Annotated in this window: 52 protein-coding genes and 1 riboswitch (2 of these 53 running past the window's edge); of the genes, 35 read left to right on the top strand and 17 right to left on the bottom strand. The window is 73.5% G+C overall.

Going from position 1 to position 56868, the window contains the following annotated elements; translation table 11 throughout:
• Nucleotides 1–116, bottom strand: partial view of a PspC domain-containing protein gene (locus QP089_RS11165; protein WP_285911426.1) — the beginning only. 1123 nt of this gene lie to the left of the window's left edge; 116 of the gene's 1239 nt are visible here — the first part of the coding sequence; its start codon is at nucleotides 114–116; its stop codon lies off the left edge, out of view.
• A 249-nt stretch (nucleotides 117–365) separates the two neighbouring features.
• Here QP089_RS11165 and QP089_RS11160 point away from each other — a divergent pair, with 249 nt between their 5' ends.
• Nucleotides 366–1523 carry an ATP-binding protein gene (locus QP089_RS11160; RefSeq protein WP_285911472.1) on the top strand — a complete coding sequence of 386 codons (1158 nt, stop codon included), beginning with the start codon at nucleotides 366–368 and terminating at the stop codon, nucleotides 1521–1523.
• 53 nt (nucleotides 1524–1576) lie between these two features.
• On the top strand, nucleotides 1577–2272 hold the full coding sequence (locus tag QP089_RS11155) for a LuxR C-terminal-related transcriptional regulator (protein ID WP_446474019.1): 696 nt from the start codon (nucleotides 1577–1579) through the stop codon (nucleotides 2270–2272).
• Nucleotides 2273–2282: 10 nt separating this feature from the next.
• Here the strand turns inward: QP089_RS11155 and QP089_RS11150 are convergent, their stop codons facing one another.
• A complete protein-coding gene (locus QP089_RS11150) occupies nucleotides 2283–2717 on the bottom strand; it encodes an acyl-CoA thioesterase (RefSeq protein ID WP_285911424.1) in 435 nt (144 codons plus the stop codon).
• The gene (locus QP089_RS11145) at nucleotides 2701–3036 is read right to left on the bottom strand and encodes a hypothetical protein (protein WP_285911423.1); all 336 of its coding nucleotides are present in this window, start codon (nucleotides 3034–3036) and stop codon (nucleotides 2701–2703) included. The genes QP089_RS11150 and QP089_RS11145 overlap by 17 nt, the downstream gene beginning before the upstream one ends.
• 104 nt (nucleotides 3037–3140) lie before the next feature.
• On the opposite strand from QP089_RS11145, the gene QP089_RS11140 reads away from it, so the two are divergent.
• The gene (locus QP089_RS11140) at nucleotides 3141–3911 is read left to right on the top strand and encodes a DUF4190 domain-containing protein (RefSeq protein ID WP_285911422.1); all 771 of its coding nucleotides are present in this window, start codon (nucleotides 3141–3143) and stop codon (nucleotides 3909–3911) included.
• 26 nt (nucleotides 3912–3937) lie between these two features.
• On the opposite strand, the gene QP089_RS11135 is transcribed toward QP089_RS11140, so the two are convergent.
• The 5 genes from QP089_RS11135 to QP089_RS11115 form a co-directional block, all read right to left on the bottom strand.
• The gene (locus QP089_RS11135; RefSeq protein WP_285911421.1) at nucleotides 3938–5110 is read right to left on the bottom strand and encodes an FAD-dependent monooxygenase; all 1173 of its coding nucleotides are present in this window, start codon (nucleotides 5108–5110) and stop codon (nucleotides 3938–3940) included.
• 103 nt (nucleotides 5111–5213) lie between these two features.
• Entirely contained in the window at nucleotides 5214–6098 is an 885-nt protein-coding gene (locus tag QP089_RS11130; RefSeq protein ID WP_285911420.1) for a serine hydrolase, read from the bottom strand.
• Nucleotides 6099–6231: 133 nt separating this feature from the next.
• The gene (locus tag QP089_RS11125) at nucleotides 6232–6621 is read right to left on the bottom strand and encodes an SRPBCC family protein (RefSeq protein WP_285911419.1); all 390 of its coding nucleotides are present in this window, start codon (nucleotides 6619–6621) and stop codon (nucleotides 6232–6234) included.
• 101 nt (nucleotides 6622–6722) lie between these two features.
• Nucleotides 6723–7406, bottom strand: coding sequence for a PIG-L deacetylase family protein (locus tag QP089_RS11120; protein ID WP_285911471.1), 684 nt, complete (start codon nucleotides 7404–7406; stop codon nucleotides 6723–6725).
• A gap of 148 nt (nucleotides 7407–7554) precedes the next feature.
• Nucleotides 7555–8520, bottom strand: a complete 966-nt coding sequence (locus QP089_RS11115; RefSeq protein WP_285911418.1) for a nucleoside hydrolase — start codon at nucleotides 8518–8520, stop codon at nucleotides 7555–7557.
• 106 nt (nucleotides 8521–8626) lie between these two features.
• Here QP089_RS11115 and dhaK point away from each other — a divergent pair, with 106 nt between their 5' ends.
• The 4 genes from dhaK to pcrA all read left to right on the top strand — a co-directional run bounded on the left by dhaK (nucleotide 8627) and on the right by pcrA (nucleotide 13066).
• On the top strand, nucleotides 8627–9622 hold the full coding sequence (dhaK, locus tag QP089_RS11110; protein ID WP_285911417.1) for a dihydroxyacetone kinase subunit DhaK: 996 nt from the start codon (nucleotides 8627–8629) through the stop codon (nucleotides 9620–9622).
• The gene (gene dhaL / locus QP089_RS11105; protein ID WP_285911416.1) at nucleotides 9619–10260 is read left to right on the top strand and encodes a dihydroxyacetone kinase subunit DhaL; all 642 of its coding nucleotides are present in this window, start codon (nucleotides 9619–9621) and stop codon (nucleotides 10258–10260) included. The genes dhaK and dhaL overlap by 4 nt, the downstream gene beginning before the upstream one ends.
• 4 nt (nucleotides 10261–10264) lie before the next feature.
• A complete protein-coding gene (gene dhaM / locus QP089_RS11100; RefSeq protein WP_285911415.1) occupies nucleotides 10265–10648 on the top strand; it encodes a dihydroxyacetone kinase phosphoryl donor subunit DhaM in 384 nt (127 codons plus the stop codon).
• A gap of 156 nt (nucleotides 10649–10804) precedes the next feature.
• A complete protein-coding gene (gene pcrA, locus QP089_RS11095; protein ID WP_285911414.1) occupies nucleotides 10805–13066 on the top strand; it encodes a DNA helicase PcrA in 2262 nt (753 codons plus the stop codon).
• A 27-nt stretch (nucleotides 13067–13093) separates the two neighbouring features.
• Here the strand turns inward: pcrA and QP089_RS11090 are convergent, their stop codons facing one another.
• Together QP089_RS11090 and QP089_RS11085 are read right to left on the bottom strand one after the other, a co-directional pair.
• Nucleotides 13094–13534, bottom strand: a complete 441-nt coding sequence (locus tag QP089_RS11090; protein WP_285911413.1) for a hypothetical protein — start codon at nucleotides 13532–13534, stop codon at nucleotides 13094–13096.
• Between the two features lie 108 nt (nucleotides 13535–13642).
• On the bottom strand, nucleotides 13643–14662 hold the full coding sequence (locus QP089_RS11085; protein WP_285911412.1) for an Lrp/AsnC family transcriptional regulator: 1020 nt from the start codon (nucleotides 14660–14662) through the stop codon (nucleotides 13643–13645).
• A gap of 117 nt (nucleotides 14663–14779) precedes the next feature.
• Here QP089_RS11085 and QP089_RS11080 point away from each other — a divergent pair, with 117 nt between their 5' ends.
• From QP089_RS11080 to QP089_RS11070, 3 genes are all read left to right on the top strand, one after another.
• The gene (locus tag QP089_RS11080; protein WP_285911411.1) at nucleotides 14780–16171 is read left to right on the top strand and encodes an MFS transporter; all 1392 of its coding nucleotides are present in this window, start codon (nucleotides 14780–14782) and stop codon (nucleotides 16169–16171) included.
• 67 nt (nucleotides 16172–16238) lie between these two features.
• Entirely contained in the window at nucleotides 16239–17435 is a 1197-nt protein-coding gene (locus QP089_RS11075; RefSeq protein ID WP_285911410.1) for an amidohydrolase family protein, read from the top strand.
• Nucleotides 17436–17599: 164 nt separating this feature from the next.
• Nucleotides 17600–18367 carry a sulfite exporter TauE/SafE family protein gene (locus tag QP089_RS11070; RefSeq protein WP_285911409.1) on the top strand — a complete coding sequence of 256 codons (768 nt, stop codon included), beginning with the start codon at nucleotides 17600–17602 and terminating at the stop codon, nucleotides 18365–18367.
• A 12-nt stretch (nucleotides 18368–18379) separates the two neighbouring features.
• Here QP089_RS11070 and QP089_RS11065 read toward each other — a convergent pair whose 3' ends face one another.
• Nucleotides 18380–19897: a glycoside hydrolase family 15 protein gene (locus tag QP089_RS11065; protein ID WP_285911408.1), complete on the bottom strand. Its 1518-nt coding sequence runs from the start codon at nucleotides 19895–19897 to the stop codon at nucleotides 18380–18382.
• A gap of 237 nt (nucleotides 19898–20134) precedes the next feature.
• Here QP089_RS11065 and sucC point away from each other — a divergent pair, with 237 nt between their 5' ends.
• The 3 genes from sucC to QP089_RS11050 all read left to right on the top strand — a co-directional run bounded on the left by sucC (nucleotide 20135) and on the right by QP089_RS11050 (nucleotide 24199).
• The gene (gene sucC / locus QP089_RS11060) at nucleotides 20135–21313 is read left to right on the top strand and encodes an ADP-forming succinate--CoA ligase subunit beta (protein ID WP_285911407.1); all 1179 of its coding nucleotides are present in this window, start codon (nucleotides 20135–20137) and stop codon (nucleotides 21311–21313) included.
• A gap of 2 nt (nucleotides 21314–21315) precedes the next feature.
• A complete protein-coding gene (gene sucD, locus QP089_RS11055) occupies nucleotides 21316–22203 on the top strand; it encodes a succinate--CoA ligase subunit alpha (protein WP_285911406.1) in 888 nt (295 codons plus the stop codon).
• Between the two features lie 169 nt (nucleotides 22204–22372).
• Entirely contained in the window at nucleotides 22373–24199 is a 1827-nt protein-coding gene (locus QP089_RS11050; RefSeq protein WP_285911405.1) for a cell division protein PerM, read from the top strand.
• Between the two features lie 30 nt (nucleotides 24200–24229).
• Here the strand turns inward: QP089_RS11050 and QP089_RS11045 are convergent, their stop codons facing one another.
• Entirely contained in the window at nucleotides 24230–24718 is a 489-nt protein-coding gene (locus tag QP089_RS11045) for a hypothetical protein (protein ID WP_285911404.1), read from the bottom strand.
• 106 nt (nucleotides 24719–24824) lie between these two features.
• Between QP089_RS11045 and purN the strand changes: the two genes are divergently transcribed.
• From purN to QP089_RS11030, 3 genes are all read left to right on the top strand, one after another.
• Nucleotides 24825–25529 carry a phosphoribosylglycinamide formyltransferase gene (purN, locus tag QP089_RS11040; protein WP_285911470.1) on the top strand — a complete coding sequence of 235 codons (705 nt, stop codon included), beginning with the start codon at nucleotides 24825–24827 and terminating at the stop codon, nucleotides 25527–25529.
• Entirely contained in the window at nucleotides 25526–27091 is a 1566-nt protein-coding gene (purH, locus tag QP089_RS11035; RefSeq protein WP_285911403.1) for a bifunctional phosphoribosylaminoimidazolecarboxamide formyltransferase/IMP cyclohydrolase, read from the top strand. The genes purN and purH overlap by 4 nt, the downstream gene beginning before the upstream one ends.
• A 141-nt stretch (nucleotides 27092–27232) precedes the next feature.
• Nucleotides 27233–27409 carry a hypothetical protein gene (locus QP089_RS11030; protein WP_285911402.1) on the top strand — a complete coding sequence of 59 codons (177 nt, stop codon included), beginning with the start codon at nucleotides 27233–27235 and terminating at the stop codon, nucleotides 27407–27409.
• Nucleotides 27410–27419: 10 nt separating this feature from the next.
• Here QP089_RS11030 and QP089_RS11025 read toward each other — a convergent pair whose 3' ends face one another.
• Nucleotides 27420–28013, bottom strand: a complete 594-nt coding sequence (locus QP089_RS11025) for a GNAT family N-acetyltransferase (RefSeq protein ID WP_285911401.1) — start codon at nucleotides 28011–28013, stop codon at nucleotides 27420–27422.
• Nucleotides 28014–28107: 94 nt separating this feature from the next.
• Nucleotides 28108–28193, top strand: a riboswitch (ZMP/ZTP riboswitch).
• A gap of 46 nt (nucleotides 28194–28239) precedes the next feature.
• On the opposite strand from QP089_RS11025, the gene QP089_RS11020 reads away from it, so the two are divergent.
• The gene (locus QP089_RS11020; RefSeq protein WP_285911400.1) at nucleotides 28240–29091 is read left to right on the top strand and encodes a bifunctional methylenetetrahydrofolate dehydrogenase/methenyltetrahydrofolate cyclohydrolase; all 852 of its coding nucleotides are present in this window, start codon (nucleotides 28240–28242) and stop codon (nucleotides 29089–29091) included.
• Nucleotides 29092–29278: 187 nt separating this feature from the next.
• Here the strand turns inward: QP089_RS11020 and QP089_RS11015 are convergent, their stop codons facing one another.
• Nucleotides 29279–30019 carry an FHA domain-containing protein gene (locus QP089_RS11015; RefSeq protein ID WP_285911399.1) on the bottom strand — a complete coding sequence of 247 codons (741 nt, stop codon included), beginning with the start codon at nucleotides 30017–30019 and terminating at the stop codon, nucleotides 29279–29281.
• A gap of 269 nt (nucleotides 30020–30288) precedes the next feature.
• Between QP089_RS11015 and QP089_RS11010 the strand changes: the two genes are divergently transcribed.
• The 5 genes from QP089_RS11010 (at nucleotide 30289) to QP089_RS10990 (ending at nucleotide 37913) form a co-directional block, all read left to right on the top strand.
• On the top strand, nucleotides 30289–30717 hold the full coding sequence (locus tag QP089_RS11010; RefSeq protein WP_285911398.1) for a DUF3017 domain-containing protein: 429 nt from the start codon (nucleotides 30289–30291) through the stop codon (nucleotides 30715–30717).
• Between the two features lie 139 nt (nucleotides 30718–30856).
• Nucleotides 30857–32074, top strand: coding sequence for an NADP-dependent isocitrate dehydrogenase (locus tag QP089_RS11005; RefSeq protein WP_285911397.1), 1218 nt, complete (start codon nucleotides 30857–30859; stop codon nucleotides 32072–32074).
• 253 nt (nucleotides 32075–32327) lie between these two features.
• Entirely contained in the window at nucleotides 32328–33317 is a 990-nt protein-coding gene (locus QP089_RS11000; protein ID WP_285911396.1) for a malate dehydrogenase, read from the top strand.
• Nucleotides 33318–33453: 136 nt separating this feature from the next.
• Nucleotides 33454–35238 (top strand): HSP90 family protein, encoded by a 1785-nt coding sequence (locus tag QP089_RS10995; RefSeq protein WP_285911395.1) that lies wholly within the window; start codon nucleotides 33454–33456, stop codon nucleotides 35236–35238.
• Nucleotides 35235–37913 carry a hypothetical protein gene (locus tag QP089_RS10990; protein WP_285911394.1) on the top strand — a complete coding sequence of 893 codons (2679 nt, stop codon included), beginning with the start codon at nucleotides 35235–35237 and terminating at the stop codon, nucleotides 37911–37913. Before QP089_RS10995 ends, QP089_RS10990 begins: the two co-directional genes overlap by 4 nt.
• Before the next feature lie 21 nt (nucleotides 37914–37934).
• On the opposite strand, the gene galK is transcribed toward QP089_RS10990, so the two are convergent.
• Together galK and galE are read right to left on the bottom strand one after the other, a co-directional pair.
• Complete coding sequence (gene galK, locus QP089_RS10985; protein WP_285911393.1) at nucleotides 37935–39080, bottom strand: galactokinase; 1146 nt, start codon at nucleotides 39078–39080, stop codon at nucleotides 37935–37937.
• Entirely contained in the window at nucleotides 39077–40030 is a 954-nt protein-coding gene (galE, locus tag QP089_RS10980; protein ID WP_285911392.1) for a UDP-glucose 4-epimerase GalE, read from the bottom strand. Before galE ends, galK begins: the two co-directional genes overlap by 4 nt.
• A 136-nt stretch (nucleotides 40031–40166) precedes the next feature.
• Here galE and QP089_RS10975 point away from each other — a divergent pair, with 136 nt between their 5' ends.
• From QP089_RS10975 to QP089_RS10960, 4 genes are read left to right on the top strand one after another with little or no spacing between them, the layout of a single operon-like run.
• Nucleotides 40167–41225 carry a hemolysin family protein gene (locus QP089_RS10975; protein WP_285911391.1) on the top strand — a complete coding sequence of 353 codons (1059 nt, stop codon included), beginning with the start codon at nucleotides 40167–40169 and terminating at the stop codon, nucleotides 41223–41225.
• Between the two features lie 18 nt (nucleotides 41226–41243).
• Nucleotides 41244–42335: a tryptophan--tRNA ligase gene (gene trpS, locus QP089_RS10970; RefSeq protein WP_285911469.1), complete on the top strand. Its 1092-nt coding sequence runs from the start codon at nucleotides 41244–41246 to the stop codon at nucleotides 42333–42335.
• Between the two features lie 26 nt (nucleotides 42336–42361).
• Nucleotides 42362–42955, top strand: coding sequence for a 2'-5' RNA ligase family protein (locus QP089_RS10965; protein WP_285911390.1), 594 nt, complete (start codon nucleotides 42362–42364; stop codon nucleotides 42953–42955).
• Between the two features lie 46 nt (nucleotides 42956–43001).
• The gene (locus QP089_RS10960; protein WP_285911389.1) at nucleotides 43002–44090 is read left to right on the top strand and encodes a YihY/virulence factor BrkB family protein; all 1089 of its coding nucleotides are present in this window, start codon (nucleotides 43002–43004) and stop codon (nucleotides 44088–44090) included.
• 52 nt (nucleotides 44091–44142) lie between these two features.
• Here QP089_RS10960 and QP089_RS10955 read toward each other — a convergent pair whose 3' ends face one another.
• Nucleotides 44143–45435 carry a D-alanyl-D-alanine carboxypeptidase family protein gene (locus QP089_RS10955; protein WP_285911388.1) on the bottom strand — a complete coding sequence of 431 codons (1293 nt, stop codon included), beginning with the start codon at nucleotides 45433–45435 and terminating at the stop codon, nucleotides 44143–44145.
• Nucleotides 45436–45965: 530 nt separating this feature from the next.
• Between QP089_RS10955 and QP089_RS10950 the strand changes: the two genes are divergently transcribed.
• From QP089_RS10950 to QP089_RS10910, 9 genes are all read left to right on the top strand, one after another.
• Nucleotides 45966–47132, top strand: a complete 1167-nt coding sequence (locus QP089_RS10950) for a glutamate--cysteine ligase (RefSeq protein WP_285911387.1) — start codon at nucleotides 45966–45968, stop codon at nucleotides 47130–47132.
• 148 nt (nucleotides 47133–47280) lie between these two features.
• The gene (locus QP089_RS10945) at nucleotides 47281–48645 is read left to right on the top strand and encodes a M20 family metallopeptidase (protein ID WP_285911386.1); all 1365 of its coding nucleotides are present in this window, start codon (nucleotides 47281–47283) and stop codon (nucleotides 48643–48645) included.
• Nucleotides 48646–48984: 339 nt separating this feature from the next.
• A complete protein-coding gene (locus QP089_RS10940; RefSeq protein ID WP_285911385.1) occupies nucleotides 48985–50046 on the top strand; it encodes a BMP family lipoprotein in 1062 nt (353 codons plus the stop codon).
• Between the two features lie 147 nt (nucleotides 50047–50193).
• Complete coding sequence (locus QP089_RS10935) at nucleotides 50194–51732, top strand: ABC transporter ATP-binding protein (protein ID WP_285911384.1); 1539 nt, start codon at nucleotides 50194–50196, stop codon at nucleotides 51730–51732.
• A 497-nt stretch (nucleotides 51733–52229) separates the two neighbouring features.
• Nucleotides 52230–53390, top strand: coding sequence for an ABC transporter permease (locus QP089_RS10930; protein WP_285911383.1), 1161 nt, complete (start codon nucleotides 52230–52232; stop codon nucleotides 53388–53390).
• Nucleotides 53387–54739 (top strand): ABC transporter permease, encoded by a 1353-nt coding sequence (locus QP089_RS10925; RefSeq protein ID WP_285911382.1) that lies wholly within the window; start codon nucleotides 53387–53389, stop codon nucleotides 54737–54739. The genes QP089_RS10930 and QP089_RS10925 overlap by 4 nt, the downstream gene beginning before the upstream one ends.
• Nucleotides 54740–54764: 25 nt before the next feature.
• Nucleotides 54765–55172, top strand: coding sequence for a cytidine deaminase (locus QP089_RS10920; RefSeq protein ID WP_285911381.1), 408 nt, complete (start codon nucleotides 54765–54767; stop codon nucleotides 55170–55172).
• Between the two features lie 15 nt (nucleotides 55173–55187).
• Nucleotides 55188–56468 (top strand): thymidine phosphorylase, encoded by a 1281-nt coding sequence (locus QP089_RS10915; protein WP_285911380.1) that lies wholly within the window; start codon nucleotides 55188–55190, stop codon nucleotides 56466–56468.
• Nucleotides 56469–56595: 127 nt separating this feature from the next.
• Nucleotides 56596–56868 carry the 5' end (the start) of an SCO6745 family protein gene (locus tag QP089_RS10910; protein ID WP_285911379.1) on the top strand. It continues 624 nt past the right edge of the window, so the window shows 273 of its 897 coding nt (coding positions 1–273); it begins with the start codon at nucleotides 56596–56598; its stop codon lies off the right edge, out of view.

The raw sequence follows: 56868 nt of genomic DNA, 5'->3' as shown, positions 1-56868 counted from the left end.
ACGACGGGATCGATCCCCGTGTAGCGCCCCAACCCGGTACAGACACCGACCAGTACCCGCCGCTCCGGATCCCGCGCCAGCCGCCGGTACCTGCCGGCGTTCAGCTCCTCACCCATGCCCACCATCGTGACCGCCCCCCGCCCCGCGCGGTATCGGGGACGACCCTGACCCACCCCCGAGATCCCCCCGCCCCACCGTCCGGCTGGTGGTCTGGTTCGACTCCTGATCGGACCCTGAGGGAATTCGGGGTGCGGCCCTGATGCGGGGGGCGGCGGGTGCGTGTGACGATCGGTGACGTGGGAGTGCGTGGGGAAGGGCCGCAGGGCGAGGGCGCGGCGGGCGGGGCGGCGGCCGCGCCCGCCGCCGTGCCCGAGGGGGCGCGGCTGGAGCGGGTGCCGGACGGGCGGCTCGTCGCGGGGGTGGCGCGGGGGCTCGCCGAGCATCTGGGCGTCGAGGTGATGATCGTCCGGGCGGCGTTCGTGCTGCTGACGATCGCGAGCGGGCTCGGGCTCGCCGCCTACGGCGCCTTCTGGATCCTGGTGCCCGCGCGGGAGGCGGCGCCGTCGCGGCGCGGGCGCGACTGGGGGCAGCTCGCCGTCTATGCGGTGGTCACGGTCGGTCTGGCGGCCCTGCCGTGGGGGGCGGCGGGCAAGGCCGGCGGGCTGATGCAGTGGGCGATCTGGCCGTTCGTGCTCGGCGGTGTGGGCGCGGCGATCCTGTGGCAGCAGGCGGACCGGGACCAGCGGCAGCGGTGGGTGCTGCCGCTGCGGCAGCGGTGGCTGCGCAGCCTGCTGGGGCTGCTGCTGGTCGTCGGCGGCATCGGCGGGTTCGTCGCGCAGCGGGTGGACGTGGCGCAGGCCCGGTCGGTCGTCATCGCGATGCTGATCATCCTGACCGGGGTGACGCTGATCGTGACGCCGTGGGTGCTGCGGCTCTGGCAGGATCTCGACACCGAGCGGGCCGAGCGCGTCCGGTCGCAGGAGCGGGCGGAGCTGGCCGCGCACGTCCACGACTCGGTGCTGCACACGCTGACGCTGATCCAGCGCAACGCGCACGACGCGCGGGAGGTGCAGCGGCTCGCCCGGTCGCAGGAGCGGACGCTGCGGACGTGGCTCTACCAGCCGCGGTCGGACCCGGACCAGACGTTCGCCGCGGCGATCAAGGCGGTGGCGGGGGAGGTCGAGGACGACCACGGCGTGCCGATCGAGGTGGTGTGCGTGGGGGACACCGAGCTGGACGACCGGCTGGGCGCGGCGCTGCAGGCGGCGCGGGAGGCGATGGTGAACGCGGCGAAGTACGCCGAGTCGCCGTCGGTGTCGGTGTACGCGGAGGTGGAGGGCGAGAAGGTCGCCATCTTCGTGCGCGACCGGGGCAAGGGTTTCGACCTGGATCAGGTTCCGGAGGACCGGATGGGCGTCCGGGGGTCCATCATCGGACGCATGGAGCGCAACGGCGGCAAGGCCACCGTCCGGACCGCGCCGGGCGAGGGCACCGAGGTCCGGCTGGAAATGGACAAAGGATGAGCGGCAGCGAACCGGGGGGAGCGGGGGGTCGTCCCCCCTCGAACGAGCAGGGCATGAGCGGGAGCGAACCGGGGGGAGCGGGGGGTCGTCCCCCCTCGAAGGAGCAGGGCGTGAGCGAGTTGAAGCGGGTCGTGCTGGTCGACGACCACCAGATGTTCCGGACCGGGGTGAAGGCGGAGCTCGGCGGCGGCGTCGAGATCGTCGGGGAGGCCGGCGACGTCGACGAGGCGGTCGCGGTGATCCGGGCGACCGCGCCGGACGTGGTGCTGCTGGACGTGCACCTGCCCGGGGGCGGCGGCATCGAGGTGCTGCGCCGGCTGAACGGCGTGGTCCCGTCGCGGTTCCTGGCGCTGTCGGTGTCGGACGCGGCGGAGGACGTGATCGGCGTGGTGCGGGGCGGCGCGCGCGGCTACGTCACCAAGACGATCTCCGGCCCGGAGCTGACGGACGCCATCGGGCGGGTCGCGGACGGCGACGCGGTGTTCTCGCCGCGGCTCGCGGGGTTCGTGCTGGACGCGTTCTCCGCGACGGACGTCCCGGCGGTGGACCCGGAGCTGGACCAGATCACGCAGCGGGAGCGGGACGTGCTGCGGCTGATCGCCCGCGGCTACGCCTACAAGGAGATCGCCAAGGAGCTGTTCATCTCGGTGAAGACGGTGGAGACGCACGTCAGCAGCGTGCTGCGCAAGCTCCAGCTGTCGAACCGGCACGAGCTGTCGCGCTGGGCCGCCGCCCGCCGCCTGGTGTAGCGCCCCGCCCTCATTCCAGGCCGAGGAGCGCCGGCCTGCTCGCCCGGGCCCGCCATTCGCGCCGGGGGTCGGCGACGAGCCGGCGCGTCCCGAGGTCGAGCAGGCCGCTGACGTGCGCGACCTCGGCGGCGACGACACCGTCCGCGCGCCGGAAGTCATGGCGCACGCGGTAGGTCTTGCCGTCGCCCCATTCCCACTCGCAGGACACGTCGACCTGGTCGCCGCCGCGCAGTTCGCGGTGGTACCTGATGACGGTCTCGAGGTTGACGGGCCCCAGGCCGCCGCCGACGAGGTCTTCGACGGACACGCCGGCCGCCTGCACGCACGCGAATCGCGCGTGGTCGGCGTACTGGACGTAGAAGCCGCCGTTGAGGTGGAGCTGCGGGTCGATCTCGTAGCTGCGGACTTCCAGCCGGACGCTGAACGGCTCAGCCGTGACGTTCATCGGGCTCCTCCTGTTCGACCCAGCGCAGCGAGCGCTCGGTGAGATAGCGGCGGCCGTCGCCGCGGACCTCCAGCCAGTCGCCGCGGACCCAGCCGCCCGCCGCCTGGGGCGAGAAGCCGTGCTTGCGGAACAGGGCGCTGGCCTCGGCCCTGGTGAGGCCCCGTTCGCCCCATTCGGAGATGAGCGCGCGCTGGCGGGCCTCTTCGGGGGGCTCGGCGGGGTCGGCGGAGACCGCGTCGGCCAGCGCCGCGAAACCGGCGCTGATCTGGCGCAGCGCCGCGGCGACCCGGTCGCGCTGCGGCATCGATGACGGCTCCATGGGCATAGCTTAGCAATCGATGTCGATCGCATACCTATGCGGTCGGCGGCCTACGGCGTTCCGGCGGGCGTGAGCAAAACGTGATGACCGGATTGTCGGTAACCATGATCGTTGCGGACACGGGTGTGGCAGCGTCGCTGCCCGTGAGCTTCTCCTCCGGTCCGGGGCAGCCGAACCCCTGGGCGCGCCCCGCCGCTCCGCCCCCGCGCGACGGCACCCTCCCTCCGCAGACCAGCGGCCTCGCCATCGCCGCGTTCGTCACCGGCCTGCTCGGCTGCTGCAGCATCCTCGGCATCGTTCTCGGCGTCGTCGCGCTCAACCAGATCAAGCAGCGCGGCGACAAGGGGCGCGGCCTCGCCATCGCGGGCATCGTCCTGTCCGCCCTGTGGACCGTGGGGTCGGTGGCCGGCTATCTGGCGCTCTCCCGGTCCGGCTCGTCCTACGCGGACCTGTCGACCGTGCCGCGGCCGACCGTGACCGGGACCAAGAAGATCGACGCGCAGACGATGCGGATCGGCGACTGCATCGACGATCCCGCGATGGCGGGCGCCCCGGCCGGCGATACCGTCCCGCCGGTGCAGGTGGAGGACGTCAAGATCGTTCCCTGTGACGGCCCGCACGACGGCGAGGTGCTGGACGCCTTCACCCTGGAGGAGACGGCAATGCCCGCCGAGGAGGAGATGCAGCGCCTCGCCGCCGACGGGTGCAAGCGCCGGGTGGAGAGCAGGATCGATCGCGACCCCGATTCCGAGCAGCTCACGATGTCGTACTACTACCCGACCGGCGTCTCCTGGCGGCTCGGGGACCGGGGCGTCACCTGCCTCGCGGTGAACGCGGCCGTGGGCAGGAAGCTCACCGGCCGCATCCGCGGCTGACCCTCCCCGGCCACCGGCCCGCCCGCTCAGTAGTCGCGCAGCTTGTAGGAGGTGGTGACGGCGGCGACCTCGTCCATCCGCTCCTCGCTCGCGTCGGCCGCGCCGAGCTCCGCCGCCACCCGGTCGCGGTTGCGGTCCATGTTCGCGACGGCCAGCTCCTGGTTCGCGGTGACGAAGTCGCGCAGTTCGGCCTCGTAGGCGGCGAACGCCGCGCGGTGGTCGCCGTCCGCGGCCTTCAGCTCGCCGGCCAGCACGTACGCGCCGACCATCGCCATGCTGGTGCCCTGCCCGGACGCGGGGGAGCCGCAGTATCCGGCGTCGCCGAGCAGGACGACGCGGCCCGTCGACCACGCGTCCATGTGGATCTGCGCCATGGCGTCGAAGTGGAAGTCCGGCGCGTCGCGCATCGTCTCCAGCAGGCCGGGGATCGCGCCGGTGGCGTCCGCGAACCGGCTCGCCAGCAGCCGCTTCTGGTCCTGGACGTCGCGCGGGTCGTAGGGGACCGGCTCCGGCGAGTCGAACCCCATGTAGACGCGGAGCTCGCGGTTGCCGCGGACGCTCATCGCCATCGCGCCCCACGAGTTCCCCGGCACCGGGAAGATCGTCTGCCAGCGGTCCAGGCCGAGCAGGTTGGGCGCCGTCCAGACGGCGAGGTGGGCGCCGAGGTGGCGCAGGAAGGCGTCCTCGGGGCCGAACGCGAGCCGGCGGACGTTGGAGTGCAGGCCGTCGGCACCGACGACGAGGTCGAACGTGCGGGTCGCGCCGCCGTGGAAGATGACGCGGACCTCGTCGCCGTCCTGCTCCATCCCGGCGATCGAGTCGTCGTAGAGGTACTCGATCCGGTCGCCGCCGGCGCCGACGATCAGCTCGGCGAGGTCGTCGCGGAGGATCTCCACGTCGGGGCTCGCGAGGTCGCCGCCGCTCGCGGTGCGCTCGGTGGTGCTGAAGATCTCCTCGCCGTCCTGCCCGACGATCGACATCCCGCGCAGGTCGGTGCTCAGCTCCCGGGCCGCGTCGAGGACGCCCATCCGGTCGGCGACGTCGAGGGCGGGGCCGCGGACGTCGATGGCCTGGCCGCCGGGACGCAGCGCGGGCGCCCGCTCCACGACCGTCACCTCGAACCCGTACCGGTCGAGCCAGTACGCCAGGGCCGGGCCCGCGATGCTCGCACCGGAGATCAGGACGTTGCTGTTGCGCATGGGGTGCTCCTCAGGATGGTCGTGCCGCCATCCGAAGGCTCGCCCGGCGCGCTGACAGAACGCTGACACCCCGCTCACAGGCCTGACGCCGCGCTGAGAGCCGTCACCCCTCGGCGCCGCGCAGCGCCGAGACGACCGTGGTCGCGACGTGCTCGACGGTGCTCACGCCGTCCCCCATCGTGGGGCTGTCGCAGCTGAACACCGCGACGACGAAGTCGTGGCCGGGACCGGTGATGCGGCCGACGCTGTTGACGGCCCAGCCGTTGCCCTCGTACCGCAGCGGCACCCAGCCGTTCTTGAGCGCGACCCGCTCGCCGGGACGCGCCGCCGCGCTGATGCCCCACGCCTGCGCGGGGACCACCGACCGCATCAGGCGCAGGACGTACCGGCGGTTCGCCGGGGCGAGCGGGCCCCGGCCGGACGCCAGCGACCGGATCAGCCGGACCTGGTCGGACGGGCTGGTCCACGACGACCCCCACGACACCGGATACGGGTCGGTGCGCTCGAAGCCGAACACCGCGCCGGCGCGCCGCAGCCCGCCGTCGCGGCCGATGTCGGCGTACAGCGCGTCGGCCGCCGCGTTGTCGCTGCGCCGGATCATCCGGGCGGCCAGCGCCCGCTCGCTGCCCGAGAGCCCGAGGCCCTGCCCTTGGCGTTGCAGCAGCAGGGCCGCGAGGATGTCGAGCTTGATGACGCTGGCGGTGACGAACTGCGAGGTCTCGTTCAGCCCGAACGTCAGGCCGCTGCGCAGGTCGGTCGCCAGCACGCCGGCGCGGCCGGGCCGGTTCCGCAGGTAGGCGCGGAGGGTGCCGCGCAGCCGCAGCCGGTCGAACTCCGGCGCCTTCGCGACCGTCACGGCCCGCCGCCCCGGGCCGCCGGGGTCCGCCCCGTGGACGGCCCCGCGCAGGTGCCCCTCGGCCGTCGTTCCCGTCCAGACGGCCGCCGCGGCGCCGGCGGCGACGGCGAGCACGGCGACGCTGCGTCGCATGCGATCCCCCGATTCGCGCGACGGCGGCCCGCCCCCCGGGGGCCGCCATGATCATCCCGCTCCTACCCGCCGCGGCGGGAAGATCACCTGCCCGGGACGGCGGCGTCCGTGCAGGTCAGCGCGGTATCGAGGGTCAGAACTCGACGGGCAGCCGGGCCGGGCAGCCGGGCTCGCAGCGCTCGGCGTGCCAGGCGACGCGGCGCGCGTACGAGCCGAACCGGCGGCGCAGCATCGCCCGCTTCAGCCGGGCGGCGCCCGGGAAGCGGCCGTCGAACGACGCGCGCCAGCGGATCAGCGTGTTGACGCCGTGCGGCTCCAGCGTGATGTCGGCGCGGTAGCCGCGCGGCAGCCCGGCGAGGGCGACGTACCCGCAGTGGCGCGGCGGGTCGTAGGCGACGACCTCGTGCCGGGCGCGCGCCCAGAACGCGGCCCACTCGTCCCAGGAGTCCGCCACGAAGAGATGCTTGAAGATCACTTCCGGGGCGGCGTAGGTGGTGGCGGTGGCCTCGATCTCATGCGGCATGACATCCCCCCTGAGTCAGGACACGGCGGATGTATGCCCGAATCAGGGAAGATTACGGCTTGTGACGCGATGAATTTGCAGCGTGACCGCCGCGCCGGCGATCAGGCGGTGTCGACGACCTGGAACGCCTCCGCCAGCCGGCCGTCGGCGAACCCCGCCGCCTCGGCGTTGGCCGACAGCCATCCGCGCAGCATGTTCGGCAGCTCGTCGCCCATGTGGCTCGTCTGGCTGGCGTGCGCGCGCAGCGCGTTGACCTTCCGGTCGAACTGCTCGGTGATGTCGACATAGTGGTTCACCGTCGGGCCGCCGCTGATCCACACCTCCCGCGCCGTCCACGCGTCCAGGCCCTCGCCGGACAGCAGCTCGGGGAAGGCGTAGGGGTTGCGCGCGTCGGGGTACACCGCGTCCAGCGCCGCCGCGCCGACCGCCCGGTGGTCGGGGTGGCTCGGGTAGATCCGCTCGTAGTTGCGCTCCGGGCTCGGCATCAGCACCCGGTCGGGCCGCACCTGCCGGATCACGCGGGCGATGTCGCGGCGCAGGTCCAGCGTGGCCTCGACGCGCCCGTCCGGGTAGCCGAGGAACCGGACGTCGGTGACGCCGACGCACTTGGCCGCCGCGCGCTGCTCCTCGCGGCGCAGCGCCGCCATCTCCTCCCGGGTGACGCCGTCGTCGAAACCGCCCGCGTCGCCGTCGGTGACCATCAGGTAGACGACCTCGATGCCCTGGTCCGTCCAGCCCGCCACCGACCCGGCGCAGCCGAAGTCGACATCGTCCGGATGCGCCATCACGACGAGAATCCGCTGCAGCCCGCTGTCGTCCAGAACGTTGGTCACGGATTCAACAATAAATGTCCCGAACGGATACGGGCACACCGAAGATCGGTCTTTCCGCGAACCCGCCGGCCACCGGGGCGGCCACCGGGACGGTCACCGGTCAGAACGACAGCAGGGCCGCCAGGAGCCGCTCCTGGAACGCCGCCACGTCGCTGCCGACCGCGACCTTCACCGGACGGCGCGTGTCCTCGGCGGGCAGGGACCGCGCGTCCCAGACCGTCGTGCCGCGCGTCAGCTCGCCGCGCAGCTCCACCCGCACCGGGCGCTGGACGTACTCGCCGAGGCCGGGGTCGACGGCCAGCATCGCGGCGAGCGCGTCGTGGATGACGGCGCCCCGGCGGCGCAGCGTCGGCGTGTAGGCGTCGGCGTAGAACTCCAGGATCCGGGCCGCGAACGCCGCGACGGGCGAGCCGTGCGCCGCCAGCCGGTCGAGCCAGTCGTCGTGGACGGCGGTCGGGTGGGTGGCGTCCAGCGGGACCAGCACGACGGGCCAGTCCGCCGCGAACACCAGGTCGGCTGCCTCCGGGTCGTGCCAGACGTTCGCCTCGGCGTGCGTGGTGATGTTGCCCGGGTGGCCGAAGGCGCCGCCCATCACCACGACCTCGCGGACCAGCGACGGCAGCTCGGCGTCCAGCAGCAGCGCCGCGCCGAGGTTGGTCAGCGGGCCGGTCGCCAGCAGGGTCAGCTCGCCGGGCCGCTCCCGCGCCAGCCGGACGATCTGCGCCGCGGCGGACTCGGCCACCGGCCGCCCGGACGGTTCGGGCAGGTGCGTGTCGCCCAGGCCGTCCGTGCCGTGCCAGTCGAGCGCGTAGTGGACGTCCTGGGCCATCGGCCGGGCGGCGCCGACCGCGACCGGCACGCCCTGCTCGCCCGCCTTCACCCCGGCGGCCTCCAGCACGCGCAGCGTGTTGAGCGCGCCGGTCAGCGGGTCGATGTTGCCGTGCACCGTGCCGACCCCGACGAGCTCCGCCTCGCCCGCCCGCACGAGCGAGGCCAGGTACAGCAGGGTCATCGCGTCGTCGATGCCGGTGTCGCAGTCGAACAGGAACGTGGGCGCTTTGGTCACGCTCGCAACCTATGTCGCGCGGCCCGCCCCCGGCATCCCGATATCCGCCGCGTGAAGATCGTGATTGGGCCTGGGACGCGGCGCCGCGCCGGGGTAGAGCTGAGACATGCGCAAACTCATCAACGACCCGGCGGCCGTGGTCGCCGACGCGCTGCGCGGGCTGGCCGCCGCGCACCCGTCGCTGCGGGTCGATCCGGAGAACGGCACGGTCGTGCGGGCGGACGCGCCGCGCACCGGCAGGGTCGCCCTGGTGTCGGGCGGCGGCTCCGGGCACGAGCCGCTGCACGCCGGGTTCGTCGGGCACGGCATGCTCGACGCGGCCTGCTGCGGCGAGGTGTTCACCTCCCCGGTGCCGGACCAGATCATCGCGGCGACGATGGCGGTCGACGGCGGCGCGGGCGTGGTGCACCTGGTCAAGAACTACACCGGCGACGTCCTCAACTTCCGCATGGCCGCGGAGCTGGCCGAGGACGAGGACATCGAGGTCGCCTCGGTCGTCGTCAACGACGACGTCGCCGTGGAGGACAGCCTCTACACCGCCGGTCGGCGCGGCACCGGCGCGACCCTGTTCGCCGAGAAGATCGCCGGTGCGCTCGCCGAGGAGGGCGCCGACCTGGCGTCCGTCGCCGCCGTCGCCCGCGAGGTCAACGAGCGCAGCCGCTCGTTCGGCGTCGCGCTGTCCCCGTGCACGGTGCCCGCCGCGGGGGAGCCCACCTTCCAGCTCGCGGACGGCGAGATGGAGCTCGGCATCGGCATCCACGGCGAACCCGGCCGCGAACGCGTCCCGCTGGCCACCGCCGACGCGATCGTGGACGCCTCGCTCAGCGCGATCGAGGCGGACATGGCGCTGTCCGGCTCCGAGGTCCTCGTCCTGGTGAACGGGATGGGCGGCACCCCGCTCATGGAGCAGTACATCGCCTACGCGGCGGCCGCCCGCTGGCTCGAAGGGCACGGCGCCACGGTCGCCCGCTCGCTGGTCGGGCCGTACGTGACCAGCCTGGAAATGGCCGGCTGCATGATCAGCGTGTGCCGGCTGACGCCCGAGCTGACCCGGCTCTGGGACGCGCCCGTCGAGACCCCGGCGCTGCGGTGGGGCCGATGATGGACGGGCCGATGATGGACGGGGAGGCGTTCGCGTCCTGGATCCGGCACGCCGCCGAGCTGATCTCCGCCGACGCCGAGCGGCTGACCAGGCTCGACGCCGCGATCGGTGACGGCGACCACGGCCACAACCTCGACCGCGGCTTCACCGCCGCCGTCGCCGCGCTCCCCGACGGCGCCACGCCCGGCAAGGTGCTCGTCGCCGCCGGGCGCGCCATCGTGTCCAAGACCGGCGGCGCGTCCGGCCCCCTCTACGGGACGGCGCTGCGCCGCGCCGGCAAGGCCCTCGGCGACGCGCCCGAGGCGGACGCCGCCGCGCTGGGCGCCGCCCTGAAGGCCGCCCTCGACGGCGTGCAGGAGCTGGGCCAGGCGAACGAGGGCGACAAGACCATGATCGACGCGCTGGCCCCGGCCGTCGCCGCCTACGAGGCGGCCCTGGCGGACGGCGCGGACCTGCCCGGCTGCGTGCGCGCCGCGTCCGACGCCGCCGACGCGGGCGCCGCCGCGACCGTCCCCCTCCAGGCGCGCAAGGGCCGCGCCAGCTACCTCGGCCCGCGCAGCGTCGACCACATGGACCCCGGCGCGTCGTCCACCGCCCTGATCCTGCGCGCGCTCGCCGACATCGCCGGGGAGGCCTGAGCACATGGTCGGGATCGTGATCATCTCGCACAGCCGGACGCTCGCGGAGGGCGTCGCCGAGGTGGCGCGCGCGATGGGCGTCGGCAAGGCCGTCGTCGAGCCCGCCGGGGGCGACTCCGAGGGCGGCCTCGGCACCAGCATCGACCTGGTCGAGGACGCCGTCCAGCGGGCCGACGGCGGCGACGGCGTGCTGCTGCTCGCCGACATCGGCAGCTCCGTGCTCACCGCCAAGATGCTCATCGAGGACGCCGACGGCGAGAACGTCCTGCTCGCCGACGCGCCGCTGGTCGAGGGCGCGGTCGCCGCCGCGTCCATGGCCGCGACGGGCGCCGGCCTGGCCGCGGTGCACGCCGCGGCCGAGTCGGCCCGCGAGCACCGCAAGACCTGATCGGCCGGGTCGCCGCGCCCCTCGTGACGCGGGGTGCGGCGCCGTCCGTCACCCCGTCCTCAGCCGGTCCCGTGACCCCCGGGGAAGCGGACGGTGACCCGCGGGCGTCGGCGACGGAGCCGAAAACGTCCGCGCCGCGCCGTACACTCGCACGTGATGTCGAAGACCGAAGCTCACCCCTTGCTCGACGGCCTGAACGAGCAGCAGCGCGCCGCCGTCGTGCACTCCGGCGGCCCCCTGCTGATCGTCGCGGGCGCCGGGTCGGGGAAGACCCGCGTGCTCACCCACCGCATCGCCCACCTGCTGGGCGAGCGGGACGCGCACCCCGGCCAGATCCTCGCGATCACCTTCACCAACAAGGCCGCCGCCGAGATGAAGGAGCGCGTCGACGCCCTCGTCGGGCCGCGCTCGCGCGCCATGTGGGTGATGACGTTCCACTCCGCCTGCGTGCGGATCCTGCGCCGGGAGGCCAAGCGGCTCGGGTTCCCGACGAGCTTCTCGATCTACGACCAGGCCGACGCGCAGCGCCTCATGGCGCTGGTCTGTCGCGAGCTGGACCTCGATCCCAAGCGGTATCCGCCGAAGTCGTTCAGCGCCCAGGTGTCGAACCTGAAGAACGAGCTGATCGACTACGAGACGTTCAAGAACCGCGCGTCCACGCACATGGAGCAGACGCTCGCCGAGGCCTACGAGATGTACCAGGCGCGGTTGCAGCAGGCCGGCGCGATGGACTTCGACGACCTGATCATGATGACGGTCAACCTGCTGCAGGTGTTCCCGGAGGCCGCCGAGCACTACCGGCGGCGGTTCCGGCACGTCCTGGTCGACGAGTACCAGGACACCAACCACGCGCAGTACGAGCTGGTCCGGGAGCTGACCGCGCCGGTCGAGGGCGTCGGGCCGGCCGAGCTGTGCGTCGTCGGCGACGCCGACCAGTCGATCTACGCGTTCCGCGGCGCGACGATCCGCAACATCCTGGAGTTCGAGCGCGACTACCCCGACGCCACCACGATCCTGCTGGAGCAGAACTACCGCTCCACCCAGACGATCCTGTCGGCGGCGAACGCGGTCATCGAGCGCAACGCCGACCGCAAGCCGAAGCGGCTCTGGTCCGACCAGGGCGAGGGCAGCAAGATCATCGGCTATGTGGCCGACAACGAGCACGACGAGGCCGCGTTCGTCGCGCACGAGGTCGACCGGCTCACCGACGCCGGCGACGCCCGGCCCGGCGACGTCGCGATCTTCTACCGCACCAACGCGCAGTCGCGCGTGTTCGAGGAAGTGTTCATCCGCGTCGGCCTGCCCTACAAGGTCGTCGGCGGCGTCCGCTTCTACGAGCGCAAGGAGATCCGCGACCTGCTCGCCTACCTGCGCTGCCTCGCCAACCCCGAGGACACGGTCTCGCTGCGCCGCATCCTGAACGTGCCGAAGCGCGGCATCGGCGACCGCGCCGAGGCGTGCGTGGAGGCCTACGCGTCCCGCGAGCGCATCACGTTCTGGCAGGCGCTGCGCGTCCCCGAGGACGTCCCCGGCATGGCGACCCGGTCGATCAACGCCGTCCGCGAGTTCGTCCTGCTGCTGGACGAGCTGCGCGCCGCCGCCGAGTCGCTCACCCCGGCGGACCTGCTCGTCCAGGTGCTCGACAAGTCCGGCTACCTCGCCGAGCTGCAGGCATCCAAGGACCCGCAGGACGAGACCCGCGTCGAGAACCTGCACGAGCTGGAGGCCGTCGCCCGCGAGTTCGAGGAGCGCCTCGACGGCGAGTCCGCCGAGGGCCGGCTGCCCGACTTCCTGGAGCAGGTCGCGCTGGTCGCCGACGCCGACTCCATCCCCGGCGGCGCGAAGGGCGGGCCCGTCCCGCCCGGCGAGCAGCCCGCGGAGACCGACCAGGGCGTCGTCACCCTGATGACCCTGCACACCGCCAAGGGCCTGGAATTCCCCGTCGTGTTCCTCACCGGCATGGAGGACGGCGTCTTCCCGCACCTGCGCGCCATGAGCAACCCCAAGGAACTGGAGGAGGAGCGCCGCCTCGCCTACGTCGGCATCACGCGCGCGCGGCAGCGGCTGTACCTGTCCCGTGCCACGATGCGCAGCTCGTGGGGCGCGCCGCAGGTCAACCCGCCGTCCCGGTTCCTCGGCGAGGTCCCGGGGACGCTCGTCGAGTGGGAGCGCGAGGCGTCGTCGACGTCCTCGTCGGCGATGTCGCGGATGGCCGCCCGCCCGGGTGTGAGGTCGCCGGGCAACCGCGACGTCCCGTCCCTCGCGCCGGGCGACAAGGTCACCCACGACTCCTTCGGTCTCGGCACGGTGGTGTCGGTGGACGGCGCCGGCGACAAGGCCGCCGCCAGCGTCGACTTCGGCGGCGAGTACGGGGTCAAGCGCCTCGTCCTGCGGTTCGCTCCCGTGGAGAAGCTCTGAGCGCGCCGACGCCTTGTATCGCCGCCCTCATGCGTCGGTGGCGACGGCGCAGGTCTTGACGTAGATCAGCCGGCTGATCCCGGCTGTCGCCGCCACCGCCACCACCAGCCCCGCCCAGATGAGCCCCCGCCGGGTCAGCTTCTCCACCGTGACGGCGAACGGGAGCGCCGCGCAGGCGAGGGCGAGGGTCACGCCGGACCACTGGACGCCGTACCTGCCGTACTTGTGCGTGTTCGTCCACACCCGGCCCTGGGACGTCCGCGTGCTGTTCTTCGCGAGGCCGACGAGGAACATCGCCGTCGCGGCGAGGAGCTCGGCGACCAGGACGCCGGCGGCCGGCGGCATGAGGACGTCCTCGGCCCCCAGCGCCGTGCCGACGGCGATGCCGAGCGGGGCGCCGCCGACCAGGCCGAGGAGGGGCAGGACCGAACCGGTCCATCCGTAGCCGGTCGTCTTCACGCGTCCCATGCGCCCTCCAGGTCGTCGCCGCTCTGGTTGATCATTCTGACCGCCCGTCACGTTCGGGTCACGGCGGGCGGCCCGCCGCCGACGTCGGCTTCGGCGGCGGGTACGGGATCAAGCGCCTCGTCCTGCGGTTCGCCCCCGTGGAGAAGCTCTGAGTGCGCCGGCGCGTTTCAAGGTGCGCAGCACGGGGGCGGTCTCGATGGTCCGGATGCCGTTCAGGGCGCCGAGCTCGCGGGTGAGGTAGCGGTGCAGGTCGGCGGGGCCCGCGCAGAGGGCCTGCGCCAGCAGGTTCGTGGGGCCGGTCGTCGCGGCGACGACGGCGAGCTCGTCGTGGCCGGCGATGGTGGTGGCGACGTCGTCGAGCCGCCCGGGCTCGACCTGCATCCAGATCAGCGCCTGCGTGGTGCCGCCGAGCAGCGCGGAGTCGACCTCGACGTCGAAGAACAGCGTGCCGCGAGCGCGCAACCCGGCGAGGCGGCGCGCCACCGTCGCCTGTGACCAGCCGGTCGCGGCGGCGAGGTCGGTGTGGCCGGCTCGGCCGTCGTGCCGCAGGACCTCCAGCAGCGCGCGGTCCGCGGCGCCGAGCGGGCGCGGATCGGCCGCCACGGCCGGTTCGGGCGCCGGCGGGGCGAGCCGTTCCTGCTGCTCGCGGGTCAGCGCGCGGGTCCGGCCGCGCCAGGCCGTCGGGCCGCCGAGGTAGGTGTGCAGCATGCAGTGCGCCGAGATCGCGGTGATCCCGGCGCGGCGCGGGACGTCGCGCAGCAGCATCGCATGCGGGGCGTCCGTGCCTTCCTTGTCTCCCGGGCCGTCCGGGACGTGCACGATCGCGAAGATCTCCGTCCCGCCGGACGTCAGCTTGACCCAGGAGGTGTCGGGGCGCCGGGCGAGCGCGTGCGCGAGGGTCTGCGCCGCGGACGGCGTGCAGGTCAGCCGGATCGTCCACTGCGTCTCGGGGCCGGTGTCGCGGTTCGGCACGCCGACGACCCGCAGGCCCGCCTCCGCGTGCAGCCTGCGGTAGCGGCGGGCCACGGTCTGGGTGGACACGCCGCAGACGTCCGCGATGCGGCTGAACGGGGCGCGCCCGTCGATGTGGAGCGCGTGGATGATCGCGCGGTCCAGGTCGTCCAGCATGACGATCCCTCATTTCGACGGGACTGGATGGAAGATACCCGCCATCTGTGCGCTGTAGTTGGAAGGTAGTGTGGCCTCACGCCGAGGCTATGGCACGAAACCGAAAGGGGACGTGCCATGCGGGCGCAAGAGGTGCAAGAGGAGACGCGGGCGGACGGCGCGTACCGGTGGCGGTGGGCGGCCCTCGCGACGCTGCTGGTCGCGGAGGCCATGAACCTGCTGGACGCGACGATCGTGCAGGTCGCGGCGCCGGTGATCCGGGGCGACCTCGGCGGCGGCGAGTCGGCCATCCAGTGGTTCAGCGCCGCCTACACGCTGCCGTTCGCGGTTCTCCTGATCACCGGCGGGCGGCTCGGCGACATCGCGGGACGCCGCCGGATGTTCGCCGCCGGGGTGGCCGGGTTCGCGGCGGCGTCGCTGTGCTGCGCGCTGGCGCCGGCGGCGGGCGCGCTGATCGCGGCGCGGGCCGTGCAGGGCGCGGCGGCCGCGCTGATCATCCCGCAGACGTTCGGGCTGATCCGCGCGATGTTCGACGGCCGCGAGATGGCGAAGGCGCTCGGCAGCATCGGGCCGGTGATGGGGCTGGCGGCGATCTGCGGGCCGGTGCTCGGGGCGGTCCTGACGCACGCGGTGTCGTGGCGGGCGGCGTTCCTGGTGAACGTCCCGCTGGCCGTCGCCGTGCTGGCGGCCGTGCCGGTGCTGCGGGAGGACCGCGCGGAGCGGCGCCCCCGGCTGGACGTCGCTGGCACCGTCCTCGCCGTCGCCGGCGCCGCACTGCTGGTGTACCCGCTGATCCAAGGAAATTCGGACGGCTGGCCGGCCTGGATGTGGGCGATGCTCGCCGGCGGCGTACTGGTGCTCGCCGCGTTCGGCCTGTACCAGCGCCGGGCCGGCGACCCGCTCATCGAGCCCAGCCTGTTCGGCGACCGCGGCTTCCCGGCCGCGCTGGTGACCTCGACGCTGTTCTTCGCGGTGATGAACGGGCTGATGGTCGTGGTCGTCCTGCAGATCCAGCTCGGCCTCGGACGGGACGTGCTGAACGCCGGGCTCACGCTGCTGCCCTGGTCGGCGGCGATGGCGGCGGCGTCCTGGCTCGCCGGGGCGCGGCTCGTCCCGCGGTTCGGCCCGCGGCTCATGTTCGCCGGACTCGCGATCATGCTGGCCGGGGTCGGCGCGGCGATCGCCGCCTACCACGCCTACCCGCACTCCTACCCGTGGCCGCTACTCGGCGCGCTGGCCGTCGCGGGGGCCGGCAACGGGCTGTTCACCGTCCCGTTCTTCACGGCGGCGCTGTCGCGGGTGCTGCCGCAGGAGACGGGGTCGGCGGCGGGGCTGCTCAACGCCGTCCAGCAGTTCGGCGGGACGCTCGGCATCGCCGTCCTCGGCACCGCGTTCTTCCGCGCGCTGCCGCACGGCCCCGCGTCCGCGGCCCAGGCCGCCTTCGCGATCGCGGCGGCGCTCCTCGTCCTCACCGTCGCCTCCGCCGCCCTCATCCGGCCACGAACCTGAGGAACCTGTCCGCGTCCGCCCTGGTCGGGCGATGATGGTGGCAGGGGGCGAGGAACGGGGGCATCCCATGCCGGTCGTACGGGCAGGACGCGCATTCGACGGCGTACGGCAGTTGCACGGCGGGGCCGCCGTCTTCGTGGAGGACGGCCGGATCCGCGGCGTGGAGCCCGCCACCGCGCCCGTTCCGGACGGCTGGGAGGTGGCCGACTTCCCCGGCGGCACCGTCCTGCCCGGCCTGATCGACATGCACGTCCACCTGTGCGGCGACAGCCGGAACGGGGCGCTGGACCGGCTCGCCGGCTACACCGGCGCCGAACTCGGCGCCGTCATCGACCGGGCCCTGCGCGACCAGGCGGCGGCCGGGGTGACGACGGTGCGGGACCTCGGCGACCGGCACTGGACGGTGCTGGAGCGCCGGGACCGCGGGCCGGAGCGGGCCGTCCCGCAGATCGTCGCCGCCGGGCCGCCGATCACCTGCCCGCAGGGCCACTGCTGGTCCATGGGCGGCGAGGCGTCCGGCCCGGACGGGCTGCGCGCGGCGGTGCGGGAGCGGGCCGAGCGCGGCGCGGACGTCGTCAAGGTCATGGGAAGCGGCGGCGTCATGACGGCGGGCACGGAGGTCTCGCTCTGCCAGTTCGGCGACGACGACCTGCGCCTGATCGTCGAGGAGGCGCACCGCGCCGGGCTGCCCGTGACCGTCCACGCGCACGGCCTCGCCGCGATCGAGCAGGCCGTACGGGCCGGGACGGACGGCATCGAGCACTGCACGTGCCTCACCGAGTCCGGCGTCCGGATCCCGGAGGAACTGCTGGACGCCCTGGCCCGGCAGCGGATCACGGTCTGCCCGACGCTGGGGAAGGCGGCCGGGGTGGAACCGGCCGGTCCCGTCCTGGCGATGCTGACGCGGTTCGGCATGAGGCTGGAGGACCGCGAGGGGCACGCCGCCGCCATGTACCGCGCGGGGGTGAGGCTGGTCTCGGGGGCCGACTGCGGGATCAGCGCCGGGAAGGCCCACGGCATCCTGCCGTCGGCGATCGCGTGCCTGGTCTCGGGCGGGGTGCCCGCCGCCGACGCGCTGGCGTCGGCGACGTCGCGCGCGGCCGAGGAGTGCGGTCTCGGCGACCGCAAGGGGCTGCTGCGCGCCGGCCACGACGCCGACCTGGTCGTCGTCGACGGCGATCCGCTCACCGACATCGGGGCTCTGGCCCGCGTCACCGCCGTCATGATCCGCGGCGAGTGGGCGACCGCCCCGGATCGGCACTGAAGCGCATTCGGGTCGCGGCACCGGTCATGGACGAGGTCTGGGCGGTGCTCGCGGACGAGCGGACCACCTGAGGGGATCGGCATCCGCCGGGGGCGTGATGGTGGGCGGGGTGTTCCGGGGCGTTATGGTCATACCTGGAACACCCATTACCCCCGGGAGCCCCCGTGCACGCCGAGCAGGTGCTTGTGATGCTGGTCGCCGCCACCGCGGCGGGCTGGGTCGACGCGGTGGTCGGCGGCGGCGGGCTGATCCAGCTGCCCGCGCTGCTCCTGCTCAACCCCGGCCAGCCGGTCGCCACGGCGCTCGCCACCAACAAGCTCGGCTCGATCGCCGGGACCACCTCGGCGGCGATCGCCTACGCCCGCAAGGCCAAGCCGGACGTGCGGATCGCCGGCCCGGCGGCGGGCCTGGCGGTGTGCTGCGCCGCCGGCGGCGCGCTGTGCGCGGCGGCGATCTCCTCCGACGTGCTGAAACCGCTGATCATGGTGGTGCTGCTCGCCGTCGCCGCGCTGGTCGTGCTGAAGCCCGACCTCGGCCGCGTCCCCCGCCTGGTGCTGCGCACCCGCCGCCGGGTCGCCGCGGCGATCCTGGTCCCCGGCGTCGCGATCGCCTTCTACGACGGCCTCGTCGGCCCCGGGACCGGGACGTTCCTGGTCATCGCGTTCACCGCGCTGCTCGGCATGGACTTCGTCGACGCGTCCGCCACCTCGAAGATCATCAACGCGGGGACCAACCTCGGCGCGCTCGTGGTGTTCGCGGCGCAGGGCCACGTGCTGTGGGCGATCGGGCTCGGGATGGCCGCCTGCAACGCCGTCGGCGCGCAGCTCGGCGCCCGGATGGCGATCCGCCGCGGCGCCGGGTTCGTCCGGGTCGTTCTGCTGTGCGTCGTCGCGGCGCTCGTGCTCAAGATGGGCTACGAGTACTTCACCTGACCGGAACGGCCGTCAGGGCGCGGGTGGGACCGGCAGCGGGTCGCGCAGCGCCGACAGCGTCAGCAGGACGAGCGAGTCCGTCCAGCCCAGCGGCGCCACGCCCGCCTGGCGGCCCGACGGCCCGACCTTCTCGGGCAGCGCGCCGAGGGACGTCCGGTGCGCCGACAGCCAGCCGAGCCGTCCGATCGCCTCGGTCGCGCGCCCGCCCGCCGCGGCCGACAGCCCGAACAGCGCGGTCTCCGGCGTCCACGCGGCGTCGGGATCGCCGGACCACTTCTCGCCCGGCAGCACGCCCCCGTTCGGCAGCGCCTGCCTGCGCTCGGCGTCCGCGACGGCCGTGGTCACGGCCGGGTCCGCCGGCGCGAACGGCGGCGCGATGAACGTCACCGACGTGTCCATCAGCCCGTCCTCGACCGGTGAGCGCGGGTAGCCGTAGGGCGCGAACTGCCGGTCCAGCGCCGCCGACACCCGGCGCGCGGCGGCGCCCCACCGCGCCGCCTCGCCCGCCCGGCCGTAGCCCCGCGCGAGCGCCGCCGCCGACCGCAGGCCCGCCAGCACCGGCCCCACCACGCCGAGCGTGGGGCGCCGCGGGTCCTGCTCGCGCCCGTGGTCGCGTTCCCAGTAGTCCGACGACGCGGGCGGCAGGCCCTCCGCGTCCAGCGATCCGGCCAGATGGTCGGCGGCCCGCCGCACCATCGGCCACAGGTCCGGCATCTCGCCCGCGTCCGGGTTTTCCGTCCGGTAGAGCCAGCTCGCCCACAGCACCCAGCCCAGCGAGTCGAGTTGCGGCGCCCGGCCGTCCGTGACGGCCGTCCCGTCGGCGTTGTACCGCGCGGCCCACACCCCGTTGCCGGTCTGGACGCGGGCCAGGAACCGCAGGACGCGCCGCGCCTCCGACGGATGCCGCGTCACGGTGAACGCGGCGGCGGCGAACGCCGAGTCGCGCGGCCACGAGTACCGCCACGCCCCGTACCAGGACGCCAGCGTCGCGCCGTTCGGCGGGGTGAGCAGCCGCAGGTCGAGCAGCGCCCGCGCCGCCATGTCCCGGAAGCCCGAGTCCGGCGGGCCCTCCGGGACGGCGCCGGACGCCAGCCACGCGCTGTCGGACCGCACCGCCTGCGCCACCCGCGGGTCGTCCGCCGCGACCACGACCGGGGTGTCCCCGCCGGACGGGATCAGCTCCACCCGGCCGTCCGCGAGCCTCACGGCCGAGCTGTCGGGCAGGTACGCGGCGCCGTCGGCGTCCTGCGGGTCGAGCGGGACGCCCGCGAACGGCCACCCGCCGCCGCCGACCAGGCCGGGGCTCGCCCAGCCGGGCGCCTCCGGCTCCGGCACGTTCGCCCCGGCCACGGCGACGAGGGCGGCGACGACCAGGAACGCGGCGGCGCGGCGGACCCGGCGCCTGCGGCGGCGCGCGGACGGGCCGCGGCCCCAGGCGGAGACGATCCCGGCGGGCGCGGGCACGACGGCGGTGCGCGCGTCGCCCCGCTCGTCCCCCATGGCCCCCGTCTCCCCCCTGGCCTCGCTCAAGTACATCAAACTATGCCAATCGGCTCATCGTCCTCGGGGCCGGACGCGCCCGCCGCCGCACCGCCCGCACCTGCGGTTTCCGGACTCGGCGCGACAAATGGACCCGGCGGCGGCAGCACGGACCGGGGTTGACTAGGCTGCATCGACGGAGCGGACCGCGGAGTGCCGGCCGCACGGACACCCGTGTACCCCCACTCGCGTGGTCATCTGGCTGTCGATCCGTTAAAGGACGCCCTCGTGGACCTGTTCGAACATCAGGCGAAGGAACTCTTCGCCGAGTACGGGGTACCGGTGCCCACCGGCAAGGTCGCCCATACTCCCCAGGAAGCCCGTGCCATCGCGGAGGAGCTGTTCTCCGCCGGCAGCAAGAAGGTCGTCGTCAAGGCCCAGGTGAAGACCGGCGGCCGCGGCAAGGCCGGCGGCGTCAAGCTGGCCGACTCGGCCGAGGAGGCGCAGACGCTCGCCGGCCGGATCCTCGGCATGGACATCAAGGGCCACACGGTCCACAAGGTCCTGGTCGAGGAGGGCTCGGCGATCGCGAAGGAGTTCTACTTCTCCTTCCTGCTCGACCGCGCGAACCGCACCTTCCTGTCCATCTGCTCGGTCGAGGGCGGGGTGGAGATCGAGGAGGTCCCGCACGACCGCCTGGCGATGGTGCCGCTCTCCCCGCTGGACGGCGTGGACCGGGCCAAGGCCCGCGAGATCGCCGAGCAGGGCCGGCTGCCCGAGGAGGCGCTCGACGGCGCCGCCGAGCTGATCGAGCGGCTGTGGGCGGTGTTCACCGACGAGGACGCCACGCTGGTCGAGGTCAACCCGATGATCCTCACCGCCGACGGCCAGGTGAAGGCGCTGGACGGCAAGGTCTCCCTCGACGACAACGCCGGGTTCCGCCAGGAGCACGACAGGCTCGAGGACAAGGCCGCGGCCGACCCGCTGGAGGCGGCGGCGAAGGCCAAGGACCTCAACTACGTCAAGCTCGACGGCTCCGTCGGCATCATCGGCAACGGCGCGGGCCTGGTCATGTCCACCCTGGACGTGGTCGCCTACGCCGGCGAGGAGTTCGGCGGCCAGAAGCCCGCGAACTTCCTCGACATCGGCGGCGGCGCGTCCGCCGAGGTGATGGCGAACGGCCTGGAGATCGTGCTGTCGGACGCCGACGTCAAGTCGGTGTTCGTCAACGTCTTCGGCGGCATCACCGCCTGCGACGCCGTCGCCAACGGCATCGTCTCGGCCTACAAGCTGCTCGCCGAGCGCGGCGAGGCCGTCGACCGTCCGCTGGTGGTCCGCCTGGACGGCAACAACGCCGAGCTCGGACGCAAGATCCTGACCGACGCCGGGCTGAACGGCGTCCAGCAGGTCGACACCATGGACGACGCGGCCAAGCGTGCCGCCGAACTCGCCGCGGCAGGTGCATGACAATGGCCATCTGGCTCACCGACAACAGCAAGATCATCGTCCAGGGCATCACCGGCTCCGAGGGCTCCAAGCACGGCCGCCGCATGCTGGCCGCCGGCTCCAAGGTCGTCGGCGGCGTGAACGCCCGCAAGGCCGGCACGACCGTGGACTTCGACGGCACCGAGCTGCCCGTCTTCGGCACCGTCAAGGAGGCGATGCAGGAGACCGGCGCGGACGTGTCGGTCGTGTTCGTCCCGCCGAAGTTCACCAAGGACGCCGTCGTCGAGGCGATCGACGCCGGGATCCCGCTCTGCGTCGTCATCACCGAGGGCATCCCGGTGCACGACACCGCCTACTTCTGGGCGTACGCCGAGTCCAAGGGCAACAGGACCCGGATCATCGGGCCGAACTGCCCCGGCATCGCCTCGCCCGGCAAGTCCAACGCCGGCATCATCCCGGCCGACATCACCACCCCCGGCCGCATCGGCCTGGTGTCGAAGTCGGGCACGCTGACGTACCAGATGATGTACGAGCTGCGCGACATCGGCTTCTCCACCTGCGTCGGCATCGGCGGCGACCCGATCATCGGGACCACGCACATCGACGCCCTCAAGGCGTTCCAGGACGACCCGGAGACCGACGCCATCGTGATGATCGGTGAGATCGGGGGCGACGCCGAGGAGCGCGCCGCCGCCTACATCGAGAAGAACGTCACGAAGCCGGTCGTCGGCTACGTCGCCGGGTTCACCGCGCCCGAGGGCAAGACGATGGGCCACGCCGGCGCGATCGTGTCCGGCTCCGCCGGCACCGCGCAGGCGAAGAAGGAGGCCCTGGAGAAGGTCGGCGTCCGCGTCGGCAAGACTCCGAGCGAGACCGCCGTCCTGATGCGGGAGATCATGAAGAACCTCTGATCGCCCCGATCAGGCACCGAAAGACGCCCGAGCCGCCCCGCGCGGCCCGGGCGTCTTTCGTCGTCCGGGCGTCTTTCGTCGTGCGGGCGGGCCGGGCATCGGACCGACAAAGGCGACACGCCGGGCGACACGCGGAACGCGCGGCGCGCGTGGTGCCAGCATGGTGCGCGTGAGCGACGTGAGCCGGGGACAGCGCGTGACCACGCAGGCGGCCAGGGGCGCCGCCGGGACGCCGCGCGGGCCGCGCGAGGCGGCCCGGCGCGGGCCCGCGAAGCCGCGGCCCGCGCCCGCGCCGGGCAACGGGCGGCCGCTGTACGTGACGGGCCTGGTCGCGTCGCTGTGGTGCGTGGGGATCGGGCTCACGGTGCTGACGACCGTGACGCTGCTCGGCTGGGTCGCGGCGCCCAGGACCGCGCTCGGGCACGGGCTGTCCGGGGTGTTCCGGACGGCCGTGAACTTCTGGCTCGTCTCCCACCACGCGGGGTTCTCCTACGGGCACGGGCGGGTCGGGCTGCTGCCGCTGGGCCTGCTGGTGCTGCCCGGGGCGCTGCTGTACCGGGGCGGCGCGTGGATGATCCGCGGCGTCGGGCTGCCGGCACGGCCCCGGATCGCGGTGGTGCACGTGGCGGCGGCGCTGGCCGTCCCGTACGCGCTGCTGGCCGTGCTGCTGGCGCTGGCCGCGTCCGCGCCGGAGGTGCATCCGTCGGCCTGGCAGGCGTTCGTCGGCTGCCTCCTCGTCGCGGTCATCGCGGGCGGGCTGGGCGCCGCGCGGGCCGTGGTGGCGGCGCAGGTGGCGGCGGAGGCGCGCGGGCGGCGGGTCCGGTCCGGGCTCGGCGCGCTGCTGCGGCTGCTGCCGGACCGCCCGAGGTCGCTGGTGATCGGGGTCGCCGGGTCGGTGGCGGTGCTGCTGGCGGCGGGCGCGGTGCTGGTCGGCGGGTCGCTGGCCATGCACATGTCCGAGTCCGACCGACTGTACGACCTGCTCGCGCCCGGCATCGTCGGCGGCGTCCTGCTGCTGATGGTCGAGCTGGCGTTCCTGCCGAACGCGGTGATCTGGGGCGTCGCGTACGCGGTCGGGCCGGGGTTCGCGGTCGGCGCCGGGACGAGCGTGTCGCCGACCGGGGTGTTCCTGGACTCGGTCCCGGCGTTCCCGCCGCTGGCGGCGCTGCCCGAGGCCGGCCCGGCGCCCGCCGTGTCGCTGCTGGCGCTGGCGGCGCCGTTCGCGGCGGGCGCGGTCGGCGGCGTCCTGACGATCCGGACGATGCCGAGCGCCACCTCGGAGGCGGCGCCGCTGTGGGGGTTCGTGTCCGGGGCGCTGACCGGCGCCGTCGTGGCGCTGCTGGCGGCGCTGTCGGGCGGCCCGCTGGGCGGCGGGCGGATGGCGACGGTCGGCCCGTCGGCGTGGCAGGTCGGGCTGCTGGCGGCGCTGGAGGTGGGGATCTCCGCGGCGATCGCGGCGTGGGCGGCGAACTGGCGGATCATGCGGCGGCCGGAGGGCGAGGAGGCGCCGCCGCGTCCGAAGAAGCGAAAGAAGCGCAAGGCGCGGCGGCCCGCGGCCCGGTTGCCGGAGGCTGCGGTCCCGCAGCCGGCGCCCGTCCCGGACGAGCCGCCGGTCGCGGTCGAGGAGCCGCCGGTCTCGCGCCCGTCGCCCTACGTGCCCGACCCGCTGGAGTTCGAGGAGGCCGAGCCGGTGCTGGCGCCGCGAAGGCCGCGCGCTCGCGGCCGGGCCGCCGACCCGCTGCCGGAGCTGATCGCCGACGAGCCGGCGCCCGAGCCCGTCGAGCCCGAGCCCGCGGACCCCGAGCCGGCGGAACCCCGGCCGGCCGAGCCCAACGAGCCGAACGAGCTGGACGAGCGGGACGGCAAGGTCGTCCTCGAAGGCCACATCCTCGAGGACCCCGAGCCCGATCCCGTGCCGCCGCCGCGCGAGGACCCCGAGCGCACCGAGAACCGCGGCGGCGCCATCTACGTGCTGCGCGACGAGCCCCGCGAGTAGGCCCGCGAGCAGGTCAGTGCGGCGAGTGCGTCAGAGCAGGTCGCCGTACTTGTCCATGCTGCCCGCGGGAAGGTCGAGCTTCTTCTCGATCTTCGGGTAGTACTCGTGCTTGCAGGCCGTCTTGTCGGTGCCGGTGTTGGCGGCCCCCAGGCACTCCTGGTACCCGCTCAGCTCCGGCCACAGGAACACCGTGAGCGCGACCGACAGCGCGGAGAACACCAGCCCGACCGAGCCGAGCACGATGCCCGGCACCGCGCCCGGGGCCGCGCCGCGCGCCGCCCGCGCCCGGCGCCGCGCCCTGATCCCGATGACCAGCGCGGCGACGCCCAGCACCAGCCCCAGCGGGTAGAAGAACACCGAGGTCAGCAGGGCGACGATGCCGAGCCACAGGGCCCGCCACCCGGTCCGCTCGACCGGTGGCGGCCCCGGCGGAGGGCCCAGGGGAGTGCCCGGGGGCGGCCCCGCCGGATCCCGCCCCTGCTCGACGGGATGCGCCGGGCGTCCCGGCTGCTCGCTCACGTCCGCTTCCTCCCAACCGTGGATTCAACCGCGCCGAACAGGGCCGATAGGCTTCGTGCCGAATGCCGACAACCCCACCGTCCACCCCACCGTCCACAAGGGAGTCATGGTGTCCGCCCGGCTCGTCGTCCTCGTCTCCGGCGCGGGGACCAACCTACAAGCGCTGCTCGACGCCTGCGCAGATCCAGCCTACGGGGCGAAAGTGGTGGCCGTGGGCGCCGACCGCGACGGGATCGGCGGCACCGAGCGCGCCGAGCGCGCGGGGCTGCCCACCTTCACCCTCCGCATCCCCGACTTCCCGTCCCGCGCCGCGTGGGACGGGGCGCTCGCCGCCGCGATCGCCGAGCACGAGCCCGACCTGGTGGTGTCCGCCGGGTTCATGAAGATCCTCGGCCCGGAGGTGCTGGCCCGGTTCGGCGGCCGCATCGTCAACACCCACCCCGCGCTGCTGCCCTCGTTCCCCGGCGCGCACGCGGTACGGGACGCCCTGGCGTACGGGGTCAAGGTCACGGGCTGTACGGTTCACTTCGTCGACGAAGGCGTGGACACCGGACCCGTCATCGCCCAGGAGACCGTCCCCGTGGGCTGGCATGACGACGAGGACTCCCTGCACGAGCGCATCAAGCAGGTGGAGCGCCGGCTCCTGGTCGACGTCGTCGGACGGCTGGCCCGCGACGGCTGGACCACGCGGGGGCGGCGGGTCTCGATGAAGTGCAGAACCTGCGGCGACGGCACGTCCGGCGGCGCCGCGCCGGACGGCGGAACGTCCGGCAGTCCAGGTCAGACGGAACGAGGGGAGCTCGGCCGGTGAGTCGGGTGGCGATCAAGCGCGCACTGATCAGCGTGTACGACAAGACCGGGCTGGAGGAGCTGGCCCGGGGCCTGCACGAGGCCGGGGTGGAGATCGTCTCCACCGGGTCGACGGCGGGCCGGATCTCCGCCGCCGGCGTGCCGGTGATGAAGGTGGAGAAGCTCACCGGGTTCCCCGAGTGCCTGGACGGCCGGGTCAAGACCCTGCACCCGAAGGTGCACGCGGGCCTGCTCGCCGACCGGCGCAAGGAGGACCACCTCCAGCAGCTCGACGACCTGCACGTCGAGCCGTTCGACCTGGCCGTGGTGAACCTGTACCCGTTCGCCGCGACGGTCGCGTCCGGCGCCGGGCCCGACGAGTGCGTCGAGCAGATCGACATCGGCGGCCCGACGATGGTCCGCGCCGCCGCGAAGAACCACGCGTCCGTCGCCGTGGTCGTCGACCCGTCCGCGTACGGGGACGTCCTGGACGCGGTGAAGGCCGGCGGGTTCACGATCGAGCAGCGCCGCCGCCTCGCCGCCCTCGCCTACGCGCACACCGCGTCCTACGACGTGGCCGTGGCGTCCTGGTTCGCCAGCGAGTACGCGCCCGACGAGCAGGCCGCCGAGACCCAGTGGCCCGACTTCATCGGCGCGACGTGGCAGCGGTCGAACACCCTGCGGTACGGCGAGAACCCGCACCAGCGCGCCGCCCTGTACCGGGTGCCGGGCGAGACGGGCCTCGCGGGCGCCGAGCAGATCTACGGCAAGGAGATGTCCTACAACAACTACGTGGACACCGACGCCGCCCGCCGCGCCGCCCACGACTTCACCGACCCCTGCGTCGCGATCATCAAGCACGCGAACCCGTGCGGCATCGCGGTCGGCGCCGACGCCGCCGAGGCCTACCGCAAGGCCCTCGAATGCGACCCGACGTCCGCCTACGGCGGCGTCATCGCGGTGAACCGGCCGGTCACCGCCGCGATGGCCCGGCTGGTCACCGGCAGCTTCGCCGAGGTCGTCGCCGCGCCGTCCTTCGACGACGAGGCCGTCGCCGTGCTGAAGGACCGGTTCAAGAACACCCGGCTGCTGATCTGCCCGGACGCCCCCGGCGGCGCCACCGAGTCCCGGCGGATCGACGGCGGGCTGCTCGTGCAGACCGTCGACGGCATCGACGCGCCCGGCGACGACCCGTCCGGCTGGGAGCTCAAGTGCGGCGACGCCGCCGACGAGGACACCCTGCGCGACCTGGCGTTCGCGTGGCGGGCCGTGCGCGCCGTCAAGTCCAACGCGATCCTGCTGGCCTCCGGCGGCGCCACCGTCGGCATCGGCATGGGCCAGGTCAACCGGGTCGACTCCGCGCGCCTGGCGGTGGCGCGGGCGGGCGAGGAGCGGGCGCGCGGCTCGGTCGCCGCGTCCGACGCGTTCTTCCCGTTCCCCGACGGTCTGCAAGTGCTGATCGAGGCGGGCGTGAAGGCCGTCGTCCAGCCTGGCGGCTCGATCCGCGACGAGCTGGCCATCGAGACCGCGACCAAGGCCGGCGTCACGATGTACTTCACCGGCACCAGGCACTTCTTCCACTGATCGGCAGGAATCCGGGCCCGGCGCGACGTTTCCCGTCCGCCGGGCCCGGATTTTGCATCCCCTCGCGGGAGGTAGCCTCTGGCTGGCCGCGCCCCATGACGTTTTCTTGACCTCGGCGCGATCGTCCGTGGAGGAGCGCGAATGGACTCGCTGACGACCTTCCTGGTCGCCCATGTCGGCCAGGCGAACTCGCTGGTGATGGAGTCGCGGCAGCTGGTCGGCCTGGTCGCGGCGGTGCTCGCCGCGCTGCTGGCCGGGCAGCTCGGCTGGCACGGCACCGACCGCCTCCTCGCCGGCCGCGAACGCGCCGACGACTAGCGGCCGTCCGCTAGCGCAGCCTCGCGCGCAGCGCCTCCGCCGCCGCGGGCCAGTCGTCGTCGGTCATCGCGAAGACGGCGGTGTCGCGGACCGACCCGTCCTCGCGGATCCGGTGCTTGCGGTGGATGCCCTCGAACGACGCGCCGAGCCGTTGGATCGCCGCCCGTGACCGCTCGTTGCGGGCGTGCGTGTGCCATCCCACACGGATCGCGCCGAGATCGTCGAAGGCCCGCTGCAGGAGCAGCAGTTTCGACTCGGTGTTGAAACCCGTCCGCTGCCAGCGCGTGCCCAGCCACGTGTGCCCGATGCACAGGCCCCGGTTCTGCGGGGAGATCTCGTAGTACGACGTCGTCCCGGCGACCTCCCCGGTCGCCGCGTCGATCTGCGCCCACGGCAGCCGCACGCCCTTGTCCCGCGCGATCAGGGCCTTGCTGACCATGGTGTGGACGGCGTCGGCGTTCGCCGGCTGCCGCTCGCTCAGCCACGTCCACACCGACGGGTCCTTCGACGCCTCGAACAGGCCGTCGACGTGGTCCAGGGAGAGGGGCTCAAGCCGCACATAACGTCCGGTCAGGACGGGCAGGGCAAACCATTCGTCGCTCATGGCGTCCACGCTAGGAGGGGGCGCCGGGCGTCCGGCAGGGCCACTTGGCGGCGGTTTCCGCGAGCCACTCGGCGCCGCGCGGGCGGCTACCATGGGGTTTCGACGCGACTGGCGCGGTCAAGGTGGATCACCACCGGGGAGCGAACGACAGTCCGGACACCGCGCGCCTGGGTGGACGGGACCTCGAGCAGGGCTCGGTCCCTGGCGACACACCGCGGAGGCATGCATGACCGCACAGATCCTGGACGGCAAGGCCACGGCGGCCGAGATCCGCTCCGACCTCAAGGGGCGCGTCGAGGCGCTGCGCGACCGCGGCGTGTCCGTGGGCCTCGGGACGGTGCTGGTGGGCGACGACCCCGGCAGCCACTCCTACGTCAACATGAAGCACCGCGACTGCGCCGAGGTCGGCATCGAGAGCATCCGCCGCGACCTCCCCGCGACCGCCACCCAGGGGGACGTGGAGCAGGCCGTCGCCGAGCTCAACGCCGACCCCGCCTGCACCGGCTACATCGTCCAGCTGCCGCTGCCGAAGGGCCTGGACGAGCAGCGCGTGCTGGAGCTGATCGACCCCGCCAAGGACGCCGACGGCCTGCACCCGACCAACCTCGGACGGCTCGTCCTGATGCAGCCCGGCCCCCTGCCCTGCACCCCGAAGGGCATCATCGAGCTCCTGCGCCGCTTCGACGTGGCGATCAAGGGCGCCGAGGTCACCGTCGTCGGCCGCGGCATCACCGTCGGCCGCTCGCTCGGCCTGCTGCTGACCCGGCGCAGCGAGAACGCCACCGTCACGCTCTGCCACACCGCCACCCGCGACCTCGCCGCGCACACCCGCGCCGCCGATATCGTCGTCGCCGCCGCCGGGGTCCCCGGCCTGATCACCGCCGGCATGGTCAAGCCCGGCGCCGCGGTGCTGGACGTCGGCGTCTCGCGTGTCGACGGCAAGCTCGCCGGCGACGTCGCCGCCGACGTCCGCGAGGTCGCCGGCTGGGTCGCCCCGAACCCCGGCGGCGTCGGCCCCATGACCCGCGCCATGCTGCTGCAGAACGTCGTCGAGGCCGCCGAGCGGCAGGCCGGCTGACGGCTCCGGGCAGGCGAGAGGGCCGCCACCGCACCCGTGGTGGCGGCCCTCTCGCCTGTCACTCCCGCCTGTCAGGGGTCCTCCGGGCGGGACCGCGCCGTCACCTGCGCGGCCCCGCTCCGGCCGGTACGGCGATCGCCCTCGACTGCGCTGCCGGTGAGGGCGATCGCACGTTCGGCCCGGCCTCTCAGCTGGCCCGGCGGCTCGCCGCGGTGTGCGCGGCGCGGGCCGGGCCCGTGGGATGGCCGGTGGCGTGACCCGGCGCCCCGGGCCTGCGCGCCTCCGCCGGACCCCGCATCCCCGGTGGCCGCCCGTCGATCGGGGGGCGGCCCTGCTGGGGGACGTGCACCGGCGGCAGCGGCCGGACGAGGCCCATCGCGATGACCTCGTTGGCCAGCCGGGTGCGCCGGTTGGCCCCCTCGGGGATGCGGAACTTCTGGTAGAGCCGCAGCAGGTGCTGCTTGACCGCGGCCTCGGTCACGACCAGTTCGCCCGCGATGTCGCGCGCCGTGGCCGGGGCCACGAACGCCTCGTCGGACAGGGCGGGACGGCAGAGCGCGGTCAGCACGTCGACCTCGCGGCGGGTGAGCTCGGGGGCCACGGCGCGCCGCAGCTCGACGTCCGGGTCGACCTCCTCACGGGGGATGCCCCCCATCCGGCAGCGCGCCGTGCCGAAGCTCACGACGTCACCGTCCTCCAGGACACGGCGGGCGATCGGCCGGCCGTTGACACGTGTCCCGTTGCGGGACAGGCCCATGTCGACGACATAGACGTACGGGCCGCGCCGCACGATCTCTGCGTGCAAACGGGACACACTCGGGTCGTCGAGGCGGATGTCGACTCCTCTCCCTCTCCCGACCGTCGTAACGTCGGGGCGCAGCGGCACCACCAGCCCGCTGTCCTCGATCCGCATGAACGGCCCCTCCACGGCAGTCCTCCCAGCTAGTTAGCGACCCCTGTCTGCCGGGTTACCCGGCCGGACCCCCGCCACACCCTCCTACTGGCGAGTAGCACCGATGGCACAAGGCATTCGGGGCTCTTCGCCACCAGCCGGGCCGGGTGCGTTTCCGTCGCCGGCGCACAAGTCCGGCCGCCGATTCGCCGAGACGATCTCCATGCCCCCTCACCCGGCTCCCAAGCCCGCCGTCCGGCGCCGGCGATGTCGTGCCACGCGCCGATCGGCATTACCGTGGACCCATGAGCACGCAGGTGCACCGGCGCAGGCGGCGCGCGCCGCGGGGCGGGGGCGGCGCCCCGCACTGGCTCGCGCGGCTGCCGTACCTGATCGTGCTCAGCGGCGTCGGCGGCGGCCTCACGCTGTGCGCGCTCAACTACTTCCGCAAGGGCTCCGGCCTGATGGCCGCCGCGCTGCTGTTCGGCGCGCTCGCGCGGCTGCTGCTCCCGGAGTCCCAGCTCGGGCTGCTCGCGGTGCGCAGCCGCCAGATCGACTGCTGGACGATGGTCATCCTCGGCGAGATGGTGGCGTTCGTCGCGCTCAGCATCCCGCCGATGAACAAGACCGGCCTCGTCGGCGCCGGCGCGTTCGGGGTGCTGATCGCCCTGGTCATGCTGGCCCGCGCGGTGCGCCTGCTGCTGGCCCGGCGCCGGGACGGTTCGCCGGGCTAACGACGTTTCCGCAGCTCAGGCGGGATGTGGCCGGTCCCGCGCGGAGCCCAGGTCTAGACCGCGTCCGGGCCTCGGCTAGCCTTGCCAGTTGAGCCTTACAAGGACTGCTGGCCAGGTGTAGGAAAGGGACAGCAACAGCATGCCCAAGATCAAAGTAGCGGGCCCGGTCGTCGAACTCGACGGCGACGAAATGACGCGGATCATCTGGAAATTCATCAAGGACCAGCTGATCCTGCCCTATCTCGACGTGGACCTGAAGTACTACGACCTGGGGATCGAGCACCGTGACGCCACGGACGACCAGGTCACCATCGACGCCGCGAACGCCATCGCCGAGCACGGCGTCGGCGTCAAGTGCGCCACCATCACCCCCGACGAGGCGCGCGTCGAAGAGTTCGGCCTGAAGAAGATGTGGCGTTCCCCCAATGGAACGATCCGCAACATCCTCGGCGGCGTGATCTTCCGCGAGCCCATCGTGGTGTCGAACATCCCCCGCCTGGTGCCGGGCTGGACCAAGCCGATCATCATCGGCCGGCACGCCCACGGCGACCAGTACAAGGCGACCGACTTCGTGGTCCCCGGCCCCGGCAAGGTGACGATCACCTACACGCCGCAGGGCGAGGGCGAGCCGATGGAGTTCGAGGTCGCGGACTTCCCGGGCGGCGGCGTCGCCATGGGCATGTACAACTACGACGACTCGATCCGCGACTTCGCCCGGACGAGCATGCGGTACGCGCTGAGCCGCGAGATGCCGCTGTACATGTCGACGAAGAACACGATCCTCAAGGCCTACGACGGCCGGTTCAAGGACCTCTTCCAGGAGATCTACGAGACCGAGTTCAAGTCGGACTTCGAGGCCAAGGGCCTGACCTACGAGCACCGGCTGATCGACGACATGGTCGCCGCCGCGCTCAAGTGGGAGGGCGGCTTCGTCTGGGCCGCGAAGAACTACGACGGCGACGTGCAGTCCGACACCCTCGCGCAGGGCTTCGGCTCGCTCGGCCTGATGACCTCCGTCCTCATGACGCCCGACGGCAGGACCGTCGAGGCCGAGGCCGCGCACGGCACGGTGACCCGGCACTACCGGCAGCACCAGCAGGGCAAGCCGACGTCGACCAACCCGATCGCGTCGATCTTCGCCTGGACCCGCGGCCTCGAGCACCGCGGCAAGCTCGACGGCAACAAGGAGCTCATCGGCTTCGCGCGCGCCCTCGAGGAGGTCTGCGTCGAGACGGTCGAGAGCGGCCAGATGACCAAGGACCTGGCCCTGCTCGTCGGCGGCTCGACGCCCTGGCTGACCACGCAGGAGTTCCTGGAGGCCCTGGACACCAACCTCCAGAAGAAGGTCAGCGCCTGATCGGGTTCCTTCTTCGACGTGCAAGGCCGTTCCGGAGCCGTCCGGGGCGGCCTTTCGCGTCGGCGGGTGTGAACCATGCCGGGGCGGGCACCTGGCGCATGGCGGGCGGGCGGCGCGCGATAGCCTGGCGTCGGAAATATCTCGACGGCGAGAGAACCCGTGCGGCGGACCGGTTCCATGGGCGGCTCTTCGGCGGTCGGGTTCGAAGGATGGCCGCCTGAGCCCCGTCAGGTCACAGCAGGAGAAGAAGGCAATGACGCGCACCCCAGTCACAGTCACCGTTACCGGCGCCGCGGGCCAGATCGGCTACGCGCTGCTGTTCCGCATCGCCTCCGGGCACCTGCTCGGCGCGGACGTACCCGTCCGCCTGCGGCTGCTGGAGATTCCGCAGGCGGTGAAGGCCGCCGAGGGCACCGCGATGGAGCTGGACGACTGCGCGTTCCCGCTGCTGAGCGGCATCGACATCTTCGACGACGCCGCCAAGGCGTTCGAGGGCACCAACGTGGCGCTGCTCGTCGGCGCCCGCCCGCGCACGAAGGGCATGGAGCGCGGCGACCTGCTGGAGGCCAACGGCGGCATCTTCAAGCCGCAGGGCGAGGCCATCAACGCCGGCGCCGCCGACGACATCAGGGTGCTGGTGGTCGGCAACCCGGCCAACACCAACGCGCTGATCGCGCAGTCGCACGCGCCGGACGTCCCCGCCGAGCGGTTCACCGCGATGACCCGCCTGGACCACAACCGGGCGCTCGCGCAGCTGTCGAAGAAGGCGGGCGTGTCCGTCGCCGACATCAAGAAGATGACCATCTGGGGCAACCACTCCGCCACCCAGTACCCGGACGTGTTCCACGCCGAGATCGGCGGCAAGAACGCGGCCGAGACCGTCAACGACCAGGCGTGGCTGGAGAACGACTTCATCCCGACCGTCGCCAAGCGCGGCGCCGCGATCATCGAGGCGCGGGGCGCGTCGTCGGCGGCGTCCGCGGCGTCCGCGGCGATCGACCACGTGCACACCTGGGTGAACGGCACCGCCGACGGCGACTGGACGTCGATGGCGGTCGTGTCGGACGGCTCCTACGGCGTGCCGGAGGGCCTGATCTCCTCGTTCCCGGTCACCGCCAAGGACGGGAAGTGGGAGATCGTCCAGGGCCTGGAGATCAACGACTTCTCCCGCGCGAAGATCGACGCGTCGGTGCAGGAGCTGTCGGAGGAGCGCGACGCGGTCCGCAAGCTCGGCCTGATCTGACCGGCCGTACCCGTACGCACGGACGAGCCCCGGACCCGCGCGGTCCGGGGCTCGTTCGCGTCGTAAATCCCGCGAAACGTGTCGGCGCCGGTCGTTAGGGTGTGATCGTTTCGAAGGCGACGGGGAGGGACGACGGGTGGCGGATCAGGCTTTCCAGGTGGATCTGCGCGGGGTGGTGGATCTGCTCAGCCGTCATCTGTACGCGAGCCCGCGGGTGTACCTGCGCGAGCTGCTGCAGAACGCGGTGGACGCGATCACCGCGCGGGGCGGGGGCGGCGGCCGGGTGGTGGTCGAGACCGGCGGCGGGACGCTGCGGGTGCACGACGACGGCGTCGGGCTGACGGCGGACGAGGTGCACACGCTGCTGGCGACGATCGGCCGGTCGTCCAAGCGAGACGACCTGGGGTTCGCGCGGCACGACTTCCTCGGCCAGTTCGGCATCGGGCTGCTGTCGGCGTTCCTGGTCGCGGACGAGATCGAGGTGGTGTCGCGGTCGGCGAAGGGCGGCGCGGCGGTCCGGTGGACGGGCCGGTCGGAGGGCAGCTACCGGGTCGAGCCGGCCACAGAAGATCAGGCACGGCGCGACGAGCCGGGCACGACGGTGACGCTGCGGCCGCGTCCGGGGTCGGCGGAGCTGCTGAGCGCGCCGGTCGTGGCGGAGCTGGCCCGCGCCTACGGCTCGCTCCTCCCCGTCGACCTGGTGGTGGACGGTGTTGCGGTCACGGGCGACGGGCCGCCGTGGCGGGCGTCCTATGCCGATCCGGCGGCGCGGCGGCGGGCGCTGGAGCGGTACTGCGAGGAGCTGTTCGGGTTCACGCCGTTCGACGTGGTCGATCTGGAGGTGGCGGAGGCGGGGCTGACGGGCGTCGCGTTCGTCCTGCCGGAACCGGTGTCGCCGACGGCCCGCGCCGCGCACCGCGTCTACCTGAAGCGGATGCTGCTGGCCGAGAGCGTGCAGGGGCTGCTGCCGGAGTGGGCGTTCTTCGTCCGGTGCGTGGTGGACGCGGGGGAGTTGCGGCCGACGGCGAGCCGCGAGGCGCTGTTCGAGGACGAGCTGCTGGAGTCGGCGCGGCAGGGCCTCGGGGAGGTGCTGCGGCAGTGGCTGGTGCGGTTGTCGGAGACCGATCCGGCGCGGCTGCGCGGGTTCCTGCGGCTGCATCAGCTGGGCGTGAAGGCGATGGCGCTGCACGACGACGACATGCTGCGGATCGTCGACCGGTGGATGGACTACGAGACGTCCGCCGGTCCGATGACGCTGCACGAGTTCCGGCGGCGGCATCCGCAGGGCCGGTTCACCGGGAGCGTGGAGGAGTTCCGGCGGCTGTCGGCGGTGGCGGGGGCGCAGGGCGTCGGGCTGGTCAACGGCGGTTACGTGCACGACACCGAGATCATCGAGCGGCTGCCCGACCTCGATCCGGACATCCGGCTGCCCCGGCTGGACGCGGCGGAGCTGACCACGACGTTCGGTGTGCTGGACCCGGCGGCGGAGCTGGCGCTGCGGCCGTTCCTGGCGGCGGCGCAGCGGGCCGTGGAGCGGCTCGGCTGCGAGGTGGTGGTCCGCGACTTCGATCCGGCGTCGCTTCCGGCGCTGTATCTGACCAGCCGTGGCGCGCAGTTCCGGGACGAGCTGGCGCGGGCGCGGGAGGAGGCGGGCGAGCTGTGGGCGGGCGTGCTCGGCGCGGTCGGCGCGTCGGCCGGCCTGGAGCGTCCGCAGCTGGTGCTGAACTACCGCAACCCGCTGACGCGCCGGGTCACGGCGCTGGGCGAGGGCGGGCCTGTGGAGCCCGCCGTCCAGGCGCTGTACGGGCAGGCGCTGCTGCTGGGGCACCATCCGCTGCGTCCCGCCGACACGGCGGTGCTGAACCGTTCCTTCATCGGCCTGCTGGAGTGGGCCGTCCACAGCCCGGAGGCCACCCAGTGAGCACCGACGACGTCTATGCGCTGATGGGGCGTGCGCAGGAGCTTCCGTACGGGGAGGCGCGGACCGTCCTGGTCGAGGACGCGCTGCGCCGCGCGGAGGAGGCGGGCGACGACGTGCTGGCGTTCCGCGTGCGGACCCGGCTGACCGACGCCTACCAGTTCGGCGGCGAGCCCGCGAAGGCGTTCGCGACGTTCGGCAGGACGCTCGCCGAGCACGACCGCGACCCGGGCCGCTACGACGAGCCGCTCGTGCTGCTGTGGCAGATGAAAGCGGTGGTGAGCTCCCTCACGAAGTTCCCGGAGATCCCCCTCGACCGGACCCGGGCGGTGCTGGACGACATGGAGCGGCGCTACCGCGCGGGCGGGCACAGCCTCCAGGCGGTGTACCGGCGGCGGCACATCCTCGCCCGCCACATCGGCGACCCGTCGGCCGACGACTGGTTCGCCCGGTGGCGCGCGGCGCAGCGGGACCAGCTGTCGGACTGCGAGGGCTGCGACCCGACCGGCATGGTGAACCACCTCGCGGATGCCGGCCGGTACGAGGAGGCCGCCGCGATCGCCGCGCCGGTGCTGGCGGCCGAGCTGACCTGCAAGGAGCAGCCGCAGGGCATCCAGACGGCGATGATGCCGGTGTACCTGCGCACGGGCCGGCCGGAGGCGGCGGCCGACGCGCACCGCCGCGCGTACCGGGTGCACCGGAGCCGGATCGCCGACCTGGGGGACGTCGCCGAGCACCTGGAGTTCTGCGCGCTGACCGGCAACGAGGCGCGCGGCGTGGAGATCGTGCAGCGGCATCTCGGATGGCTGGAGCGGGCGCCGCACGTCCACGCGGAGATGGTGTTCGCCGCGGCGGCGGCCGCGGTGCTGGGCAGGGCGGCGGCGTCCGGGCACGGCGCGGCGACGGTCCGCCGGCCAGCGTCGGGCGACCGTCCGGCGGCGGACGTGCCGCTCGCGGAGCTGGGCGCCGAGCTGGAGGCCCGCGCGACGGAGCTGGCGGCCCGGTTCGACGCCCGCAACGGCACGTCCCACCAGGGCGACAAGGTGCGCGCGATCCTGGCGGCCGAGCCGGTCGCCGGGTTCGTCCCGCTGGCTCCCCACCACCGCCGGTCCGCTGCCGCCCCGGCGCCGGAACCCGCCGCGCGGCGGCCCGAGCCGGACGGCATCGAGACGGAGACCGACCTCGACGCGCTGCTGGCCATCGGGGACGAGCGCCGCACCCGCCGCGACAGGGCCCGCACGCTGGCCGCCTGGCGGCGCTTCGACGCCGTCGCCGAGACGACCGAGCCGACGCCCCTGCAGCGGGCGCGGCGGCTGGACGCCCGGGGCGTCGAGCGGGCGATGGACGGCGATCAGGAGGGCGCGATCGCGTGCTGGGAGGAGGCGCTCCAGTTGTACGGCGAGCTGGACGAGCCGACGCGGCGGTACCGCGTGCTGAGCCGCCTCGGCGCATTCCGCTGCGACGCGGGCGACGACCGCGGGCTGGACGAGCTGAACGCCGCCGCCGACCACTTCACCGCGCATCCGGGCGAGGACGGGGCCGCCACGGCGGCGCTGCTCCGGCTGGCCGCCGTCCACCTGAGGCGCGACCGGCACGCCGACGTCCTCGCCGTGCTCGACCGCGTCGACCCGGACGACGCCCCCGACCGGGCGGGCGAGCTGTGGTTCCTGCGGGGCCGGGCGCTGCTGCTGGCCGGGGAGACCGGCGAGGCGATCGCGGCGCTGCGGCGGTCCCTCGAGGCGGCTCGCGCATCGGACGATCCGGAGGAGGCGTCCGCTCCGGCGCTGCTGCTCGGCCAGGTCCTGGTCCGCGAGCCCGCGCCCGAGGGCGGCTCCGGCGGACCGGCGGAGGAGGCGTTCGCGCTGCTCGACGAGGCGATCGCCGCGATGCCCGAGCCGTCGCCGATGCGCGCGTCGGCCCACACCGAGCGGGGCCTGGCGCTGCTGGCCGCGGGCCGTCCCGCGGACGCGGTCGCCGATCTCGCCGAGGCCGTCGCGGCGTGGACGGCCGAGGGCATGCACGAGCAGGCCGTCCACCTGCGCGTCGATCTCGCCGCCGGTTACCTGGAGGCGGGCCGCCACCTGGAGGCCGCGGAGGTCGCCGAGGAGGCGCTGCCGCAGATCGGCGACGACGCCGGGCGGCGCTGCCGGCTCATCCTCGCGCACGCGCAGAAGGGGCTCGGCGAGGAGGGCGGCGCCGCGACGTTCGCGTCCCTCGCCGAGGACGCCGCGAAGGACGGACAGCACGACGCCGTCGCGCACTTCCTGGAGGAGGCGGCCGAACTCCTGACGAACCTGGACAAGGACGCCCATGCCGCCGAGCGGTTCGCCGAGGCGGCCGAGGCGCACGACAGGGCCGGCGACCCGTACGGTGTCGTCCGGGCCCGCCGCCGCGGCGCGATGTGCCTGCTGTGGAGCGGCGAGCCGGAGAAGGCCGTCACGACGGTCGAGACGGCCCGCGCGGCCCTGGACGCCCTGCCGGACGGCCCGCCGCGCATCTGGGAGACCGCGCTCGTGTCGTACGACCAGGCCCGGATCCTCGCGCAGACGGGCCGTCCGGCGGACGCGGAGCCGCACGCGTCCGCCGCCGTGGACGGCTTCCGCGCCCTGGACGAGTCCGGCCCCGCCGACCAGGCCGCCGCCCTCCTCGCCGACATCAGGTCGGCGCTCCAGGGCTGACCGGGCGCGGGAAGGCGGGGGTCAGGGCAGGCGGCGGGCTCCGGCGGACGGGACGGCGTCGAGGAACCGCGGCGCCGTCCAGCCGCGCTTGGCGTAGGCCGCGGCGATCGCGTCGCGGACCCGCCCGGCGCGGTCGGACGCGGTGAGCACGATCACCGAGCCGCCGAACCCGCCGCCGATCATCCGGCCGCCGCGGGCGCCCGCGCGCAGCGCCGCGTCGACGGCGGTGTCGGCCTCCGGCCAGGAGATCTCGAACTGGTCGCGCAACGACAGGTGCGAGGCGTTCAGCATCGCGCCGAGCTCGGCGACGGCGCCCGCGCGCAGCAGCCCGGCGGACGCCTCGACGCGGTGGTTCTCGGTGACGACGTGCTGGACGCGGCGCCGCAGCACCGGGTCGCCGAGCGCGCCGAGCGCCCCGGCGAGGTCCTTGACGTCGCGGAGCGCGTCGACGCCGAGCAGCGCCGCGGCCTGCTCGCATTCGGCGCGCCGCCGCCCGTAGTCGCCGCCGGTGAGGGCGTGGGAGGCGCGGGTGTCGACGGCCAGCAGGGTCAGCCCGGCCTCGGACGGGTCGAACGGCACCTGCGACGACAGGCCGCTGCGGCAGTCGAGCAGCAGCGCGTGGCCGGGCGTGCACAGCAGCGACGCGGACTGGTCCATCAACCCGCACGGCATGCCGACCTGCTCGTTCTCGGCGCGCTGCGCCAGCCGGGCCAGCTCGGGACGGCCGATCTCGACGCCGTGCAGATCGCAGAGCGCCAGCGCGGTCGCGCACTCCAGCGCGGCCGACGACGACAGGCCCGCGCCCTGCGGCAGATCGGAGTCGACCAGCAGGGACGCGCCGCCGGTGCCGTGCTCGCGCAGCACCCGCGCCGTGCCGACGGGGTAGGCGGCCCAGGCGTGCTCGGGCGGCCAGCCCTCGGAGACGACCGTGCCGCCGTCGACGGGCGCGGTGACGGTGCCGTCCGCCTGGAGGGAGCGGACCTCGACCACGCCGTCGCCGCGCCGCGCGGCGGCCACCGACACGCCGCGCGACAGCGCGAACGGCAGGACCAGGCCGTCGTTGTAGTCGGTGTGCTCGCCGATCAGGTTGATCCGCCCGGGCGCGTGCCAGACGCCCTCGGCGGCCCGCCCGAAGGCCTCGCCGAAGGCGGTGCGCAGATCGGTCATCGCGAGCGCAGGAAGGTCCAGGCGTCCGACACCATCGCGTGCAGGTCCCGCTCGACCTTCCAGCCGAGCTGCGACTGGATCTTGTCCGAGGACGCGATCAGCACGGCCGGGTCGCCGGGGCGGCGCGGGTGCGCCTCCGCCGGGATGTCGCGCCCGGTGACCTCGCGGCAGACCTCGACGACCTCGCGGACGGAGTAGCCGGTGCCGCTGCCCAGGTTGAAGATCTGGTGGGCGCCGGGCTCGCAGGCGTCCAGCGCGAGCAGGTGGGCCCGGCCGAGGTCGGCGACGTGGATGTAGTCGCGGACGCAGGTGCCGTCGGGGGTCGGGTAGTCCTCGCCGTACAGCTTCGCGGCCGCGCCGTCCCCGTTGGCGATCTTCAGCACGTTCGGGATCAGGTGCGTCTCGACGGTGTGCCGCTCGCCCTGCGTCCCGTAGGCGCCGGCGACGTTGAAGTAGCGCAGCGAGACGCCGCCGATGCCGTGCAGCCGCGCGTACTCGGCCAGCGTGGTGTCGATCGCCAGCTTGGACGCGCCGTAGGGGTTGGTCGGGCGGGTCGGGTCGGTCTCCAGGATCGGCGTCGACTCCGGCTCGCCGTAGGTGGCGGCGGTGGAGGAGAACACGATCCGCGGGACCCCGGCGGCCCGCATCGCCTCCAGCAGCGCCAGCGACTCGCCGAGGTTCTTGTCCCAGTACAGGCCGGGGTTCTCGACCGACTCGCCGACCAGCGACCTGGCGGCGAAGTGCAGCACCGCGTCGAAGCCCGCGCCGCCCAGCACCTCTGCGGCGGCCCCGCGCAGCGTGCCGCGCACCAGCCGCGCGCCGGCCGGGACGGCGTCCTCGTGCCCGGTGGACAGGTCGTCCAGCACGACGACCTCGTGCCCCGCCTCCAGCAGCAGTGCGGAGACGACGCTGCCGATGTAGCCGGCGCCTCCGGTGACGAGCAGCTTCACGTACGGACCTCCATGAGAGCGGACAGGACGGCGGGGTGCCGCCCAGGCTATCCGCAACCCGGGACGCGGAGATCCCGAACCGCCGCGGCCGCCCCGCGGGGGCTATCGGGGACGCGGAACGGGGAAGGGACACCCCATGGACCGGATGCCGGCCGGCAAGCCCGCGCCCGCCCCGGTGGCGTTCCGGCCGCCGGGGCGGCTCGCGCGTCCGCTGGTGCGGCTGCTGTCGGCCGCCACGGACCTGGTGGTGCGGCTCGCGGGCGGGGACCCGCACTCGCTGCGCGAGGAGCCGACCGCCGAGCGGATGCGCGCGCTCGTGGCCGAGAACACCCAGATCGCGGCGGACGAGCGGGCGCTGATCGAGGAGGTGTTCGCGGCGGGGGAGCGGCCGCTGCGGGAGGTGCTGGTGCCCCGCACCGAGGTGGTGTTCCTGGACGCGGCGCTGCCGCTCGGCACGGCGGCGCGGGCCGCGGCGGGCAGCCCGCACTCGCGGTTCCCGGTGTGCCGCGGCTCGCACGACGAGGTGATCGGCTTCGTCCACATCCGGGACCTGCTCGTCCCCGAGGACCGCGACCGTGAGCGGCCGGTCGGGGAGCTGGTGCGGCCGGTGAAGTTCCTGCCGTCCTCGCAGCGGGTCCTGCCGGTGCTGTCGGAGATGCGGCGGGAGGGCTGCCATCTGGCGATCGTCATGGACGAGTACGGCGGCGTCGCCGGGATCGTCACGCTGGAAGACCTGATGGAGGAGCTGATCGGCGACATCCGCGACGAATATGATGTGCAGGACGCGCAGGCGCGGCGCCTGCACGGCGGGGTGGTCGAGGTCGACGGCCTGCTCAACCTGGACGACTTCGCCGCCGAGACCGGCATCCGGTTGCCGGCCGGGCCGTACGAGACGGTCGCCGGGCACATCATGGCGGTGCTCGGCCGCGTCCCCGCCGAGGGCGACTCGGTGCGGGCCGCCGGCCGGGACCTGCGGGTGGCCCGGATGGAGGGCCGGCGGGTGGCCCGCGTGCGCGTCACGCCGCGGGCGGCACCCCAGGCGGCGCAGGCACCGGCGGCGGTGCAGGCGGTGCGGCACGCGGCACGGCCGGCGGCGCGGCGTGCGGCGGCGCCGGCGGCACCCGTGCCCCCGGCCGCGGCCCCGCGACCGGCCGGCGACGCCGCCACCGGCGGCGGAGCCTCCGCAGACACCTGAGAGAATCGGTCCGTGCACATGCCCGAAGCGTCCAGCCCCGCAGTATCCGACCACGCGGCCTCCGGCCCCGGCGGCACGTCCGGGGCGCCCGCCCCGCGGGTGCTCTCCGGCATCCAGCCCACCGCCGACTCGTTCCACCTCGGCAACTATCTGGGCGCGCTGCGGCAGTGGGTGGCGCTGCAGGACACCCACGAGGCGTTCTACTGCGTGGTCGACCTGCACGCCATCACGGTCGAGCACGACCCCGAGGTGCTGCGGCGCCGCACCCGGGCGTCGGTCGCGCAGCTGATCGCGATGGGCGTCGACCCCGACCGCTCGGCGCTGTTCGTGCAGAGCCACGTCCCCGAGCACGCCGAGCTGGCGTGGGTGATGGGCTGCCTCACCGGGTTCGGCGAGGCGAGCCGGATGACCCAGTTCAAGGACAAGTCGTCCAAGCAGGGGACGTCGGCGACCAGCGTCGGGCTGTTCACCTACCCGGTCCTGCAGGCCGCCGACATCCTGCTGTACACGCCGGAGCCCGGCAGCACGGTCCTGCGCGTCCCCGTCGGCGAGGACCAGCGGCAGCACCTGGAGCTGACCCGGACGCTGGCGCAGCGGTTCAACCACCGGTTCGGCGAGACGTTCGTCGCGCCGGAGGCGCACATCCCCGAGGGCGCCGCGAAGATCACCGACCTGCAGGAGCCGGGCGCGAAGATGAGCAAGTCGGCGTCCTCGCCGCAGGGCATCATCGACGTGCTGGAGGCCCCCGGCCCGATGCGCAAGAAGATCATGCGCGCGGTCACCGACACCGGCACCGAGGTCGTGTACGACGAGGAGAAGAAGGCCGGCGTCACCAACCTGCTGCGGATCTACTCCGCGCTGTCCGGCGCGTCCGTCGCCGACCTGGAGGCGCGCTACGCCGGGTCCGGCTACGGCCAGTTCAAGAAGGACCTCGCCGAGGTCGTGCTGGACACCTTCACCCCGATCCGCGAGCGCACCGCCGAGCTGCTGGACGACCCGGCCGAGCTGGACCGGATCCTGGAGAAGGGCGCCGCGCGCGCCGGCGCGGCCGCCGCGCGCACCATGGACGTCGTCCGCGACCGGGTCGGCTTCGTGGGACGCGGTCGCTGACCGTGGCGGGCGAGGGGACGCGATCCGTGCCCGCGGACACCTTCGTGGGGATGCCCGCGGGCCCGGCCGCGTCCGGCGGCGTCCGGATGATCGGGGTGGCGATCCCGGTCCCCGAGCCGTACGCGACGGCGCTGCAGCGCACCCGCGCGTCCTACGGCGACCCGCTCGCCACCGCGATCCCGACGCACATCACGCTGATGCCGCCGACCGAGGTGACCGCCGACGAGATGGACGCGATCGAGGCGCACCTGCTGGCCGTGGCGCATTCCGAGCGGCCGTTCCGCATCCGGTTGCGCGGCAGCGGAACGTTCCGACCGGTGTCCCCGGTCGTCTTCGTGGCGCTGGCGCAGGGGATCGGCGGCTGCGAGCGCGTCCAGGCGAAGGTCGCGTCCGGGCCGCTCGCGCGCCCGCTGCCGTTCCCGTACCACCCGCACATCACCATCGCCCACCACCTGCCCGACGACGTGATGGACCGGGCGTACAAGGACCTGTCGAGCTACCGCGCCGAATTCGAGGCGTGGGGTTTCTCGCTGTACGAGCACGGCCTGGACGGCGTATGGCGGCCGCAATGCGATTTCGTGTTCGGCAACGGGAAACGCCACTCAACGTTCAACGGTTGATTACCGTCCGCCGCATCGTGGGCCAAGGGTTGGGTACGTTGCGTACATGCGGCAGGTGATCAGCGGGATTCAGCGGGGGATCGACGGCCTGCTGGAGGCCGGGAAGGGCCGGCTGCGCGCCGCCCGCGCCCGCTGGCGCTGGTTCGACCACCTCGCCCGCGCGTTCGACCGCTACACCGAGCGCCGCGGCGACCGGCTCGCCGCCGCCCTGACCTGCTACGGGTTCCTGTCGTTCTTCCCGCTGCTGGCGCTGGCGTACTCGCTGCTCGGCTACCTGGTCGGCATCAGCACGCAGGCCCGCGACTACTTCGTCAGGGCCGTCCGTGAGCTGCTGCCGGGCCTGTCGGACCAGCTGCAGGTGGAGCAGATCGCGCAGTCCAAGACGGCCGTCGGGGTCGTGGGCGTGGTCGCGCTGCTGTTCACCGGGCTCGGCTGGGTGCAGGTGCTGCGCGAGTCGCTGCGCGACATCTGGGGCAACCCGCCCACCGGCGGCGGCAACTACTTCCTCAAGCGGCTGTGGGACCTGGCCGTCCTGGTGTTCCTCGGCGTCATCCTCATCTGCGGGATGGCGGTGTCGACGGTCACCTCGTCGGCGACCCACACCGTGCTCGGCTGGTTCTCGCTGGACGACGTCCCGGGCGCCGGCACCGGGCTGCGGCTGCTGTCGCTGGCCTGCGCCGTCGCGTTCGACACGGTGATCTTCCTGGTGCTGTTCACCCGGCTGTCGGGCACGATCGCGCCCTGGCGGCGGATCATCCGCGGCGCGCTGTTCGGCGCGCTCGGCCTGGAGCTGCTCAAGCAGGTCGCGACGCTGCTGATCGGCCGGACGACGCAGAACCCGGTCTACGCCTCGTTCGCCGTCCTGGTCGGGCTGATGGTGTGGATCAACATCGTGTCCCGGTTCGTCCTGTTCGTCGCGGCGTGGACGGCGACCCGCAGCGTCGTGCTGAAGGCCGACGCCGGGGACCCGGAGAACCTCGCCGAGCAGGAGGTCACGGAGCTGGAGAAGCGCCGCGAGCCGGACGGCGACGAGGACGGGGAACGTCGCCGGAATGGCGACGGGGACCGGGACGGGGACCGCGCGAGCGGCGACACCGCGAAGCCGAAGCCCGGCACCGCGAACGCGCCGCTCTAGCGGGCCGTCCCGCGGTCTCTAGCGAGGTGGCGTCTAGCGGGCTCTGCCGTCGTCAGCGGGCCGTGTCGTCGTAGGACGGCCCGTCATGGGGGGCGGCGTCGTCGCGGTGCGGGGCGTCCTCGTAGGACGTCCGGTAGCCGCCGCCCTGGTTCCCGGCGGTGCCCGGCAGGGGGTGGCGGCGCCGGCGCCGGTACACCGCGAGCAGCACGCCGGCGGCCAGCACCCCGCCGGCTATGCCGCCGCCGATCTCGTAGACGAGGGCGGACGAGCCGTCCGAGGAGTCCAGCGAGGTGCCGGGGAGCACGCCGCCCGACTCGCCGTCGGCGTGCTTCTTCGCCTGGGCGTTGCCGGGCGCGGCCAGCGTGCCGACCGGCTGGACCTTGCCGCGCGCGGCGAAGCCCCAGTCCAGCAGCTTGGCGGCGGACTGGAACGGCGAGCTCTCGCCGTGCATCACCGAGACGATGATCGTGTGCCCGTCGCGCCGCGCCTCGGCGACGTAGGTCTGCTGGGCGTGCACGGTGTAGCCGTTCTTGCCGCCGAGCATGCCCCGGTAGCCGTACTTCTGGCCCGGCAGCAGCTTGTTGTGCGTGTAGATCGGGTAGCCGCCGACCTTCTTGTGCTTCTTGCGCTCCTTCTTGGTCGGCGGCGCCGGGAACTGGAACTGGGTGGCCTGCACGTACGTCCGGAACTGCGGGCTCTTCATCGCCTCCCGCAGGAACAGCACCAGGTCGTAGGCCGAGGTGTGCTGGGTGCGGAGGTTGAGGCCGTAGTCGACGTCGAGGCCGTTCGGCGACGCGGCGAGCGTGTCGTCCGCGTGCAGGTACTTCGCCTCGGCGTTCATGTCGGCGATGGTCTTCTTCATGCCGCCGTTGGCCTCGGCGAGCGTGACCGCCGCGTCGTTCGCCGACATCATCATCAGCGCGTGGAACAGGTCGGAGACCTTGTACTGCATCTTCGGGGTCAGCCCGACCTTGGTGCCCTCGACGTCGCACGCCTTCTGCGAGGGGCGGACCAGCCGGTTCGGGTCGAGCTTGGTGACGAGGGTCGCCGACGTCAGCGTCTTCAGCGTGCTGGCCGGAAGGTACTGCCCGTGCGGGTCCTTGGCGGCGAGCACCGCGCCGGTGTCGGCGTCGGCGACGAGGTAGGAGGAGAACTTCAGCTTCGGCAGCGCCGGGACGCCCGGCGCCTTGTTCAGCACGATGCCGCGGCTCGCCAGCTGGGGCCCGCCGACCGGGTCCGACGGCGGCGCCGCGGCCGGGAGGCCCGCCGGGGCGGCCGCCGGTGCCGCGGCGGCGGGCGCCGCCAGCAGACAGACCGCGCTCAGCGGTACAGCGATGATCGGCATGGCGCGCCGGACTCCGGTCCGCCCCTGTCGTCCTGCTCGCAAGCTTCCGACGCTCCTCAGTCCCGCAGCGGCCGTTCCGCCCCGCACGCCCATGGCTCCCCCGAAGACTAGGCGACACATCCGGCGAAGGGGTACCCGACCGCGAAGACGGCAAGCTCGGGACGGATGAGGCGTATGGTGCGTTAGACGATTTTTGTGGTTCTTATGACTACTCAGAGTACGTAAGTGGACGCCGGCCTCGGTCACCGTCCGTCATCGCGGGTAGTTTGGGACGCGCGGACTAGTTCGATCTAGTGGTGTCGGGTGCGTGGTCGATGATCGAAAAGTAGGGGACGGGCGCCTCCCCGGGCCGCCCGTACGAGTCAATTGATCCGCGAAGGGCATGGAGTCCGGCGTGGCGGCGGGCGCGGGCGCCATGATGGTGTGAACACGTGACCTGGACCGGCGTTTGTCCAGGCTTAGGGACCCGCTGGCTGAATTGCGCCACGTGCCACGCAACGACCTGCAAGGATTGTGGACGGAGGTTGGCCGTGGCCATTGAGTTCAACGCATCGAGCGGCACGACGCTCGGCGTCGAGTGGGAGATCCAGCTCGTCGATGCGGAGACCCGGCACCTGCGGCAGGACGCGCGCCGGGTGCTGGCCGCGCTGCCGTCCCTGAGCGAGCACGGCGAGATCCCCAAGGTGCGGCACGAGCTCATGGAGTCCACGGTCGAGGTCGTGACCGGCATCTGCCACACCGTCGGCGAGGCCAAGGGCGACCTCGCGGCCACCCTCGCCGAGCTGCGCTCCGCCGCCGCCGACCGCGGCATGGCCCTCGCCTGCACCGGCACCCACCCGATCAGCGACTGGCGCGACGCGGTGATGGCGCCGACGCAGCGCTACGCCGACCTGGTCGAGCAGATGCAGTGGCTGGCCCGGCGCATCCAGACCTTCGGCGTGCATGTCCATGTGGGCGTCTCCGACGTCTCCAAGGCGATCCCGATCGTGAACGCGCTGTCGTCCTACCTCCCGCACTTCCTGGCGCTCACCGCGTCCAGCCCGTTCTGGAGCGGCGCGGACACCGGGCTGGCGTCCTGCCGGGCGGTCGTCTTCGGTCAGCTGCCGACGGCCGGTCCGCCCCACTTGCTTGACGACTGGGCGGCCTTCGAGGATTACATGGACACCTTGCTGCGCGCCGGAACGATCCGGAGCATCAAGGAAGTGTGGTGGGACATCCGCCCCCACCCGGACTTCGGCACCGTCGAGATCCGGATGTGCGACGGCATCCCCACCCTGCGGGAGGTCGGCATGGCCGCGGCGCTGTGCCAGAGCCTGGTCACGCTGTTCGAGCAGCAGCTCGACCGCGGCTACACGCTGCCCCGCCCGGCCGCGTGGGTGGTGCGCGACAACAAGTGGCGCGCGACCCGCTACGGGCTCGACGCGATCGTCATCACCGACGACAGCGGCAACACCGCGCCGCTCCGCGACGACCTGTACGAGCTGATCCGCGAGCTGGAACCGGTCGCCGACCGGCTCGGCTGCGCCGAGGAGCTCAAGGTGGCCGGCGAGGTCCTGGAACACGGGGCCCCGTACGAGCGGCAGCGCGCGATCCGCGCCGCCGGCGGCTCGCTGGAGAACATCGTCGACGCGGCGATCACCGAGCTGGCCGAGGACAGGTTCGTCGCACTGGGGGAGGTCGTCCATGCCGGGGCGTGAGCGGCCGGCCCGCCCCGACGGGCCCTCCGAGGGAACCGGGACGGGCCCGTCGGGCAACAGCACAGGGGACACCGGTGACGCCGGCGCCCGTGAGAACACCGACACCGGGCGGCGCCCCAGCGGCCCCGCCCACGCGCAGGGGGCGCACATGACACAACCGGGACCCGGGGTGATGCCCGGCCTTGAACCACCGACCGCCCCGGGACCGGAAGGTCCCGCGGGCAGCGAACACGGCCCAGCGGGCGGCGGGCACGGCCCGACGGGGGGCGGACGCCCGGCGGCCGCGCTGCGCCCGCAGCTCGAGGTGTTCCTCGCCCGCCACGAGGAGGAGCTGGTCGCGTTCCGCCGCGACCTGCACATGCACCCCGAGCTGGGCTACGACGAGCACCGCACCACCGCGCGGATCGCCGAGCGGCTGCGCCTGTCCGGGCTCGAGCCGCGGATCCTGCCGAAGGGCACCGGGCTGTTCTGCGACATCGGCCCCGGCGACGGCCCGACGGTCGCGCTGCGCGCCGACATCGACGCGCTGCCGCTGCAGGACGAGAAGGAGGGCGTCCCGTACCGGTCGACGGTGCCGGGCGTCGCGCACGCCTGCGGCCACGACGTGCACACCACGATGGTGCTGGGCGCCGGGCTGTTCCTGGCGCAGCAGGCCGAGGCGGGGCTGCTGCCCGGCCGGGTCCGGCTGCTGTTCCAGCCGGCCGAGGAGACCCCGGGCGGGGCGCTGGACGTGATGGCCGCCGGCGGCATCGCCGGGGTCGACCGCGCGTTCGCGCTGCACTGCGACCCGCGCATCGAGGTCGGCGAGCTGGGGCTGCGCAGCGGGCCGATCACCGCGGCCTGCGACAAGGTGTACGTGAAGGTGACCGGCCCCGGCGGGCACACCGCCCGGCCGCACCTGACCGCCGACCTGGTGTACGCGCTCGCCAAGATCGTCACCGAGCTGCCGTCGGCGCTGTCGCGGCGGGTCGACCCGCGCTCCAGCCTGTCGCTGGTGTGGGGGCGGGTGTCGGCCGGGTCGGTCGCCAACGCGATCCCCGACGACGGCGTCGCCGAGGGCACCGTCCGCTGCCTGGACGACGAGGCGTGGCACCGGGCGCCGGAGATGATGAAGGCGCTGCTGCAGTCGGTCGCCGCCGCCTACGACGTGGAGGCGTCGCTGGAGTACGTCCGGGGCGTCCCGCCGACCGTCAACGAGGCGGCCAGCGTGCAGATGTTCCGGGACGCGGCGGCGCAGGTCCTCGACGAGGAGGGCGTGGTGCCGACGCCGCAGAGCCTCGGCGGCGAGGACTTCGGCTGGTACCTGGAGTCGATCCCGGGCGCGCTCGCCCGGCTCGGCGTCCGCACGCCCGGCTCGCCCGGCGAGTACGACCTGCACCGCGGCGACTTCGACGTCGACGAGCGGTGCATCCCGGTCGGCGTGCGGGTGCTGGCGGCGACGGCGCTGACCGCGCTGTGGGACGGCGGCCGTCCCGCGGACCCGGAGACGGTCGAGGGCGCCACGCTGGCCTGACCGCGGAGCCGTGCCACGGGCGCCCGGCCTGGCGCCCGGCGCCCGGCCCGGCGCCCGTCCGGGCCTCGTCCGGGGTCCGTCCGGGGTTCTGTTCGGCCTCCGTCCGGGGCTCTGCTCGGGCTTGCGGGCCGGCATCCGTCGCGGGTGCCGGGCCGTCCGGGCGTCACCGGCCGCGATCGTCCGTGCGCTGACCTGTGCCGATATGCGTACGCATTGGTAACGGACCTATTGCGAAACGGTGCAAGCTGGCAGTTTCCCACCAACCGCGAGGTAGCGTCCCATCGATTTCGGTGGCCGGGCGGCCGCCGATCCCGGGTGGGGAACGGAAGGAGCGCTATCTTGCGCCGTGGACTGAAGATTTCGCTCGTCACCGTGACGGGTGCGGCGCTGACGCTCAGCGCTTCCGCGTGCGGTGGCAAGAAGGCCGGTGGCGACGGCGGCGGGGACGAGGGCAAGAAGACCCTCAAGGTCGGCCTGGCGTTCGACATCGGCGGCCGCGGCGACCAGTCGTTCAACGACTCGGCGGCGGCCGGCCTGACCAAGGCCGAGAAGGACCTGCACGTCACCACCAAGGAGATCTCCGCGCAGCCGGACGAGCCCGACTCCGACAAGGAGTCGCGCCTGCGGCTGCTGGCCAGCACCGGCTACAACCCCGTCATCGGCGTCGGCTTCTCCTACACCGCGTCGCTGCTCAAGGTCGCCAAGTCGTTCCCGAACACCAAGTTCTTCATCGTGGACGCCGACGGCTGCAAGGTCGAGGGCGCCAACGTCGCCGGGTCCTGCTTCTCCGAGGAGCAGGGCTCGTTCCTGGTCGGCGCCGCCGCCGCGCTGAAGTCCAAGACCGGCAAGATCGGCTTCATCGGCGGCGTGGACGTCCCGCTGATCCAGAAGTTCTTCGCCGGCTACCAGGCGGGCGCGGAGAAGGCCAAGCCCGGCACCAAGGTGCTGCCGCCGAAGTACCTGACCGAGCCGCCGAACTTCAACGGCTTCAAGGACACCGGGCTCGGCAACGAGGCCGCCAAGGGCCAGCTCGACGCGGGCGCGGACGTCATCTACCACGCGGCGGGCGGCGCCGGCATCGGCGTCATCAAGACCGTCGGCGCGGCCGGCAAGTGGGCCATCGGCGTCGACTCCGACCAGTACAACCAGCCCGCCGTCGCGGACGTGAAGTCGCACATCCTCACCTCGATGGTCAAGCACGTCGACCTGTCGGTGTTCAACTTCGTCGAGTCGGTCGCCAAGAACCAGTTCAAGGCCGGCACGGTGCAGTACAACCTGCAGAACGACGGCGTCGGGTACGCCACGTCCGGCGGCAACGTCGACGACATCAAGGCCAAGCTCGAGGACCTGAAGGCGCAGATCGTCGCCGGCAAGATCACCGTCCCGACCAAGCCCCAGTGAGTCGGCGGCGGGCCGCCGCGGCACCCGCCGGGCCGGCCCGCCCGGCCGTCTCCCGGCCGGGGCGCGCACCCGGGCCGCGCGTCGCCGACGCGACGCCGCCCGCCGCGCGCCCCGGCCGCGTACCCCGAGGCAGGAGGAGGGGCACTCGTGCCTGACCAGGTGCCGGCCGTGCGGCTGACATCGATCACCAAGCGGTTCCCCGGCGTCGTCGCCAACCGCGACATCAACCTGAGCATCGAGCCCGGCGAGGTGCACGCGCTCTGCGGCGAGAACGGCGCCGGCAAGTCCACGCTGATGAAGATCCTCTACGGGATGCAGCGGCCGGACGAGGGCACGATCGAGATCGGCGGGGAGCAGGTGTCGTTCCGCACCCCCGCCGACGCGATCGCCCGCGGCATCGGGATGGTCCACCAGCACTTCAAGCTGGCCGACAACCTGACCGTGCTGGAGAACGTCATCCTCGGCGCCGAGCCGCGCGCCAAGGGCTGGCTGCGCGGCCGCATCGACTTCGCCGCCGCCCGCGAGCGCATCCGGGAGATGTCCAAGGCGTACGGGCTGCGCGTCGACCCCGACGTCCTCGTCGAGAAGCTCGGCGTCGGCGAGCGGCAGCGCGTGGAGATCCTCAAGGTGCTCTACCGGGGCGCCCGCGTGCTCATCCTCGACGAGCCGACCGCCGTGCTCGTCCCGCAGGAGGTCGACGAGCTGTTCGGCAACCTGCGGGAGCTGCGCGCCGAGGGCCTCACCGTGCTGTTCATCTCCCACAAGCTGGACGAGGTGCTGTCGGTCGCCGACACCATCTCGGTGATCCGCCGCGGCACCACCGTCGCGACGCGGCTCGACCCGTCGCAGGTCACCTCGCGGCGGCTCGCCGAGCTGATGGTCGGCTCGCAGCTTCCCACCCCGGAGCTGCGCGACTCGACGGTCACCGAGGACGTCCAGTTGGAGGTCGGCGGGCTCACGGTCCTCACCCCCGAGGGCCGTCCCGTCGTCGACGACGTCTCGCTGCGCATCCGGCGCGGCGAGATCGTCGGGCTGGCCGGTGTCGAGGGCAACGGGCAGAGCGAGCTCATCGAGGCGATCATGGGCCTGCGGGCCGCGGACGCCGGGACGATCGTCTTCGGCGGCGACGACATCGCGCACTGGCCGACGCGGCGGCGCCGCGAGGCCGGCATCGCCTACATCCCCGAGGACCGGCAGCGGCACGGGCTCGTGCTGGAGGCGTCGCTGTGGGAGAACCGGATGCTCGGCCACCAGACGCAGCGCCCGAACGTCCGGGGGCCGTGGGTCGACCGGCGCGGCGCGCGCCGCGACACCACCCGGATCGTCCGCGAGTACGACGTCCGCACCCCCGGGATCGACGTGCCCGCCGCCGCGCTGTCGGGCGGCAACCAGCAGAAGCTGATCGTCGGGCGGGAGATGACCGGCGAGCCGCACCTGCTGATCGCCGCGCACCCGACCCGCGGCATCGACGTCGGCGCCCAGGCCGCCATCTGGGACTACCTGCGGCAGGCCCGCGCGGACGGGCTGGCCGTGCTGCTGATCAGCGCCGATCTTGAGGAACTCATCGGAATGTCCGACACCCTGCACGTGATCCTGCGGGGCCGGCTGGTCGCGGAGGTCGATCCGCGGACGGTCACCCCGGAGGACCTCGGCTCCGCCATGACCGGCGCCGGAGACCCCACATGACCGGCCCGAACACCCCCCCGGACCCGCACGACCCGGACACCCCCTCCGAAACGAGCGCCACCTCCGACGGCGGCGCGACCCCCGAAGGCAACGCGACGCCCGGGGGCGGCGCGACCTCCGAGGGCAGTGCGGCATCCGAATCGAGTGCAACGCCCGACGCCAGCGCGGCGTCCGCGGGCGGCGCGGCCTCTGAGGGCGGCGCGGCGTCCGAGGGCAGCACGAACTCCGAGGGCAGCACGACCTCCGAGGGCAACGTGGCGTCCGAGGGCGGCGCGGCCTCTGAGGGCGGCGCGGCCTCTGAGGGCGGCACAACGTCCGGCGGCAGTGCGGCATCCGGGAGCGGTGCGGTGCCCGGGGGCGGTGCGGCGTCTGGGGAGGACGGGGGCGAGGCGGGCAGGGCGGCCGGTGAGTCGGGTGCGGTGTCTGGGCGGGTGCGGGTTCCTCAGCCGGCGGAGCCCGATCCTTCGGAGCGGGGGGCGGCGGCGGTGCCGGAGCCGGTGCCTTCGTGGAAGGCCGTGCTGCGCGGGCTCGGGCCGACCGGGCTGGGGTTGAAGATCGGCGCGCCGATCCTCGCCTTGCTGATCTCCCTCGGCATCACGATGATCCTGCTGCGGATGACCGGCGCCGATCCGGTCAGCGCCGTGCAGAGCATGATCGACTACGGCACGCAGCAGCACTCGATCGTCGACATCATCAACCGCGCCACCCGCTACTACCTGTCGGCGGTCGCGGTCGCGATCGGCTTCCGGATGGCGCTGCTGAACATCGGCGTGGACGGCCAGTACCGGCTCGCCGCGTTCCTGGCGGCGGCGCTCGGCGGCGCGGTCTCGCTGCCCGCGCCGTTCGGGCAGCTCCTGGTGATCGTCGCGGCGGTGCTGGTCGGCGGGCTGTGGGCGGCGATCGCGGGCGTGCTGAAGGTGACCCGCGGGGTCAGCGAGGTGCTGTCCACGATCATGCTGAACGCGATCGCCACCGGTGTGATCGCCTACCTGCTGAACGACAAGCGGCTCGCCGAGCCGCGGCCGAACAGCAACGACGTCGCGACCGCGACGATCCCGCACTCGGGACGGGTCGGCCCGCTGAACGGGTTCCTGTCGGCGATCGGCATCGACCTTCCCGGTGCGGTGTACGGGCTGCTGCCCCTGGCGATCGTCGTCGGCATCGTGTTCTGGCTGGTCATCAACTACACCCGGTTCGGGTTCGACCTGAAGATCTCCGGGCTGTCGCCGTCCGCCGCGCAGGCCAGCGGGGTCAGCGCCAAGCGGATGGTCGTGGTCACGATGGTGGCGTCCGGCGCGGTGGCCGGCCTGATCGGCATCCCGGGGCTGCTCGGCGAGTCCTACGACTACTCGCTGAACTTCCCGGCGGGGCTCGGCTTCACCGGCATCACGGTCGCGCTGCTCGGCCGCAACCATCCGGCCGGGATCGCGCTGGCCGCGCTGCTGTTCGCATTCCTCGACCAGACCTCCGACATCCTGCAGGAGGTCGAGGTGCCGAAGGAGATCGTCGGGGTGATGCAGGGCGTGGTCGTGCTGACCGTCGTGGTCGTCTACGAGCTCGTCCGGCGCTGGGAGATCCGGTTGCAGCAGCGGTCCGTCGCCGCGGAGCTGGCCACCGGCCACGACCTGGCCCGCGAGGCCGCTGGGAGCACCTCATGACCGCGACCGAGACCGTCGCCGAACCCGCGGCGGCGAGGCGCAGGCTCCGGCTCCGCTGGCCGCACTACCTGCTGATCGCGGCCGGGATGCTGGTGCTGCTGTCGCTCGTCCGGGTGATCGACGGCGCCGACGACGTGACCTCCAGCGGGACGGTCAGCGCGGCGCTCCGGCTGGCCGTGCCGATCTTCCTGGCCGGGCTCGGCGGGCTGTGGGCGGAACGCTCCGGCGTGATCAACATCGGGCTCGAGGGCATGATGATCCTCGGCACCTGGACCGGCGCCTGGGCGGGCTACCAGTGGGGGCCGTGGATCGGGGTGCTGTTCGGCATCCTCGGCGGCGCGCTCGGCGGGCTGCTGCACGCCGTCGCGACCGTCACGTTCGGCGTCGACCACATCGTGTCGGGCGTCGCGATCAACATCCTCGGGCTCGGCCTCACCCAGTTCCTCGCCGGGCTGGTCTTCAACACCGGGCACGCCAAGGACCTCGGCGGCGGGCCCCGGCAGTCGCCGCCCATCGACCCGATCAGGACGCTGACGCTGCCGGTGCTGTCCGGCGGCAAGATCGGCGGCTGGGAGAGCCCGGACTGGCTGGGGTCGCTGGAGAACCACCACTGGTTCCTGGTGTCGGACATCGCGGGCATCCTCCGGGGGGTGACGAACGGGCTGTCCTTGCTCACTCTGGTCTGCCTGCTGCTCATCCCGCTGACTTTCCTGATCCTGTGGAAAACTCCGTTCGGGTTGCGGATCCGGTCCTGCGGCGAGGACCCGTATGCGGCCGAATCGCTCGGCGTGCACGTCTACCGGATGAAGTACGCGGCCGTCATCATCTCGGGCGGGTTCTCCGGGCTCGCCGGGGCGTTCCTCGTCACCGTCGCCGCGTCCCTCTACCAGGACGGGCAGACCGGCGGGCGCGGCTACATCGGCCTCGCCTCCATGATCTTCGGCAACTGGCGGCCGGGCGGCCTCGCGGCCGGGTCGCTGCTGTTCGGCTACACCGACGCGATGAACGTGCGCGGCGGCGGGCAGTCGGTGCACGCGCTGCTGCTGTTCGTCACGATCCTGCTGATCGGCGTCGGGGTGTGGCAGGGCGTGCGGGCCAACCGGCTGCGCTCGCAGGTGGTGACGGAACTCGGGCGGCGCGAGGTCCGCGGCGCGTACGTCGGCTCGGTGCTGTCGCTCGTCGCGGCGGCGGGGCTGCTCGTCTGGTTCCTGCTCAGCGACGCCGTCCCCGGCGAGCTGGTGTCGTTCAGCCCGCACCTGACGACGCTGCTCGTCCTGGCGCTGGCCAGCCAGCGGCTCCGGATGCCCGCCGCCGACGGCCTGCGCTACCGCCGCGGCGAGGCCCGCTGACGCGGCCCTGAGAGATCATGGACGTATGACCGACATCGACTGGCCCGCTCTGCGCGGCGCGGCGACAGAGGCGATGGCGCGCGCCTACGCGCCGTACTCCGGCTTCCCGGTCGGCGCGGCCGCGCTGGTCGACGACGGGCGCGTCATCACCGGCTGCAACGTCGAGAACGCCTCGTACGGGGTGGGACTGTGCGCCGAATGCTCCCTGGTGTCGGCGCTGCACGGGCCCGGCAAGGCGGCCCGGCCCCGGCTCGTCGCCGTCGCGGTCGTCGACCGGCACGGCGACCCGCTGATGCCCTGCGGGCGCTGCCGCCAGCTCCTGTGGGAGCACGGCGGCGCCTCGATGCTGCTGGAGACCGTCCGCGGCATCCTTCCCATGTCGGACGTCCTGCCCGACGCGTTCGGGCCGGACGACCTGATCGAACGAGCCTGAGGGGGACCGGATCCTGTGGACGCCATCGACGTCATCCGCAGCAAGCGCGACGGCGGGACGCTGACCGACGAGCAGATCGACTGGGCGGTGGACGCCTACACGCGCGGCGCCATCGCCGAGGAGCAGATGGCGTCGCTGGCGATGGCGATCCTGCTGAACGGCATGTCGCGCGCCGAGGTCGCCCGCTGGACCGAGGCGATGATCCGGTCCGGCGAGCGGATGGACTGGTCCGGCCTGGACCGTCCCACCACCGACAAGCACTCCACCGGCGGCGTCGGCGACAAGATCACGCTGCCGCTGGCTCCGGTCGTCGCGGCGTGCGGCGCGGCCGTCCCGCAGCTGTCCGGCCGGGGCCTCGGGCACACCGGCGGCACGCTGGACAAGCTGGAGTCCATCCCCGGGTGGCGGGCGTCGCTGTCGAACGAGGAGATGCTGGACGTGCTGCGCTCCACGGGCGCGGTCGTCTGCGCAGCCGGTGGTGGCCTCGCGCCCGCCGACCGGAAGCTCTACGCGCTACGGGACGTCACCGGGACCGTGGAGTCGATCCCGCTGATCGCGTCGTCGATCATGTCGAAGAAGATCGCCGAGGGCACCGGGGCGCTGGTGCTGGACGTCAAGGTGGGCTCCGGCGCGTTCATGAAGACGGCCGAGAACGCGCGCGAGCTGGCCGAGACGATGGTGGCGATCGGCACCGACCACGGCGTCCGGACGATCGCGCTGCTCACCGCGATGGACCGTCCGCTCGGCAACGCGGTGGGGAACGCCGTGGAGGTCGCCGAGTCGGTCGAGGTGCTGGCCGGCGGCGGGCCCTCGGACGTGGTGGAGCTGACGCTGACGCTGGCGCGGGAGATGCTGGCCGCCGCGGGCGTCTCCGGCAAGGACCCGGCGGACGCGCTGAAGGACGGGTCCGCCATGGACGTCTGGCGCTGGATGATCGCCGCTCAGGGTGGTGATCCGGATGCCGCTTTGCCGGTGGCTCGTGAGAACCATGTCGTTGCGGCGCCTGCGTCCGGTGTCCTCACGCGTCTCGACGCGTACGGCGTCGGCGTTGCCGCGTGGCGTCTCGGCGCCGGTCGCGCCCGCAAGGAGGACCCGGTGTCGTTCGCCGCCGGCATCACCTGCCACGCCAAGCCCGGCGACGCGGTCGTGGCCGGGCAGCCGCTGCTGACGCTGCACGCCGACGACGAGTCCCGTTTCGCGCGGGCTCTGGAGGCGCTGGACGGGGCGTACTCGGTCTCGACCGAGGAGCACGGCACGCCGGACCTGCATCCCCTCGTCATCGACCGCATCTCCTGACGGTCGCCTGGCGCTGTCCTCACCTTGGGGGACGGCGCGAGGATTTCATCTAGTCATTGACAAGTTGGTGCGCCATGGCGGAATCTAGGCAGTGTCTAGTTTGTTGGGCCTGCTGGAGAGGATGACCATGACCCACAGCTTGAGCATCGTCCGGAAGATGTGGCAGCACCTGGAGCCGGTCCACGCCGTGCTGTACTACGCGCCCGAGGCGTTCGACGAGGCGGCGGCTCTGGGGTACGCCGTCGACGAGCGCTGGCCGAGCTACTTTCCCAACCGTGCCGCGCCGCTGGGAGCGGTGGACGCGAAGACCGTGAGCGATCTCTTCTACAGCTTCAACCCGGACATGGTGGAGCGGTACATCGCACCCGCCTGGCGAACGGCCACCCCTGAGCAGGTTCTG

It is taken from the genome of Actinomadura opuntiae (genome assembly GCF_030283205.1).
Taxonomy (GTDB): domain Bacteria; phylum Actinomycetota; class Actinomycetes; order Streptosporangiales; family Streptosporangiaceae; genus Spirillospora.
The sequence above is the reverse complement of the archived record's forward strand: the minus strand, read 5'-3'. Positions and strand labels throughout refer to the sequence as shown.

Excerpts from the sequence above, each read along its gene's own strand:
- QP089_RS10925 (WP_285911382.1), top strand. The coding sequence starts at position 53,387 with ATGACCGCGACCGAGACCGTCGCCGAACCCGCGGCGGCGAGGCGCAGG.
- QP089_RS11000 (WP_285911396.1), top strand. The coding sequence starts at position 32,328 with ATGACGCGCACCCCAGTCACAGTCACCGTTACCGGCGCCGCGGGCCAG.
- QP089_RS11150 (WP_285911424.1), bottom strand. The coding sequence starts at position 2,717 with ATGAACGTCACGGCTGAGCCGTTCAGCGTCCGGCTGGAAGTCCGCAGC.
- QP089_RS11025 (WP_285911401.1), bottom strand. The coding sequence starts at position 28,013 with ATGAGCGACGAATGGTTTGCCCTGCCCGTCCTGACCGGACGTTATGTG.
- purN (WP_285911470.1), top strand. The coding sequence starts at position 24,825 with ATGGTGTCCGCCCGGCTCGTCGTCCTCGTCTCCGGCGCGGGGACCAAC.
- QP089_RS11125 (WP_285911419.1), bottom strand. The coding sequence starts at position 6,621 with ATGCCGCATGAGATCGAGGCCACCGCCACCACCTACGCCGCCCCGGAA.
- QP089_RS11080 (WP_285911411.1), top strand. The coding sequence starts at position 14,780 with ATGCGGGCGCAAGAGGTGCAAGAGGAGACGCGGGCGGACGGCGCGTAC.
- QP089_RS11145 (WP_285911423.1), bottom strand. The coding sequence starts at position 3,036 with ATGGAGCCGTCATCGATGCCGCAGCGCGACCGGGTCGCCGCGGCGCTG.
- QP089_RS11140 (WP_285911422.1), top strand. The coding sequence starts at position 3,141 with ATGATCGTTGCGGACACGGGTGTGGCAGCGTCGCTGCCCGTGAGCTTC.
- QP089_RS11030 (WP_285911402.1), top strand. The coding sequence starts at position 27,233 with ATGGACTCGCTGACGACCTTCCTGGTCGCCCATGTCGGCCAGGCGAAC.
- QP089_RS10920 (WP_285911381.1), top strand. The coding sequence starts at position 54,765 with ATGACCGACATCGACTGGCCCGCTCTGCGCGGCGCGGCGACAGAGGCG.
- QP089_RS10975 (WP_285911391.1), top strand. The coding sequence starts at position 40,167 with ATGGACCGGATGCCGGCCGGCAAGCCCGCGCCCGCCCCGGTGGCGTTC.
- QP089_RS11135 (WP_285911421.1), bottom strand. The coding sequence starts at position 5,110 with ATGCGCAACAGCAACGTCCTGATCTCCGGTGCGAGCATCGCGGGCCCG.
- QP089_RS11090 (WP_285911413.1), bottom strand. The coding sequence starts at position 13,534 with ATGGGACGCGTGAAGACGACCGGCTACGGATGGACCGGTTCGGTCCTG.
- QP089_RS10945 (WP_285911386.1), top strand. The coding sequence starts at position 47,281 with ATGACACAACCGGGACCCGGGGTGATGCCCGGCCTTGAACCACCGACC.
- QP089_RS11130 (WP_285911420.1), bottom strand. The coding sequence starts at position 6,098 with ATGCGACGCAGCGTCGCCGTGCTCGCCGTCGCCGCCGGCGCCGCGGCG.
- QP089_RS11005 (WP_285911397.1), top strand. The coding sequence starts at position 30,857 with ATGCCCAAGATCAAAGTAGCGGGCCCGGTCGTCGAACTCGACGGCGAC.
- QP089_RS11120 (WP_285911471.1), bottom strand. The coding sequence starts at position 7,406 with ATGGCGCATCCGGACGATGTCGACTTCGGCTGCGCCGGGTCGGTGGCG.
- QP089_RS11010 (WP_285911398.1), top strand. The coding sequence starts at position 30,289 with ATGAGCACGCAGGTGCACCGGCGCAGGCGGCGCGCGCCGCGGGGCGGG.
- dhaK (WP_285911417.1), top strand. The coding sequence starts at position 8,627 with ATGCGCAAACTCATCAACGACCCGGCGGCCGTGGTCGCCGACGCGCTG.
- pcrA (WP_285911414.1), top strand. The coding sequence starts at position 10,805 with ATGTCGAAGACCGAAGCTCACCCCTTGCTCGACGGCCTGAACGAGCAG.
- QP089_RS11085 (WP_285911412.1), bottom strand. The coding sequence starts at position 14,662 with ATGCTGGACGACCTGGACCGCGCGATCATCCACGCGCTCCACATCGAC.
- QP089_RS11020 (WP_285911400.1), top strand. The coding sequence starts at position 28,240 with ATGACCGCACAGATCCTGGACGGCAAGGCCACGGCGGCCGAGATCCGC.
- QP089_RS10955 (WP_285911388.1), bottom strand. The coding sequence starts at position 45,435 with ATGCCGATCATCGCTGTACCGCTGAGCGCGGTCTGTCTGCTGGCGGCG.
- galK (WP_285911393.1), bottom strand. The coding sequence starts at position 39,080 with ATGACCGATCTGCGCACCGCCTTCGGCGAGGCCTTCGGGCGGGCCGCC.
- sucD (WP_285911406.1), top strand. The coding sequence starts at position 21,316 with ATGGCCATCTGGCTCACCGACAACAGCAAGATCATCGTCCAGGGCATC.
- trpS (WP_285911469.1), top strand. The coding sequence starts at position 41,244 with ATGCCCGAAGCGTCCAGCCCCGCAGTATCCGACCACGCGGCCTCCGGC.
- QP089_RS11075 (WP_285911410.1), top strand. The coding sequence starts at position 16,239 with ATGCCGGTCGTACGGGCAGGACGCGCATTCGACGGCGTACGGCAGTTG.
- QP089_RS10960 (WP_285911389.1), top strand. The coding sequence starts at position 43,002 with ATGCGGCAGGTGATCAGCGGGATTCAGCGGGGGATCGACGGCCTGCTG.
- dhaM (WP_285911415.1), top strand. The coding sequence starts at position 10,265 with ATGGTCGGGATCGTGATCATCTCGCACAGCCGGACGCTCGCGGAGGGC.
- dhaL (WP_285911416.1), top strand. The coding sequence starts at position 9,619 with ATGATGGACGGGCCGATGATGGACGGGGAGGCGTTCGCGTCCTGGATC.
- QP089_RS11155 (WP_446474019.1), top strand. The coding sequence starts at position 1,577 with ATGAGCGGGAGCGAACCGGGGGGAGCGGGGGGTCGTCCCCCCTCGAAG.